Raw genomic sequence first — 57,671 nt, forward strand, 5'->3', positions numbered from 1 at the left:
TGGGACTCCGACAAGGGCGGCTCGGATCGGGACTTGGACAATGACGGCCGTTGGGATTACGACCAGGGTGGTTCAGACCGCGATCTGGACAACGATGACCGCTGGGATGACTAGTCGATAAGTGGATGGATTCAGCGCACAGAACGCCCGTGCAAATGGGGAAACCCACAAGGATAATGCGGCATTCTTTGCTGCCTGGAGCCCTGGTCCAGGGGCGGCCCAGTGCAGGGGTTTGATTGCCCCGGCCTGCCGATGATTGACGAACGTTTCGTCCGATAGACGTATTTCGAATGTTTAAGGCGCAGCCGTTGCTGCGTACTGGTGATGGAGCAGTACATGACGGACCTCAACAACCTGCGTGCAGTCCTGCTCGCATCAGTGCCGGTAGATGGCAACACCATTGGCAACCAATCCCTTCTGGAGCGTGTGCGCGGGCAAATTCCGCAACTGACCGAGGAAGCTTTCTGGGCAGTGCGTGACGGCCTGATCGAGGAGGGGGTCCTGGCCAAGGGGCGGGGCCGGGGTGGTGCGGTCAAGCGGGTGAGCGGCGAGCCGACGTCGGGTAGCCTGGCTGAGCAGGTGTTGAGCAAAGTGCGTGAGCGGATGGAACCGGCAGCGGTGGCGGAAGCATCCGCCGCTTATGTTGTTGAGACAGTGGCTCAGAACCCGACAAAGGTGAAGGCCGCCACCAGTCTGCAGGAACTGGAGAAAACCCTCTGGGCCACCGCCGATAAGCTGCGCGCCAATATGGATGCCGCCGAGTACAAGCACATCGTGCTCGGGCTGATCTTCCTCAAGTACATCTCCGACAGCTTCGCCGGCCGCCGCGGGGAGCTTGCGCGCAAGCTCACCGACGAAAACGACGACTACTAGCCCTAACCTTGGCTGCTGGTGTATTGGAGCAAGACGCAGCGAGGCGAATGGTGGATTTGGTGAATGCCGGCAAGCTTTCGACTTCGCTGGCTTTGGAACGGGTGCGGGCAATTGCTTTGGCGACGGAGTTGATCGAGCTGAAGGGATAATCGACCGCACAATATGAATTCTTGGAGCTCCAATCGCATGGAGCAAATCTGTTGGATGAGCCGCTTCTCCGCTGCTTCTGAACGGCGTTACTGCATCTCTTTCTCAATGGCGCCTGCGATGATGCGCCAGCTCGTCGAAGAGTCGTTCCATGCGATGAATTTTCTGCAAGCTCCTTCTTGCTGGGGAGATTTGAGGGGCTCGACACTTTTTCGACACCCAAAGAAAAACCCCTGAAAAACTCTAAGCTTTTCAGGGGCTTGTTTTTGGTGGAGCCGGGGGGATTTGAACCCCCGTCCGCCAGCTCTCCGCTTTCGGGACTACATGCTTAGCCAAGTCTACTGAGTTAGCTCTTTGCGGCCCGACTGGCAGGGTGCTCAGAGCGAGCTGTATAAGTTTTAGCCGTTACGTCTACAGCGAACTTGGCGGCGATCCTGTTCTATCTGACAGTCATTTCGGGTTTACAGGCATCCCCTCATGACTGCTGGCAGCCGAAGCCGCCAGAAGGGTTAGGCCGCGAGGGCCGCCCCGTAGTTGTCGTCGTTGGCAACTAATAGTTTGCAGCAGCTAATTTACGAGGTCTGCTACCAGCTCGGCATGCCCCTAGAGTTTTGTTACCGGCGTCGAATCCTAATCGGCCCCAAGAACTGCAGGGTGTACAACGGGTCGGATTCTACGGCAAAAAGGGGAGCAGCGTCGACCGCGCTTTTAACCTAATGTCATGGGTGCTTGCGATATGATTGCAGGCTATTGTCAGGAAGACCTTTGAGCCGAGACGTCGCCATGCCGCGTTCTGCCCGAACCCCCCTCCGCCAGTGGATCTGGCGTGCCTTCGTACAGAGTGCCCTGATCCCGCTGATTCTGGTTGAATCGGTGTTGATCACGGCTTATCTGTTGACCAACAGCGCGATTCGCGATGCCCAGGTGGATTACCTGCAGCAGAGCGCGCTGGAGGATCTGAGCAGCGCCGTGCTGCGCGAGGGCAAGGTAATCGACATGCGCCTGCAGGGCATCGAGGTGCCCACGCGGCTATTTCGCGATGCGATTGGCCGTGCCTTGCAGGACCGCAGCTTCAGGCCGGATGACCTGGAGCGGCAGCGTCATGTGCTGAGTTCCGACGGCGTCTACTACACGCGTACTGACGATGGCCGCGCCGCTTCCTTCTATGCCAGCAGCACGCCGGTGGAGAAGCAGGACCACGACAAGGCCTTGCGCTTGTCCCAGGTGGACCCGCTGATGCGTTCCATCCGCGAAGCGAACCCGCTCGTGGCGGCGGTCTACTTCAACAGCTGGGACAGCTACAACCGCATCTTCCCGTTCTTCATGACGCCCGAGCAGTATCCCCATGACATGGTGATACCCAACTACAACTTCTATTACCTCGCCGACGCCAAGCACAATCCGCAGCGCAAGACGATGTGGACGGACGTTTACCTCGACCCGGCCGGTCTCGGCTGGATGATGTCGGCGATCACCCCGGTCTACCGTGGCGACTTCCTCGAAGGGGTAGTGGGCCTGGATATCACCGTCGGGCAGATGCTGGGCGAAATCGGCAGCCTGAAGGTGCCGTGGCAGGGCTACGCGATGCTGGTGAGCCGTGACCACAGCATCATGGCGTTGCCGGAGGCGGGCGAGCGCGACTTCGGCCTGCGCGAGCTGACGCGCTTCTCCTACGACGAAGCCGTGCGCCGTGAGGTGCTCAAGCCCGAGGACTTCAACCTGGCTCGCCACCGCGAGATGCAGCCGCTGCTGGAGGCCATGGCCGCCGGCAAGGGCAATGTGCAGGAGGTGGAACTGGGTGGGCGCAAGCAGCTGGTGGCCTGGGCTGAGATTCCACAAACCGGATGGCGGCTGATGATGGTGGTGGACGAGGCCAACATCTTCAAGGAAACCAACCGGCTCGCCGAGCGCTACCAGCAGATCGGCTACCTGCTGATCGCCGGGCTCGGCTTCTTCTATGCGCTGTTCTTCGCCTGGATGTGGTCTCGCTCGCGGCGGCTCAGCGGTGAGCTGGCCACGCCCATGGCCGGCATCATGGGGATGATGAAACGCATCGGTCAGGGTGACTTCCGCCCACCCGCACCCAGTAGTCGCATCGCCGAGTTGCAGGCCTTGGCCGAAGCGGTGCAGCTCAGCGGCGCGCAATTGCAGGCGAGCGAGGAGGAGCGGCTGGAAGCCCGACGCAACCTCGACCTGGTCCTGGAAAGCACCACGGAAAGCCTCTGGGAAGTGGATGCCATCACCCTGTCGATCAAGATGAGCGGGCGCTTCGTCAAACGCTTTGGCCTGCGCAGCGACAGCATCACCTTCGCCGAATTCAACGAGCGCGTGCACCCGGACGATGTGGAGCGGGTGCGTCGCTTGCGCATGCTGTTCTCGGTCAGCGACCAGGACAACTTCGACGCTGAATACCGCTTTGCCGACGTGGAAGGCCGCTATTCCTGGTTGCTCAGCCGCGGCAAGGTGCTGGAACGCGACTCCGACGGCCGCGCTCTGCGAGTGGCCGGTACCCATGTGGACATCACCCGGCTCAAACAGGTGGAAGAAGAGCTGCGCGTCGCCAGCCGCGAGGCCCAGGCGGCGAGCCAGGCCAAGAGCCGCTTCCTGTCCAGCATGAGCCACGAACTGCGCACCCCGCTCAATGCCATCAACGGCTTCGCCCAGCTCATCGCGCTGGAGGCGGAAGGCCAGGACGATCGCAAGGTGGAGGGGGATTACGCGCAGGAGATCGTCAACGCAAGCCGACACCTTACTTCGCTGGTGGATGACATCCTCGATCTGTCGAGCATCGAGAACCGGCGCCAGAAGCTGCAGCTGAAGCCGGTGGAGATCGGCCCGCTGCTGGCCAGCTGCTCCGAGCTGATCCAGCCCGAGTTGCAGGCTCGCAATCTGCAATTGCAGCTGATGCCGCCACCGGTACTGCCACTGCACGTGATGGCCGATGCCCGCCGCCTGCGCCAGGTGATGCTGAACCTGCTGTCCAACGCGGTGAAGTACAACAGCCCGCAGGGGATGGTGAGCATGGGCTACGAGATTCGCCCCGCCGCCGTGCGTCTCTGGGTGGCCGACAGCGGCCCGGGTCTGAGCCAGGAGCAGCAGACGATGCTGTTCCAGCCCTTCCAGCGCCTGGGCCGGGAGAACTCCACCATTCCGGGCACCGGCATCGGCCTGGTGCTGTGCCGCGAACTGGCGGAGTTGATGGGCGGTGAAATGGGCTTCAGCAGCGCACCGGATATTGGCAGTCGCTTCTGGATCGACTTGCCCAGTGTCGCGGCATCGGGCGACTTCGAGCCGCCGGCGCCGATCAAGCAAGAGATGGAAGAGCCGCAGGTGTTGCCGAAGGTACTTTGCGTGGAGGACCACCCGGCTTGCCTGAAGGTGTTGCAGGAAGGCTTGCGCGACATGGCGGAAGTGCGCGGGGCTGGTTCCGTGGGCAAGGCACTGGGGCTGCTGGCGGATATCACGCCTTCGCTATTGCTGCTCGACCTGGACCTGCCTGACGGCGACGGCCTCGATGTGCTCGACTTCGTGCGCTCCAGCCCGCGCCTGGCAATGACGCCAGTGCTGGTGGTGAGTGCGGCGGTGGATGAAAAGCTCCTGGCTGAAGCGCGCCGTCGTGGTGCCGACGCTTGCCTGAGCAAGCCCGTGGACCTGAAGCAGGTACGCCGCATGGCGCTCTCCCTGCTGGGTCAGGAGGCCTGAAGCCTGCCCGGGATCCGGCTCGCGCCGAATCCCGGGTGGTTTCCTATTCGCTGGACTGCAGCAGGTTCAGCGCTTCAGCCAACACTTTCTCGGACTCGGCATGATCGCCGGAGTTATGCAGCTCCTCGCCCTCGGCGCGGAGCTTTTTCACTTGCTCGAGCACGGCGGGGTCGGCGGGTGGATCGCTTTTCAGGATTTGATCGATCTTCGCCATGTCCGCTGGACAGTGTGAGGCGAGGAGCGGGGCACTGAGCAGGGCGGCAGCAAGGAAAACGGCAAGACGGCGCATGTCGAACCTCCTTTTCGGGTTAACCGCTGAGCAGTATAGGTAAGCCCCCAGCTTGTGTTTCGAAGTTAGCCAGCGGACCCGATTTGCCGAGTCCGCATTCGCTTGGCCTTCCTTCTGCGACAACCTGTGGGGCGGCTCGGCCGCCCTCCGCAGGCTGGACGTCTATCAGCTGGATTCGCCAGCACCACCATCGGTGGCCGGTTGCTGCAGGCGCTGCAGGGCCATGCTGCTGTGGTTGATGCAGGCCTTGGTGTCACCACTCTGTTGGGCCTGCTCGGCCTTCATGCGCAGATCTTCGACTTCCTGGCGCAGTGGCTCGCCGAGGCTGGTGTTGGTCGCCATGGCGTCGTTGATTTTCTGCAGGTTGACCGCGCACAGGTCGTCGGCGGCGAATACGGGTGAGGCAAGCAGGGCGGCGGTGATGAAGAGGGCGGTGCGTTTCATGGGAGTCACCTCTCAATTGTTCGGCACTCGGGGCCTTTGCGTCCGAGACGAATAAGCCCATGGCCATTTGCCGGGCTTATGGGGGTGGACTGCCCTGTTTCCGCAGGGGTTCAGGTTTTTTGCGCCAGTGGCGGGGAGCTGAACCCGCCACTGCGGTTTATTTGTAGGAGCGAGCTTGCTCGCGAAGTCCGAGCTCGATCTTTCGCGAGCAAGCTCGCTCCTACAGGGGCGGACGTATTCGCTACAGCCCGGCGCGCGGACGGGTCACGCGGTCCACCAGATAGACCAGCCCGTGGTAGTCGATGCCGCCATGCTGGGAGAGGCCGATTTCGCAGGTACGACTGGTTGAAATCCCTTCGTCGCAGATTTGCACGGCGTCCTTGAGCGAACGCAGGGAATGGGCGTTCAGCTCCGGGGTGGTGAAGCCTTTGTCACCGGCGAAGCCGCAGCAGTGAATTCCTTCCGGTATCACGACTTCCCGTGTGCAGCGCTTGACGATGTCGATGAGGCCCTGCGCTTCGCCGAGGTGCTGTGTGCTGCAGGTGACGTGGATGGCCACCGGCTTGTCCTGGGGTATGAAGTCCAGCTTTTCCAGCAGGTGGCTGCGGATGAAACGCACCGGGTCGAACAGTTGCAGGCGCGAATCCAGGCCGTCCTGCACCAGGCGCAGGGTGCAGGGGCTGGTGTCGCAGTAGATAGGGTCCAGGCCGCCGCGGCTGGCACTGAGCAGGGCGTCCACGAGTTCGCGTCGCTTGGTTTCGGCTTGCTCGGCGTACCCCTTGGAGGCGAAGGGCTGGCCGCAGCAGAGGCTGTCGAGGTTTTCCGGGAATACCACCTGGTAGCCGGCCTTCTCCAGCAACATGCGGGTCTTGTCTATCAGCGGCACTTGCTCGCGGTCGCCTGCCGATGGGCCCATGGCGCGGGAGACGCAGGCAGCCAGGTAGACCACCCGTGGCCGCGCATCGGCGGTGGCCGGGGTGATGTGGATGGGGGAAACCGCTTGGGGTAGGGCAGGTGTCCACTGTGGCAGGCGGTTGCCGGAAAGCTGGCGCAGGGCGCCGGACGTTTTTTCCAGCAAGGGGGCGCCGAGCACGCGTCGGGCGCCGTTGGCGACACGCAAGGTCAGACGCGCACCGCTGAGGGCGATTGCAAAGTGGCCGGCCAACCAGTCGGCACTGCCGGCGTGGTGGGCGTTCTTTGCGCGCAGCTTGCGCACCAGGTCACCGGTGTTGATGCCGACCGGGCAGCGCTGGGCGCAGAGGCCGGTGGCGGCGCAGGTGTCGATTCCCTGGTACTGGTAGGCCCGCTCCAGTTCAGTGGTGTCGATGCCCGCGCGTTGCTTGGACTGGATGTCACGCCAGATCACGATGCGCTGGCGCGGGCTCAGGGTCAGTCCCTTGGAGGGGCATACCGGTTCGCAGAACCCGCACTCGATGCACTTGTCGACGATCTCGTCGGCCGCGGGCAGCGGCTTGAGGTTCTTCAGGTGGATATCGCTGTCTTCGCTGAGGATCACATCCGGGTTGAGTACGCCGCGCGGGTCCAGCAGGCGCTTGATCTGCCACATGAGCTGGTAGGCATCGCTGCCCCATTCCAGCTCGACGAAGGGCGCCATGTTGCGCCCGGTGCCGTGTTCGGCCTTGAGCGAGCCGCCAAACTCCACTGCCACCAGGTGCGCCACGTCCTGCATGAAGGCCTCGTAGCGGGCGACCTGGTCCGGGCTGTCGAAGCCCTGGGTGAAGACGAAGTGCAGGTTGCCCTCCAGGGCGTGGCCGAAAATGATCGCTTCGTCGTAGCGGTGCTTGTCGAACAGCGCCAGCAGACGATTGACGCCTTCAGCCAGTTGTTCGATCGGGAAGGTGACATCTTCGATGATCACCGTGGTGCCGGTCTGGCGCACGGCGCCGACGGCGGGGAAGGTGTCCTTGCGGATTTTCCACAGCAGGTTGTAGACGGTCGGGTCTTCGCTGAAGTCGACCTTCTGCTCCAGCGGGAAGTGAGCGATGGACGCTGTGATCTGCGCCAGTTGCTCATGCAGCAGGCTCTGGCTCGCTGCGCGGGACTCGATCAGCAGGGCGCAGGCGTTGCTCGATAGCCCTTTCACCCATTCGGGCATGCCGGGCTTGCTCTGGACCGAACGCAGGCTGCGGCGGTCCAGCAGCTCCACTGCCGACACCGGCTGGCTCTTCAGCAGGGTCACTGCCTTGCAGCAGCTTTCCACGTCGGGGAAGACGATCAGCGCGCTGGCCTTGTGCGGGTGGTCGGGCACGGTGTCGTAGGTGACCGCGCTGATGAAGCCGAGGGTGCCTTCGGAGCCGACCAGCAGGTGGCTGAGGATGTCCAGTGGCTCGTCGAAGTCCACCAGGGCGTTAAGCGACAGGCCGTTGGTGTTCTTCAGGCGGTACTTGTGACGAATCTTTGCGGCCAGTTCGGTGTTGGCGCGGGTCTGTCGGCCGAGCTCCGTCAGCTCGGCCAATAGCGGGCCGTGGCTTTGGCGGAAGGCGGCAATGCTCGCCGCATCTTCGGTATCCAGCAGGGTGCCGTCGGCCAGCACCAGGCGCAGCCCGGCAAGGGTGTGGTAGCTGTTCTGCGCGGTGCCGCAGCACATGCCGCTGGCGTTGTTGGCGACGATGCCGCCGATCTTGCAGGCGTTGATGGACGCCGGGTCAGGGCCGATCTTGCGGCCGAACGGGGCGAGCCAGGCGTTGGCCTGGGCGCCGATGACGCCGGGTTGCAGGCGAATCTGTGCACCGCCCTGGCGGATATCGCGACCGTTCCAGTTGTCACCCAGGACCAGCAGCACCGAGTCGGTGATGGCCTGGCCGGAAAGGCTGGTGCCGGCTGCGCGGAAGGTCACCGGGACCAGTTCGGCGTGGGCGGCTTTCAGCAGGGCAATGACTTCGGCTTCGCTCTCGACGCGGATCACCAGCTTGGGAATCAGTCGGTAGAAGCTGGCGTCGGTGCCGAAGGCCAGGGTGGCCAACGGATCGTCAAAACGACGCTCGCGGGGAATCAGGCGTTCGACGGTATTGAGGAAAGGAATCGGCAGGCTCATGCGGTGTCCCGTCTATTTGTCGCGGGCCGCGGGCGGCCCGCCGGAGTGAGGTGGCCGCTCAGCGGCCGAGTTCGCGTACCAGCGAATCGGCGCTGATCTCGCCGATGGATTTGGCGCCGGTCAGCACCATGGCCACGCGCATTTCCTTTTCAATCAGGTCCAGCAGGTTGCTCACACCCGCACCGCCTGCTGCGGCCAGAGCGTAGACGAAGGCGCGGCCGAGCATCACGGTGTCGGCACCGAGGGCGAGCATGCGCACCACGTCGAGGCCGGTGCGGATGCCGGAGTCGGCGAGGATTTTCAGTTCGCCCTTCACGGCATCGGCGATGGCTGGCAGGGCACGGGCGCTGGACAACACGCCATCGAGTTGGCGGCCGCCGTGGTTGGAGACGACGATGCCGTCGGCACCGAACTTCACGGCGTCCTTCGCGTCTTCAGGGTCGAGGATGCCCTTGATGACCATCGGTCCTTCCCAGAAGTCGCGGATCCATTCGAGGTCCTTCCAGGAGATCGACGGATCGAAGTTGGCGCCGAGCCAGCCGATGTAGTCGGCCAGGCCCGTGGGATTGCCGCGATAGGTGGAGATGTTGCCCAGGTCATGGGGTTTGCCCAGCAGGCCCACATCCCAGGCCCAGGACGGATGGGTCATGGACTGGAGCACGCGGCGCATGGCTGCGTTGGGGCCGCTCATGCCGGAGTGGGCGTCACGGTAGCGGGCGCCGGGTACCGGCATGTCGACGGTGAAGACCAGCGTCGTCACACCCGCGGCCTTGGCGCGCTCCAGGGCGTTCTTCATGAAGCCGCGATCTTTCAGCACGTAAAGCTGGAACCACATGGGCCGGTTGATGGCCGGCGCCACTTCTTCGATCGGGCAGACAGAAACGGTGGAGAGGGTGAAGGGAATGCCTTTGTTCGCGGCCGCCTTGGCCGCCTGCACCTCGCCACGGCGCGCGTACATTCCGGTCAGGCCTACCGGGGCCAGCGCCACCGGCATGGACAGGGTCTCGCCGAACAGTTTGGTCTCCAGGCTCAGCTCGGACATGTTCCGCAGCACGCGTTGACGCAGGGCGATGCTGGCCAGGTCTTCGACGTTGCGGCGCAAGGTGTACTCGGCATAGGCGCCGCCGTCGATGTAGTGGAACAGGAAGGGCGGGAGCTTGCGCTGGGCGGCGGCACGGTAGTCGGTGGAGGCGGAGATGATCATGTAGTCGGTCCGGGGCAGGCTTCAGGGCAGTAAGGAAAAACCGGGCTGCCGCGCGGGGCAGCCCGGGCGCTCGATCAATGGACGAGCATGCCGGTGAACACGTAGGCCTGAGCCAGCGTGATCAGGCCGACCATGGCGGCGAACATCAGGCTGTGCTTCAGGGTGAAGCGGAACAGGTCGGATTCCTTGCCAACCATGCCGGTGGCGGCGCAGGCCACGGCGATGGATTGCGGCGAGATCATCTTGCCGGTCACGCCACCGCTGGTGTTGGCCGCAACCAGCAGGGTGTCGTTGACGCCGATCTGATGCGCCGTGGTGGCCTGCAGGGAGCCGAACAGGGCGTTGGACGAGGTATCCGAGCCGGTGAGGAACACGCCCAGCCAGCCGAGGAACGGCGAGAAGAACGGGAATGCCGCGCCGGTACCGGCCAGGACCAGTGCCAGGGTGGTGGACATGCCGGAGAAGTTGGTGACGAAGGCGAAGGCCAGCACCATGCCGATGGAGAGAATCGGCCACTTCAGCTCGACGAAGGTCTCTTTCAAAGTGGTCAGACCACTTTTGATGTGGATGTTCAGGACGATCATGGAGATCAGCGCGGAGAAGAAGATCGCGGTGCCAGTGGCGGACACCGGGTCGAGCTTGTAGACGGCCGGAATGGCGGTTGCGGTGGCCACGATGGGGGCGCCTTTCATCACCAGCTGGTCCAGGTGCGGAATGGCGAACAGGAAGACGAACTGCTCCAGCGCGCCGCCCGGGGCGAACATGGCCTTGAAGGGCTTCAGGGTCCAGATGGTCACCAGTACGGTCAGAATCAGGAAGGGCGACCAGGCCTTGAGGATTTCGCTGAAGCTGTAGGGCGAAGGCGTCGTACTGCGCGGGCCGCCGAAGCCACCCATCACCGCTGCGCCACCAGAGACGCCGACCACTTCGCGGTCTTCAGCGCGCTTGGGATGCCACACCTTGAGGAACAGGGTCAGGGATACCAGGCTCACCAGGGCGGAGGTGATGTCGGGCAGTTCCGGGCCGATGAAGTTGGAAGTGAAGTACTGGGTGACGGCGAAGCTGGCGCCAGCCACCAGGGCTGCCGGCCAGGTTTCCTTGATGCCGCGCCAGCCGTCCATCATGGCGACCAGCCAGAAGGGCACGATGATCGACAGCAGCGGCAGCTGGCGGCCGGTCATGGCGCCGATCTTGAATGCGTCGATGCCGGTGACTTGTCCCGCAACGATGATCGGGATGCCCAGTGCGCCGAAGGCTACCGGTGCGGTGTTGGCGATTAGGCACAGGCCGGCTGCGTACAGCGGGTTGAAGCCGAGGCCCACCAGCAAGGCGGCGGTGATGGCCACCGGGGCGCCGAATCCGGCTGCACCTTCGAGGAAGGCGCCGAACGAGAAGCCGATCAGCAGGACCTGCAGGCGCTGGTCGTCAGTAATGGACAGCACCGAGCTGCGGATCACTTCGAACTGGCCACTCTTGACCGTGAGTTTGTAGAGGAACACCGCCGCGACGATGATCCAGGCGATGGGCCAGAGTCCGTACGCGAAGCCGTATCCGGCCGCGGCGAACGCCATGTCCACCGGCATCTGGAAGGCGAAGATCGCCACCGCCAGGGACAGCGCCAGGGTGATGGTGCCGGCGATGTAGCCCTTCATGCGGAACACCGCGAGGGCCAGGAAGAAGAAGATGATCGGAATCAGTGCGACGAGCGCCGACAGCCCGAGGCTGCCAAGGGGGGTATAGATCTGCTGCCAGGTTTGCATCGTGGGGTGGCTCCCTAATTGTTTTTGGAGTGCCTGTTTGCCGGATCGGGCGAAAACCGTTGCGCTCGTGGCGCGGCGGCAGGCGAAGACCGAGTCGGCGCTGCGAATCGTCTGAATTGGTAATACCAATTTACAAAGGCGACGGCTCAGAGTAAAAGCCGGACTATCCTTGTGTCAATTTGCCGCGTTGCGACTTTGGTCGAGCGGCAGATGGAAGGTGCGCTTCTTGTGCGTGGCTGGCGGGCTGGTTAGGCTGCCGCGTCGCGCCCCGCAGGCGCTGTGTTTGAAGGCCGCCCGAGGTGGCGTGAAAGGTTGGGTAGAGCAATGGGATTCGGTCAGATACGTCAGCGCCGCTTGTCGGACGATATCGTCAGTCAGCTCGAGGCGATGATCCTCGAGGGCACCTTGAAGGCCGGTGAGCGGCTTCCTGCTGAGCGTGCGTTGGCCGAGCAGTTCGGCGTGTCGCGCCCCTCATTGCGTGAGGCGATCCAGAAGCTGGTGGCGCGGGGGTTGCTGGTCAGTCGGCAGGGCGGGGGCAACTATGTCGCGGCCGAATTGGGATCGACCTTCAGTGATCCTCTGCTGCAGTTGCTGGAGAGCAATCCCGAGGCCCAGCGCGATCTGCTGGAGTTCCGCCACACCCTGGAAGGTTCATGCGCCTACTACGCGGCGCAGCGGGCGACCGAGGTGGATCACGAGCGCCTGGCCGAGGCCTACGAGAACTTGCAGGCCTGCTACGCCTCGGACAGCAAGGCCAGTCGAGCGGAGGAGGGCGCGGCGGACGCGCGCTTCCATCTGGCGATCGCCGAGGCGAGCCATAACGCGGTGCTGCTGCACACCATTCGTGGCCTGTTCGATCTGCTCAAGCACAACGTGGTGACCAATATCGGTGGGATGTACCTGCAGCGTGGCGAGACCCGCGAGATGCTGACCAGGCAGCACCGTGCCCTCTACGAGGCGATCATCGAGCGGCGTGCGGAGGAGGCGCGGGAGATTTCCCATCAGCACATCCAGTACGTGCAGGAGGTGCTGGAAGAAGGTCAGCTGGAGGCGCGGCGGTTGGCAAGATCGCATCGGCGCCAGGGAATCTGAGGCAAACAAGAACGCCGGGCATCGCCCGGCGTTTTTTCTAGTAAGGCTTATTCCTTGCCCTTGGTGCGCATGGCTCGTGCAATCTCGCGGTCGGAGTCGCGCTCCTTCTCCGTGGCGCGCTTGTCGAACTCCTTCTTGCCCTTGGCCAAGGCGATCTCGCACTTGATCAGGTGCTTTTTCCAGTAGATCGATAGCGCCACGCAGGCGTAGCCCTTCTGCTGGACTGCGCCGAACAGCTTGCCCAGCTCGCGCTTGTGCAGGAGCAGTTTGCGGGTGCGCACCGGGTCGGCAATCACGTGGGTGCTTGCCGTCTTCAGTGGGGTGATGTGGCTGCCGAGCAGCCAGGCTTCGCCGTCCTTCAGCAGCACATAGCTGTCCACCAGCTGTGCCTTTCCGGCGCGCAGACTTTTCACTTCCCAGCCGGCGAGAGCCAGCCCGGCTTCGAATTTCTGTTCGATGGAATAGTCGTGCAGCGCCTTCTTGTTGAGGGCGATGGTGCCTTCCGGATGTTTCTTTTGCTTGGCCATAGGCGGCGCATTATAGGGAGTCGCAGACGGCGCGGCTACGGCGGCGTAGGCTTGAGCGATGCTGGTGAATCCCCGACAATGCGGCACTTTTTTTGACCAGTCCGGCCCGGCGCATTCATATGCGGCGCGGCCTGGAACCCCCGTTCGAGGCCAAGATGACCACCCATATCCAGCGCTCCGCCCTGTTGCCGTTCCCTGCGCAGGCGCTCTACGACCTGGTCAACGATGTGGCGCGTTACCCGGAATTCCTGCCCTGGTGCTCGGCCGCCACGGTGATGGAGGAAAGCGAGAGCCACATGCTCGCGAGCCTCGAGGTGGCCAAGGGCAGCCTCAGCCAGCGCTTCGTGACCCGCAACACACTGGATGGTGGCAGCACGATCGAGATGAACCTGGAGGAAGGCCCCTTCAGTCAATTGCACGGCGTGTGGCATTTCAAGGCGCTCGGAGACAAGGCCTGCAAGATCAGCCTGGATCTGCGATTCGATTACGCGGGCCCTATCATCAAGGCCACGCTGGGGCCATTGTTCACCCAGGCCGCGAACACCATGGTGGATGCCTTCTGCCAGCGCGCGAAGCAAATCTATGGCTAAGGGTGTGATCCGGATCGAGGTGGTCTACGCCCTGGCGGGCCGCCAGCAGTTGCTGCGGCTTGAGGTCCCTGCGGGCATCAGTGCCCGGGAGGCGGTGCTGCGTTCGGGGATGGCGGAGCACTTCTCCGACCTGGACCTGGCAAACTGCCCGCTTGGCATCTTCGGCAAGGCGCTGTCGGACCCGGAGTCGCGACTGCTGGAAGAGGGTGATCGGGTGGAGATCTATCGACCCCTGATTGCCGATCCCAAGGAAGTGCGCAAGCAGCGTGCGGCCAAGGCTGCCCAGGTGCGGGCGGGCGAACGGGACGCCTGAATTCCAGCCATGAAAAAGCCCGGGACCAGCCCGGGCTTTTTTGTTGCCGCGTGTTATTGCGGCGAAGTTTCCAGCGGTTCCGGAATCGGTACCGGAACGGGTTCGGCGCTGTCCACTTCCTTCTGGATTTTCTCCAGCAGGGAGCCCGGTGCTGCCGGCTCTTCGGGCTTTTGCTGCTCTTGCGGCTGTTCCGGCTTGGCTTCGGTGGTCGTGGTGGTGCTTTCGCCGCCGAGAATCGCTTCGTCACGGCTCACGCCGGGCATGAAGTCACCCGCCAGACCAATCAGTTGATCGTTGTTGTCGAACATCAAGCTGACACGTTCCTGGAGGCGCTGGCCGCCGCCGGGCTGGATGCTGTAGAGGTAATCCCAGCGCTTGGCGTGGAAAGTGTCGGTGATCAGCGGGTTGCCCATGATAAACCGCACTTGACGCCGGGTCATTCCGGGCTTCAACTGGTCTATCATGTCCTGCGTTACGACGTTGCCCTGCTGGATGTCGATCTTGTAGACCCCGGGAAACGAGCAACCGGCGAGTGCGAGCAAGCCTGCGAATGAAAGGCTGGTCAGCAGGAGCTTGGTGTTTTGCATCGGTGGGAGACTTCCACTATCTTGGCTGGGCACGAAAAGTCCCGATCATACCTGCATTAAGGGAAGCTGCGAAAGCCGCATTCCTCGAGAAAACCGACCATGGTTGAAAACAACGAACTGCGTAAAGCTGGCCTGAAGGTGACCTTGCCTCGGGTCAAGATCCTCCAGATGCTCGACTCCACCGAGCAACGCCATATGAGCGCTGAGGACGTTTACAAGGCCCTGATGGATGCCGGCGAAGATGTCGGTCTGGCCACTGTCTATCGCGTTCTGACCCAGTTCGAAGCGGCGGGCCTGGTGGTTCGTCACAACTTCGACGGCGGTCATGCAGTGTTCGAGTTGGCCGATAGCGGTCACCACGACCACATGGTGTGCGTCGATTCCGGCGAAGTGATCGAGTTCTTCGATCCGGAAATCGAGAAGCGCCAGAAGGAAATCGTCAAAGAGCGTGGTTACGAGCTGGTTGACCACAATCTGGTGCTGTATATCCGCAAGAAGAAGTAAGCGCTTCGCGCAATAAGAAAAGGCGACCACAAGGTCGCCTTTTTCGTTTTTGGGGAGGGATCAGCGCTGGGCGCTGACCACCATCTTCCGCGCATGGGCGAGGGATTCCTCGGTGAGGTCCAGGCCGCCCAGCATGCGGGCAATCTCTTCGATGCGCGGCGCTTCCTGCAGCTTCGCCACCGCCGTCCGAGTTTCCTGGGTGCCGCGCACCTTGTGCACGAACAGGTGGTGATGGCCTTGCGCGGCTACCTGGGGCAGGTGAGTGACGGTGAGGACCTGGCCGCGCTCGCCGAGGCGGCGCAGCAACTGCCCAACCACTTCGGCGGTGGGGCCGCCAATGCCAACGTCCACTTCGTCGAAGACCAGTGTGGGTACGCGGGATGTCTGCGCGGTGATCACCTGGATCGCCAGGCTGATGCGGGACAGCTCGCCGCCTGAGGCCACCTTCGCCAGTGCCTTTAGCGGCTGTCCGGGGTTGGCACTCACGAGAAACTCCACCTGCTCCAGTCCGTAGTGCTGCGGCTCGTCCAGTTGGCTGGCATGTAGCTGGATATTGAAGCGCCCCCCAGGCATGCCCAGGCGCTGCATCTCGATTTCCACGGCGCCAGCCAGGTTTCCGGCTGCCTCGCCGCGCAGCCGGCTCAGTTCCGCGGCTTTCTCCTGATAGTGACGTTCATAGGCTGCCAGTTCCTCGGCCAGCCGCTCGGCTGCTTCGTCGTCGGCGTTGAGGGCTTCCAGTTCATCCAGCAAGCGCTGCTGGAGTTCGGCCAGGTCGCTTGGTTGGACGCGGTGCTTGCGCGCAAGGGTGTAAATGGAGTCGAGGCGTTCTTCCAGGGCTTGCTGGCGTTCGGGGTCAGCGTCGAAGTGATCGAGGAAGCGGTTCAGCTCGCCCACGGCTTCTTCGACCTGGATCTGCGCGCTGGACAGCAGGTTGACTGACTCCGCCAGGGCGCCCGGTTGGGCATGAAACGCCGTGAGGCGGTTGAGACTGGCGGTCAAGGCGCTGAGCACATTGCCGGCATCGCTGTCGCTGCACATTTCGATGACCTGGCGGCAGGCGGCCAACAGGCTCTCGGCATTGGCGAGGTTCTTGTGCTCCTGCTCCAGTTGTTCCAGTTCGTTCTCACCAAGTGCGAGATTTTCCAGCTCGTCCAATTGATAGCTGAGCAGTTGGTGGCGCGCCCGCTGCTCGTCGCCTGCGCGGGATAGACGCTCGAGTTCCTGGCGGGTCTGCCGCCAGCGCTGGGCTGCCAGTTGCACCTGGCGGGCCAGGTCGCTGGCGCCTGCGAATTCATCCAGCAGACGGCGATGGGTGTCCGCCTTGAGCAGGGATTGGTGTTCGTGCTGGCTGTGGATGTCGATCAGCAGTTCGCCGAGGGTCTTGAGGTCGCCCTGCGGGCAGGGGCTGCCATTGATGTAGGCGCGGGAGCGGCCTTCGGCGGTGATGACGCGCCGCAGAATGCAGGGACCATCGTTCTCAAGGTCGCGCTCGGCCAGCCAGGCGCGGGCTTCGGGAATGTCGTTGATGTCGAAGCTGGCAAGAATGTCGGCCTTGTCGGCGCCGGGGCGCACCACACCGCTGTCAGCGCGGTCACCCAGCGTCAGGCCGAGGGCGTCGAGCATGATTGACTTGCCGGCACCGGTTTCGCCGGTGATCACGGACATTCCACCCTCGAGCTCCAGATCCAGGTGCTCGACGATGGCGTAGTTGTGGATCGACAGGTGTACCAGCATGGTGCGACTCCCGCGCTGAGATGGCTGTGTATTTATACAGTGTTTGTTTTCTGCCTGACAATCGCCCCTCCCCCTTGAAGCGACAAATTGCGGCCCCATATAGGCGGACATATCAGCGGGTCTTTACCCGCAGCTGTCTTTTATGAGGAGGAAGGCATGGCCGACGAACAGACCCTGGATAACCAGACCCCCGAAGCGAATCCTGCTGCCGAAACCGCATCCGGCGAAGACCTCGCTGCCCGCGTACAGGTGCTGGAAGAGCAGCTGGCCGCGGCCCAGGATCAGTCGCTGCGTGTTGCCGCCGAGCTGCAGAACATCCGCCGCCGCGCCGAGCAGGATGTGGAGAAAGCACACAAGTTTGCCTTGGAGAAATTCGCCAACGACCTGCTGCCGGTCGTCGACAGCCTGGAGCGCGGCCTGGAACTGTCCAGTGCCACCGACGAGACGATCAAGCCGGTGCGCGAAGGCATGGAACTGACGCTCAAGCTGTTCCACGACACGCTCAAGCGTCACCAGCTGGAAGCCGTGGACCCGCATGGCGCGCCCTTCAACCCTGAGCACCACCAGGCCATGGCCATGGAAGAGAGCACCCATGTCGAGCCGGGTAGCGTTCTGAAGGTGTTCCAGAAGGGTTACCTGCTCAATGGTCGTCTGCTGCGCCCCGCCATGGTGGTGGTCAGCAAGGCGCCGAGTGCGACGCCGCCGTCGATTGACGAGCAGGCTTGAAATCCGGGCTCGGGCCCCCATCTGTTAGTTCAAGCGTTTATGTGCTGCCGCGGCCCATGAAGTGAGGCCGCGGAGAATCCAAGTTCGGGAGAGAGAATATGGGCAAAATCATCGGTATCGACCTGGGGACCACCAACTCCTGCGTGGCCATCCTGGAAAACGGCAACGTCAAGGTGATCGAGAACGCCGAAGGCGCTCGCACCACGCCGTCCATCATCGCGTACACCAACGACGGTGAGACTCTCGTCGGCCAGTCCGCCAAGCGTCAGGCGGTCACCAACCCGCAGAACACCCTGTACGCCGTGAAGCGCCTGATCGGTCGCCGCTTCGAAGAAGACGTCGTGCAGAAAGACATCAAGATGGTTCCCTACAAGATCGCCAAGGCCGACAACGGTGACGCCTGGGTCGAAGTGAAGGGCCAGAAGATGGCTCCGCCGCAAATCTCTGCGGAAGTGCTGAAGAAGATGAAGAAAACCGCCGAAGACTACCTCGGCGAGCCAGTGACCGAAGCGGTGATCACCGTTCCGGCCTACTTCAACGACAGCCAGCGCCAGGCCACCAAGGACGCCGGCCGCATCGCCGGTCTGGACGTCAAGCGCATCATCAACGAGCCGACCGCGGCTGCGCTGGCCTATGGCATGGACAAGGCCAAGGGCGACCACACTGTCATCGTTTATGACCTGGGCGGCGGTACCTTCGACGTGTCGGTGATCGAGATCGCCGAAGTCGACGGCGAGCACCAGTTCGAAGTGCTGGCCACCAACGGTGACACCTTCCTCGGTGGTGAAGACTTCGACCTGCGCCTGATCGACTACCTCGTCGACGAATTCAAGAAAGAATCCGGTATGGACCTGAAAGGCGATCCGCTGGCCATGCAGCGCCTGAAGGAAGCCGCCGAGAAGGCCAAGATCGAGCTGTCCTCCGCTCAGCAGACCGACGTCAACCTGCCGTACATCACTGCAGACCAGACCGGTCCGAAGCACCTGAACGTGAAGATTTCCCGCGCCAAGCTGGAAGCCCTGGTCGAAGACCTGGTCGCTCGCACCATCGAGCCTTGCCGCATTGCTCTGAAGGATGCCGGCCTCGACGTATCCGACATCCAGGAAGTGATCCTGGTCGGTGGTCAGACCCGCATGCCGCTGGTGCAGAAGCAGGTTGCCGACTTCTTCGGCAAAGAGCCGCGCAAGGACGTGAACCCGGACGAAGCTGTCGCCATCGGTGCCGCTATCCAGGGCGCTGTGCTGGCCGGTGATGTGAAGGACGTACTGCTGCTCGACGTTTCCCCGCTGACCCTGGGTATCGAAACCCTGGGTGGCGTGATGACCGCGCTGATCGAGAAGAACACCACCATCCCGACCAAGAAGTCGCAGGTGTTCTCCACTGCCGACGACAACCAGGCTGCCGTGACCATTCACGTGCTGCAGGGTGAGCGCAAGCAGGCTGGCCAGAACAAGTCCCTGGGCAAGTTCGACCTGGCCGAGATTCCGCCGGCCCCGCGTGGCGTGCCGCAAATCGAAGTGACCTTCGACATCGACGCCAACGGCATCCTGCACGTTGGCGCGAAGGACAAGGCCACCGGCAAGCAGCAGTCCATCGTGATCAAGGCCAACTCCGGCCTGTCCGAGGAAGAAATCCAGCAGATGGTGCGTGATGCCGAGGCCAACGCCGAGGAAGACCGTAAGTTCGAAGAGCTGGCCGCTGCCCGCAACCAGGGTGATGCGCTGGTTCACGCCACTCGCAAGATGATTACCGAGGCGGGCGACAAGGCCACTGCCGAGGAGAAAGCTGCGATCGAGAAAGCGCTGGGCGAGCTGGAAGTTGCCGTGAAGGGCGACGACAAGGCCGACATCGAAGCCAAGATGAATGCCCTGTCCCAGGCTTCCACTCCGCTGGCTCAGAAGATGTACGCCGATCAGGCTCAGGCTGGTGAGCAGCCGCAAGCTTCCGGCGCGGACAAGGCGGGTGATGATGCCGTCGACGCCGAGTTCGAAGAGGTCAAGGAAAACAAGTAAGTGTCACGCTTGCTTTCGCCCCGGCGTGCGGTACCAGACGGTCCGTACGCCTGATCTGCCGCGCGGGAGCTTGCTCCCGCGTTGGCGTGTCTGGGGCTGGTGAATTCGAGAGTGCAGGAAACCTATGGCTAAACGTGACTTTTACGAAACCCTTGGTGTCGAGCGTGGCGCCAGCGAGGCGGAGCTGAAGAAGGCTTATCGCCGCCTTGCCATGAAATACCACCCGGACCGTAATCCGGGCGACAAGGCTGCGGAGGAGCAATTCAAGGAGGCCAACGAGGCCTACGAAATTCTCTCCGATGCCAGCAAGCGCGCGGCATACGACCAGTACGGCCACGCCGGTGTCGACCCGCAGATGGGTGGCGGCGCCGGTGCTGGATTCGGTGGGGCGAGCTTCTCCGACATCTTCGGTGATGTGTTCAGCGACTTCTTCGGTGGCCAGCGTGGCGGCCAGCGTGGCGGTCCGCAGCGCGGCAGCGATCTGCGCTACACCCTGGAGCTGGATCTGGAAGAGGCGGTGCGCGGCACCACCGTGACCATCCGCGTGCCGACGCTGGTCAACTGCAAGACGTGCGAGGGCTCTGGCGCCAAGAAGGGCACCAGTCCGGTTACCTGTACCACCTGCGGTGGTATCGGTCAGGTGCGTATGCAGCAGGGCTTCTTCTCGGTGCAGCAGACCTGCCCGCGCTGCCATGGCAGCGGCAAGATGATCAGCGACCCCTGTGGCAGTTGCCATGGTCAGGGGCGCGTGGAAGAGCACAAGACCCTGTCCGTGAAAGTGCCCGCGGGCGTCGATACCGGTGATCGCATCCGTCTTTCCGGCGAGGGCGAGGCTGGTGCGCTGGGTGGGCCGGCCGGCGACCTCTATGTAGTGGTCAACGTGCGTGAGCACCCGATCTTCCAGCGTGATGGAAAGCACCTCTACTGCGAAGTGCCGATCAGCTTCGCGGACGCAGCCCTGGGCGGCGAGCTGGAAGTGCCGACCCTGGATGGCCGGGTCAAACTGAAGATTCCGGAAGCGACCCAGACCGGCAAGCTGTTCCGCCTGCGCGGCAAGGGCGTTGCGCCGGTGCGCGGTGGCGGTGCTGGCGACCTGATGTGCCGGGTAGTGGTGGAAACGCCGGTCAACCTGGACAAGCGCCAGCGCGAGCTGCTCGACGAGTTCCGCAAGACGCTGCAGAGCGATGGCTCCCATTCGCCCAAGGCCAGTAGCTGGTTCGAGGGTATGAAGCGCTTCTTCGGCGATCTCTAACGACGAGCTGGTAATCGGTGGCCGGAGCTGAATCGCTCCGCTACCGGTTTCCAGCTCCAGGCTTCCAGCTTGGAGCTTTTTTATGCGACGTATTGCAGTCATGGGCGCCGCCGGGCGCATGGGCAAGAACCTGATCGAAGCGGTGCAGCAGGCGCAAGGCGCTGGCCTGACTGCCGCCATCGACCGTCCGGATAGCACTCTGGTCGGCGCCGACGCTGGCGAGCTGGCGGCACTGGGGCGCATCGGCGTGCCGCTGTCGGGCGACCTGGCCAAGGTGGCCGACGAGTTCGATGTGCTGATCGACTTCACCCACCCTTCGGTGACCCTGAAGAACCTGGAAGTCTGCCGTCAGGCGGGCAAGGCCATGGTGATCGGCACCACTGGATTCTCCGCTGAAGAGAAGGCTCTGCTGGCCGCCGCTGCCAAGGAAATCCCGATCGTCTTCGCCGCCAACTTCAGTGTCGGCGTGAACCTTTGCCTCAAGCTGCTCGATACCGCTGCCCGTGTCTTGGGCGACGAGGTCGACATCGAGATCATCGAGGCCCACCACCGCCATAAGGTGGATGCGCCATCCGGTACCGCACTCCGCATGGGTGAAGTAGTCGCCGACGCGCTCGGTCGCGATTTGTCCAAGGTCGCTGTCTATGGCCGCGAGGGTCAGACGGGTGCCCGCGCCCGCGAAACCATCGGTTTCGCCACTGTGCGTGCCGGCGATGTCGTGGGCGATCACACTGTGCTGTTCGCTGCCGAAGGCGAGCGAGTCGAGATCACCCACAAAGCCTCCAGCCGCATGACGTTCGCGCGTGGTGCCGTACGTGCCGCGCTCTGGCTGGACGGCCAGGAAGCGGGCCTCTACGACATGCAGGACGTGCTGGGCCTGCGCTGATGTGTGATCGCGCAATCGCGCGTCTGCCAAGTGGGATGTCTTTCGGGTGGACCGAAATGACGCATTCCTGTAAACTGCAGCTTTAGTGTGTCCACTAAAAGTTACGCAGAAATGGCTCAGATAAAAAAGCGGGGTGACGGTAACAACGTCATCCCGCTTTTTTACAACCTGCGTTTGCTTCAGCCTTGATCTACGGGAGGTCTTCTTGATTAAGCCAGCCATACTCGCGCTTGCCGACGGCAGCATTTTTCGCGGCGAAGCCATTGGGGCCGATGGCCATACCATCGGCGAGGTAGTGTTCAACACTGCCATGACCGGCTATCAGGAAATCCTTACCGATCCTTCCTATGCCCAACAAATCGTCACCCTGACCTATCCGCACATCGGCAACACCGGCACCACGCCGGAAGACGCCGAATCCAGTCGCGTATGGGCCGCCGGTCTCATCATTCGTGACCTGCCACTGCTGGCCAGCAACTGGCGTGACAAGCAGTCGCTGCCCGATTACCTGAAAGAGAACGGTACCGTCGCCATCGCCGGCATCGATACCCGCCGCCTGACCCGCATCCTGCGTGAGAAGGGTTCGCAGAACGGCTGCATCCTCGCTGGCGCCGACGCCACCGAAGAGAAGGCGCTTGAACTGGCTCGCAGCTTCCCCGGCCTGAAAGGCATGGACCTGGCCAAGGTCGTCTCCTGCGAGGAGCGCTATGAGTGGCGCTCCAGCGTATGGAGCCTGGAAACCGACAGCCATCCGGAAATCGCTGCCAGCGAACTGCCGTATCACGTCGTGGCCTACGACTTCGGCGTCAAGCTGAACATCCTGCGCATGCTGGTTGCCCGTGGCTGCCGCCTGACCGTGGTGCCCGCGCAAACTCCGGCCAGTGAAGTTCTGGCGCTGAATCCGGACGGCATCTTCCTCTCCAACGGCCCTGGCGACCCCGAACCGTGCGATTACGCCATCCAGGCGATTCGCGAATTCCTCGACACCGAGATTCCGGTCTTCGGCATCTGCCTCGGCCACCAGCTGCTGGCCCTGGCCTCCGGCGCCAAGACCGTGAAAATGGGCCATGGCCACCATGGCGCCAACCACCCGGTGCAGGACCTGGATTCCAGCGTGGTGATGATCACCAGCCAGAACCATGGTTTCGCTGTCGACGAGTCGACCCTGCCGGCCAATCTGCGCGCTACCCACAAGTCGCTGTTCGACGGCACCCTGCAAGGCATCGAGCGCACCGACAAGGTCGCCTTCAGCTTCCAGGGTCACCCGGAAGCCAGCCCCGGTCCGCACGACGTGGCTCCGCTGTTCGACCGCTTCATCGCGGCGATGGCCGAGCGTCGCTGAGACCGTTGAGGGGCTTGCGAAGATGATGCCGACCCTGGGAATCACCGACCTCTGGACCTACGTCCTGGGGACGCTGTTCATCGTCCTGCTGCCCGGGCCGAACTCGCTGTTCGTGCTCGCCACTGCCGCCCAGCGCGGCGTGGCTGCCGGCTACCGGGCGGCCAGCGCGGTGTTCCTCGGGGATGCGATCCTGATGCTGCTGTCGGCACTGGGAATCGCCTCGCTGCTCAAGGCCGAACCTATGCTGTTCCTCGGTCTGAAGTACCTCGGCGCCGCCTACCTGTTCTATCTCGGTGTCGGCATGCTCAGGGGTGGCTGGCAGAAGTTGCGCCAGCCGGTCGAGCAGGCTGCTCCGGTGAAGGACATGGACGTTAACCAGCCGTTCCGCAAGGCACTGCTGCTGAGCCTGTCCAATCCCAAGGCGATCCTCTTCTTTGTGTCCTTCTTCATCCAGTTCGTCGATCCGGGATACGCCTACCCCGGAGTGTCGTTCCTGGTGCTGGGCACAATCCTCGAAGTCATCAGCGCCCTGTATCTGAGTTTCCTGATTTTCTCCGGTGTACGCCTGGCGGCCTGGTTCCGCCGGCGGAAACGGCTGGCTGCCGGCGCCTCGAGCGGCGTCGGCGCCCTGTTCGTCGGCTTTGGCGTGAAGCTGGCGACCGCAACCCTGTCCTGAATATTGCAACGAGAGTCCCATGCCCAAGCGTACAGACATCAAGAGCATCCTGATCCTCGGTGCCGGCCCCATTGTGATCGGCCAGGCCTGCGAGTTCGACTATTCCGGCGCTCAGGCCTGCAAGGCCCTGAAGGAAGAAGGCTTCCGCGTCATCCTGGTGAACTCCAACCCGGCCACCATCATGACCGACCCGGCCATGGCCGACGCCACCTACATCGAGCCGATCAAGTGGGCGACCGTCGCCAAGATCATCGAGAAAGAGCGTCCTGACGCGCTGCTGCCCACCATGGGCGGCCAGACTGCGCTGAACTGCGCCCTCGACCTGGAACGCCACGGCGTGCTGGAGAAGTTCGGCGTCGAGATGATCGGTGCCAACGCCGACACTATCGACAAGGCCGAGGATCGCTCGCGCTTCGACCGGGCGATGAAAGACATCGGCCTGGCCTGCCCGCGCTCGGGTATCGCCCACACCATGGAAGAAGCCTACGGCGTGCTGGAGCAGGTCGGTTTCCCCTGCATCATCCGTCCGTCCTTCACCATGGGCGGCACCGGTGGCGGCATTGCCTACAACCGCGAAGAGTTCGAGGAAATCTGCGCCCGTGGTCTGGACCTGTCGCCGACCAACGAGCTGCTGATCGACGAATCCCTGATCGGCTGGAAGGAATACGAGATGGAGGTTGTCCGCGACAAGAAGGACAACTGCATCATCGTCTGCTCCATCGAGAACTTCGACCCGATGGGCGTGCACACTGGTGACTCCATCACCGTGGCTCCGGCACAGACCCTGACCGACAAGGAATACCAGATCATGCGTAACGCCTCCCTGGCGGTGCTGCGTGAGATCGGCGTCGAGACCGGCGGTTCCAACGTGCAGTTCGGCATCTGCCCGAACACCGGCCGCATGGTCGTGATCGAGATGAACCCGCGTGTGTCGCGTTCCTCGGCCCTGGCTTCCAAGGCTACCGGCTTCCCGATCGCCAAGATCGCCGCGAAGCTGGCTGTCGGATACACCCTCGATGAACTGTCCAACGACATCACCGGCGGCCGCACCCCGGCGTCCTTCGAGCCGGCCATCGACTACGTCGTGACCAAGGTGCCGCGCTTCGCCTTCGAGAAATTCCCGAAAGCCGATGCCCGCCTGACCACCCAGATGAAGTCCGTGGGCGAAGTCATGGCCATCGGTCGTACCTTCCAGGAGTCGATGCAGAAAGCCCTGCGCGGCCTGGAAGTCGGCGTTGCCGGTTTCGATCCGAAGCTTGATCTGAACGATCCGGAAGCTGAAAGCACGCTGCGTCGTGAGCTGACTGTCCCCAGCGCCGACCGCATCTGGTACGTGGCTGATGCCTTCCGCGCCGGCAAGACCATCGCCGAAGTGTTCGAGCTGACCCGTATCGACGAGTGGTTCCTGGTGCAGATCGAGGACCTGGTCAAGGATGAGGCGAATGTGCAGACCCTCGGTCTGTCCGCCATCGACCGGGATCTGATGTTCAAGCTCAAGCGCAAGGGCTTCTCCGATGCGCGCCTGGCCAAGCTGCTCGGTGTTTCCGAGAAGAGCCTGCGTGCCCATCGCCACAAACTCAAGGTGCTGCCGGTGTACAAGCGCGTGGACACTTGCGCCGCCGAGTTCGCCACCGATACCGCCTACATGTACTCGACCTACGAGGAAGAGTGCGAGGCCAACCCGTCGACCCGCGACAAGATCATGATCCTCGGCGGTGGCCCCAACCGCATCGGCCAGGGCATCGAGTTCGACTACTGCTGCGTGCACGCGGCACTGGCCATGCGTGAAGACGGTTACGAGACCATCATGGTCAACTGCAACCCGGAAACCGTCTCCACCGACTACGACACCTCCGACCGCCTGTACTTCGAGCCGGTGACCCTGGAAGACGTGCTGGAAATCGTCCGTGTGGAGCAGCCGAAAGGCGTGATCGTCCAGTACGGTGGCCAGACTCCGCTGAAGATCTGCCGCGCTCTGGAAGAGGCCGGCGTGCCGATCATCGGTACCAGCCCCGAGGCCATCGACCGTGCCGAAGACCGCGAGCGCTTCCAGCAGATGGTGCAGCGTCTCGGCCTGCGTCAGCCGGCCAACGCTACCGCGCGCAGTGAAGACGAAGCCCTGGCTCTGTCGAAGAACATCGGTTACCCGATGGTGGTGCGCCCGTCGTATGTACTGGGTGGCCGGGCGATGGAAATCGTCTACCAGGAAGAAGAGCTCAAGCGCTACATGCGTGAAGCGGTGAAGGTGTCCAACGACAGCCCGGTGTTGCTGGATCGCTTCCTCAACTGCGCCATCGAAGTAGACGTGGATGCGGTGAGCGATGGTGAGAGCGTGGTGATTGGCGCGATCATGCAGCACATCGAACAGGCAGGCGTGCACTCCGGTGACTCCGCCTGCTCGCTGCCGCCGTACTCGCTGCCGAAGCACATCCAGGACGAGATCCGCGACCAGGTCAAGAAAATGGCCCTGGAGTTGGGTGTGGTCGGACTGATGAACGTGCAGATGGCCGTGCAGGGCGAGGACATCTTCGTGATCGAAGTGAACCCGCGTGCCTCGCGTACCGTGCCGTTCGTTTCCAAGTGCGTGGGCGAGTCCCTGGCCAAGGTTGCCGCGCGCGTCATGGCTGGCAAGAGCCTGGCCGAGGCCGGCTACCAGGAAGAAATCATCCCGCCGTTCTTCAGTGTCAAGGAAGCGGTCTTCCCGTTCGCCAAGTTCCCGGGCGTCGATCCGATCCTCGGCCCGGAAATGAAGTCCACCGGTGAAGTGATGGGCGTGGGCGACAGCTTCGGTGAAGCCTTCGCCAAGGCCCAGCTGGGTGCCAGCGAGATCCTGCCGAACTCCGGTTGCGCGTTCATCAGCGTGCGCGAAGATGACAAGCCGGAAGCCGTTCAGGTCGCACGTGATCTGGTCGCGCTGGGCTTCGAAGTCGTTGCCACCGCCGGTACCGCCAAAGTAATCGAGGCCGCTGGTCTGCCGGTACGCCGCGTGAACAAGGTGACTGAAGGTCGTCCGCATGTCGTTGACATGATCAAGAACGATGAGGTCACCCTGATCATCAACACCACCGAGGGGCGTCAGTCGATTGCTGACTCCTACTCGATTCGTCGTAACGCCCTGCAGCACAAGATCTACTGCACCACCACCATCGCGGCTGGTCAGGCGGTCTGTGAAGCGCTCAAGTTCGGTTCCGAGAAGACCGTTCGCCGGCTGCAGGATCTGCATGCAGGGATCAAGGCATGAATAAGTACCCCATGACTGTCCAGGGCGCTCGCGCCCTGGAAGAGGAGCTGGCTCATCTGACCAAGGTGATGCGCCCGCAACTGAGTCAGGCCATTGGCGAAGCGCGTGAGCTGGGTGATCTCAAGGAAAACGCTGAGTACCATGCGGCGCGCGAGCAGCAGGGCATGGTCGAGGCGCGTATCCGTGATATCGAAGGCCGTCTGCAGAATTCAGTGGTCATCGATGTCACCAGCATCGCCCATACCGGCAAGGTGATTTTCGGCACCACGGTGGATATCGCCAACGTCGAAACCGACGAAGCCGTTACCTACCAGATCGTTGGTGACGACGAAGCCGACATCAAGAAAGGCAAGCTGTCGGTCAGCTCTCCCATCGCCCGTGCCCTGGTGGGCAAGGAAGAAGGGGACGTGGTGACCGTCAAGACTCCGAGCGGTATCGTCGAGTACGAGATTGTCGAAGTCCGCCACGTCTAAGCGTTACCGGGCCAGCGCCATTGCCTGGCAGCTGGCCCAGACCTTCTGGGTGGGTGGTCTCTGGCTGCTGCATTTCGTCATGCTGCCGGCGCTGGGCCAGATTGGCCTGGCACCCATGCTGGTCGATGAAGTGTCTGCGGGTCTGCGACCCCTGCTGGTAGCCTTTGCCGGATTCTGCGCACTGCTCCAGGCCCTGCTGCTGATTCAGCATGTAGGGCTTGCGCGTCTCTGGCGCGATGCGCGCGCGCAATTGCTCGCCGCGGTACTGGCTCTGGTGGCGGTGTTTCTGCTGGTGCGCTTCTGGATGCCGGAGGCGGCGTACTGGCTGAATTTCAGCTATTTGTCGCTGGCCTTTTGCGGCCTGCTGCTGGTGATCCAGCCTTTGCCAGTGAAATTGGCGGAGGGCAGGGCGCGCTGAGTGCGCGCCCTGGCAGGGGAATCAGAGCCCGCTGAAACGGCTGATGTTGGACAGGTTGCGGTTCGGCTTGGGATTGCGGCGATAGACCAGCGCCATCTTTCCGATGACCTGGACCAACTCGCAGTTGCCGACGGAGCAGAGCTCGTCGATCAGGGCACGGCGGTCATCACGTTCAGTGATGCGGAACTGGACCTTGATCAGTTCGTGATCGTTCAGCGCGCGCTCCAGTTCGGCCAGAACACCCTCGGTCAGGCCGTTTTCGGCGACCGTCAATACCGGTTTCAGGTGATGACCGATAGATTTGTATTGCTTCTTGTGCTCCTGTGAGAGCGCCATAATCAAACCCCTGCGAAAAAAGGCTGCTAGTTTACCCGAGTGATTCCGGGGCGCACAGCCGAACACGAGGTATACCGTGGCCCGTTCCAAGAGTAGCCAGCAATGGCTGCGAAGACATATCGACGACCCATACGTCAAGCAGGCGCAGAAGGACGGTTATCGTTCCCGCGCCAGCTACAAATTGCTCGAAATCCAGGAAAAGGACCGCATCCTGCGGCCTGGCATGACCGTCGTCGACCTCGGTGCGGCGCCCGGCGGCTGGTCCCAGGTGACTAGCCGGGTGATCGGTGATCGCGGCCGGTTGATCGCATCCGACATCCTGGAAATGGATAGCATCCCTGATGTGACGTTCATTCAGGGCGACTTCACCGATGATGCAGTCTTCGCACGCATCCTCGAGGCGATCGGTGACAACCCGGTAGACCTTGTGATTTCCGATATGGCCCCCAATATGAGTGGCGTAAGGGCCTCCGACCAGCCGCGCTCCATGTTTCTCTGTGAGTTGGCGCTGGACCTGGCGGGCCGTGCCTTGCGCCCGGGTGGCGATTTTCTGATCAAGATCTTCCAGGGCGAAGGTTTCGACGTCTACCACAAGCAGGTGCGCGAGATGTTCGACAAGGTGCAGATGCGCAAGCCGCTTTCGTCGCGTGACAGCTCCCGGGAGCAATACCTGCTCGCGCGCGGCTTCCGTGGGGAATAGACTGCAACGGGAACCTGACCAATCGGTTCCCTGCTGCAGGAGCTGGATAGAGCAGGGAGGCCGCGAGGTCTCATAAAGGGTTACAGACGGCGCCTGCCAGGGGCAGGGGTTGTGTAGTAAGTTAGGCCGATTAATCACCAGCCGTCATGCGGGCTGCGCTCCAGGAAGGAGCCCGTTCCAGAGGGTAGCTAATTGAACGATATGGCAAAAAATCTCATCCTGTGGCTGATCATCGCCGCCGTCCTTGTCACGGTGATGAACAATTTCTCCAGTCCAAGCGAACCGCAGACACTCAACTACTCGGAATTCATCGAGCAGGTTAAGGAAGGCAAGGTCGAGCGCGTGACCGTCGATGGCTTCGTCATCACCGGCAAGCGCAACGATGGCGAGCCCTTCAAGACGATTCGTCCGGCGATTCAGGATGGCGGTCTGATTGGCGACCTGATCGACAACAACGTGATCATCGAAGGCAAGCAGCCTGAACAGCAGAGCATCTGGACCCAGCTCCTGGTGGCCAGCTTCCCGATTCTGGTGATCATCGCTGTCTTCATGTTCTTCATGCGCCAGATGCAGGGCGGCGGCGGCGGTCGCGGCGGCCCGATGAGCTTTGGCAAGAGCAAGGCGCGCCTGCTGTCGGAAGACCAGGTCAAGACCACTTTCGCCGACGTCGCCGGTTGCGACGAAGCGAAGGAAGAAGTCAGCGAGCTGGTGGAATTCCTGCGCGATCCGGGCAAGTTCCAGCGTCTGGGTGGTCGTATCCCGCGCGGCGTCCTGATGGTCGGTCCGCCCGGTACCGGTAAGACCCTGCTGGCCAAGGCCATCGCAGGCGAGGCCAAGGTGCCGTTCTTCACTATTTCCGGTTCTGACTTCGTCGAGATGTTCGTCGGTGTGGGTGCATCCCGTGTCCGCGACATGTTCGATCAGGCCAAGAAACACGCGCCATGCATCATCTTCATTGATGAAATCGACGCTGTGGGTCGCCATCGTGGTGCCGGCCTGGGTGGCGGTCACGACGAGCGTGAACAGACTCTCAACCAGTTGCTGGTGGAGATGGACGGCTTCGAAATGAACGACGGCATCATCGTGATCGCCGCCACCAACCGTCCTGATGTGCTGGACCCGGCCCTGCTGCGTCCTGGTCGCTTCGACCGTCAGGTGGTCGTGGGCCTTCCGGACATCCGTGGTCGTGAACAGATCCTCAAGGTGCACATGCGCAAGGTCCCCATGGGCGACGACGTCGATCCTGCCGTCATCGCGCGTGGTACCCCGGGCTTCTCCGGTGCCGACCTCGCCAACTTGGTCAACGAAGCCTCCCTGTTCGCTGCTCGCGTGAACAAGCGCGTCGTCGAAATGAAAGAGTTCGAGCTGGCCAAGGACAAGATCATGATGGGCGCCGAGCGCAAGTCCATGGTCATGTCCGAGAAAGAGAAGCTGAATACCGCGTTCCATGAGGCGGGTCACGCCATCGTCGGTCGCCTGGTGCCGGAACATGATCCGGTCTACAAGGTATCGATCATTCCGCGTGGTCGCGCCCTGGGCGTGACCATGTTCCTCCCCGAGGAAGACCGCTACAGCCTGTCCAAGCGCGCGCTGACCAGCCAGATCTGTTCGCTGTTTGGCGGCCGTATCGCCGAGGAGATGACCCTGGGCTTCGATGGGGTCACCACGGGCGCTTCCAACGACATCATGCGTGCGACCCAGATCGCTCGGAACATGGTCACCAAGTGGGGCCTGTCCGAGAAGCTCGGTCCGCTGATGTACGCGGAAGAGGAGGGCGAGGTGTTCCTTGGCCGCAGCGCTGGCGCGCAGCACGCGAATTTGTCGGGTGAAACCGCCAAGCTGATCGACCAGGAAGTTCGTCGCATCATCGACGAGAGCTATACCACCGCGAAGAACCTGCTGACGGAGAATCGCGACAAGCTCGATGCCATGGCTGAAGCCCTGATGAAGTACGAAACCATCGACTCCGAGCAGATCGACGACATCATGGCCGGTCGCACGGTGCGTGAGCCCAAGGATTGGCAAGGTGGTTCGGGTACTTCCGGCACTCCTGCTCCGCGTGAAGATGCCAAGCGCCCTGAAACCCCCATCGGCGGGCCGGCTGGCGAACACTAAGGCCTGTAGATGAAGTCAGTGCAGTACCAGACCCGGTTGCCTTGCGGCAGCCGGGTTCTTGATTTGGCCCAGCCGCAAGTCATGGGCATTCTCAACGTCACTCCCGATTCCTTCTCCGACGGCGGCCGTTTCAATGTGCGTGACGCAGCACTGCGTCATGCCGAGGAAATGGTGGCTGCTGGCGCGACCCTGATCGATGTCGGCGGTGAATCGACTCGCCCGGGCGCGCGCCCCGTGTCCCCGACCGAGGAGCTCGAACGCGTAGCGCCTGTGGTCGAAGCCATTGTCCGCGAGCTGGATGTGGTCATCTCTCTGGATACGTCGACGCCCGCAGTGATTCGCGAAGGCGCCCGGCTGGGTGCTGGAATGATCAACGATGTGCGTGCATTGCGTCGTGATGGCGCCCTGGACGCCGCAGCCGATACAGGTCTGGCGGTTTGTCTCATGCACATGCTCGGCGAGCCGGGCAACATGCAGCAGGACCCGCACTATGGCGACGTTGTGCGCGAAGTCGGCGAATTCCTTTCCGCGCGCATGCAAGCTTGCCTGGCTGTGGGTATTCCAGAAGATCGGATAGTCCTGGATCCGGGCTTTGGCTTTGCCAAGACCCTGGCGCACAATCTCAGCCTGTTCAAGCATATGGAGGCCCTGCATGAGCTTGGGCGTCCATTGCTGGTTGGGGTTTCGCGCAAAAGCATGATTGGCCAGACGCTGGGACGGGAAGTTCAGCAGCGTCTCCCTGGCAGTCTCGCGCTGGCCGCCCTGGCCGTGGCCAAGGGCGCACGCATCGTGCGTGTGCACGATGTCGCAGAGACCGTTGACGCAGTACGCATGATCGCCGCGGTACAAGCGGCGGAATAAGACAATACGGAGCACCCAATGAGTAGAAAGTATTTTGGCACCGACGGTATTCGTGGCCACGTCGGGCAGTTCCCGATTACTCCAGAATTCATGCTCAAGCTTGGTTGGGCCGCCGGGATGGCGTTTCGTAAACAGGGCAAGTGCCGCATCCTGATCGGCAAGGACACGCGGATTTCCGGCTACATGTTCGAGTCCGCGCTCGAGGCCGGTCTGCTCGCCGCCGGTGCCGACGTGATGCTCCTCGGCCCAATGCCCACGCCGGCTATCGCCTATCTGACCCGCACCTTCCTGGCCGATGCGGGCATCGTCATCAGTGCTTCGCACAACCCGCACCACGACAACGGCATCAAGTTCTTCTCCGGCAAGGGCACCAAGCTCTCGGATGAGGTGGAACTGATGATCGAAGAGTTGCTCGATCAGCCGATGACCGTGGTGGATTCTGCTCAGTTGGGCAAGGTGTCCCGCATCAACGACGCCGCCGGCCGCTATATCGAGTTCTGCAAGAGCACTACCCCGATCAGTACCGACTTCGGTGGCCTCAAGGTGGTGGTGGACTGCGCTCACGGTGCCACTTACAAGGTCGCGCCAAGCGTCTTTCGCGAGCTGGGTGCCCAGGTCAGCGTGCTGGCAGCACAGCCCAATGGGCTGAATATCAACGACGATTGCGGCTCCACTCACATGAGCAGCCTGCAGGCAGCTGTGGTCGAGCAGAACGCGGACATCGGTATTGCCTTCGATGGTGACGGCGACCGTGTGCTGATGGTCGATCACACCGGTGCAGTGGTGGATGGCGACGAACTGATCTATCTGATCGCCCGTGACCTGCATGGTCGTGACAGGCTGAACGGCGGTGTCGTCGGCACCCTGATGAGCAACCTGGGTCTCGAACTGGCGTTCAAGGAACTCGACATACCCTTCGTACGTGCCAAAGTCGGTGATCGCTACGTGATGAGCGAACTGCAGAAGAATGGCTGGACATTGGGCGGCGAGAATTCCGGCCATATCGTCTGCAGCCATTTCACCACGACCGGTGATGCCATCGTTTCCGCTTTGCAGGTCCTGCTGGCCTTGCAGCGCAGCGGTCAATCCCTCGCCGAAGCCCGTCAGGGCATGCGCAAGTGCCCTCAGGTGCTGATCAATGTCCGCTACGCAGGTGGTGATGTGGACCCGATCAACCATCCGGCTGTGAAAGATGCGTCTGCCCGCGTCACTACCCAGATGGCAGGTCGTGGGCGTGTGCTTCTGCGCAAGTCCGGTACCGAGCCACTGGTACGTGTGATGGTCGAAGGCGACGACGAAAAGCTGGTGCGCGGCTACGCCGAAGAACTGGCAAAAGTCGTAACCGAGGTATGTGCTTGATTTCTCTTGCTTGTTGAAAATCTCTTGGGTAACATCTGCGCCCACTTTGATCGACGAGATAAAGCATGCGCCGACCTCTGGTAGCCGGTAACTGGAAAATGCACGGTACCCGCGCCAGCGTCGCAGAGCTGATCAAAGGCTTGCGCCAATTGGCCTTGCCTACTGGCGTCGAAGTCGCGGTCATGCCGCCCTGTCTGTACATCAATCAGGTCCTTCAAGGCCTGGACGGCAAGTCGATTGTCGTGGGTGCGCAGAATTGTGCGGTGGAGCCGGTGCAGGGAGCCCTCACCGGAGAGATTGCGGCAAGCCAGTTGGTAGACGTGGGTTGCAGTCTGGTTCTGGTTGGTCATTCGGAGCGACGCCTGATTCTGGGCGAAAGCGACGAAGTCGTGAGTCGCAAGTTCGCTGCTGCTCAATCCTGTGGTCTGGTTCCGGTGCTATGTGTCGGTGAGACCCGGGAGCAGCGCGAAGCCGGCAGGACGCTCGAGGTTGTAGGGCGTCAGCTGGGTAGCGTGATCGAAGAGCTTGGTGTGGGCGCATTTGCGCAAGCGGTAATTGCCTATGAGCCGGTTTGGGCCATTGGTACGGGGCTGACGGCCTCGCCGCAGCAGGCGCAAGAGGTTCATGCAGCGATTCGCTCGCAACTGTCGGCGGAGAATGCTGAAGTTGCTCGCGGCGTACGAATTCTGTACGGCGGCAGTGTGAAGGCGGCCAGTGCGGCCGACTTGTTCGGCATGCCGGATATCGATGGGGGGCTGGTTGGTGGTGCCTCCCTGAATGCGGATGAGTTCGGTGCGATCTGTCGCGCCGCAGGAAGCTGACGAGATGCTGGAAACTGTCGTAATTGTGGTGCACTTGCTGGTTGCTCTGGGCGTTGTAGGCCTGGTGCTGGTTCAGCAGGGCAAGGGCGCGGATGCTGGTGCCTCCTTTGGCTCCGGTGCTTCGGCAACCGTATTCGGAAGCCAAGGTTCCGCTACCTTTTTGAGTCGAGTTACTGCTATACTCGCCGCGGTTTTTTTCATTACCAGCCTGGGCTTAGCGTTCTTCGCTAAAGAAAAGGCTGAGGCGCTGAGCAACGTAGGTCTGCCGGATCCGGCGGCTCTCGAAGTTCAACCCGCCAAGCCGGCAGCTGATGATGTGCCGGTGCTCGAAGAGCAGAAGCCAGCTACCCAATCGGGTGATGTGCCGCAAGCTCCAGAGCAGAAGTAAGGCAAGTTTTGCCGAGGTGGTGGAATTGGTAGACACGCTACCTTGAGGTGGTAGTGGCCATAGGCTGTAGGGGTTCGAGTCCCCTCCTCGGTACCATACAAAGTGAAGGCCCGCAGTGATGCGGGCCTTCTCTTTGCGGGATGTTCGGTTGACCACGCAAGGTGCTGGCCGTATACTCTCGCACCAGCTTTGACGCGGGGTGGAGCAGTCTGGTAGCTCGTCGGGCTCATAACCCGAAGGTCGTTGGTTCAAATCCAGCCCCCGCAACCAGTAGTCGCGAAGCCCCTTTTTAGGGGCTTTTTGCTAGCTGGACAGTTGACCTCCGATCACAGATCAGGCGGTTTTTGAAGGGATGGGCGTTTCGCCCATTTTTTATTTGCACAGCATGCGAGAGGCGATCAGGTGTCGAGCAAGCTAGAACAGTTGCAGGCCTTGTTGGCCCCGGTAGTCGAAGCGCTCGGTTATCAGTGCTGGGGCATCGAGTTCCTGTCTCAAGGGCGGCATTCCCTGCTGCGTATCTATATCGATCACGAAAACGGCATCCTGGTCGATGATTGCGAGAAGGTCAGTCGGCAGATCAGTGGTGTGCTCGACGTCGAGGACCCGATCAGCAACGAATACACCCTCGAAGTATCTTCGCCGGGCATGGATCGTCCGCTGTTCACCCTTGAACAGTTTGCGGCCCACGCCGGTGAGCTGGTCAAGATCAAGCTGCGTTCACCCTTTGAAGGGCGGCGCAATTTTCAGGGGCTCCTCCGCGGGGTGGAGGAGCAGGACGTGGTTGTTCTTATCGAAGACCGCGAGTTCCTCCTGCCGATCGAGTTGATCGACAAGGCCAACATCATTCCCCGTTTTGACTGAGACGCGGATCCCGCGGATCCAATGGATTGCGAAAGGCGAGGCGTACGATGAGCAAAGAAGTACTGCTGGTTGTTGAGTCGGTATCCAATGAAAAGGGTGTACCGGCTGGCGTTATTTTCGAGGCGCTGGAGCTGGCCCTGGCCACTGCTACCAAGAAGCGTTTTGAAGACGAGGTCGACCTGCGAGTGTCGATTAATCGTCAGAGCGGTATCTACGACACTTTCCGTCGCTGGACTGTGGTCGAGGAAGACGATTTCGAGGATCCGGCGATCCAGCTGACCCTCGACCAGGCTCAGGCTCGCGATGAGCAAGCCAAGATTGGCGACATCATCGAAGAGAAGATCGACTCCATCGAGTTCGGCCGCATCGCTGCCCAGACCGCCAAGCAGGTCATCGTGCAGAAGGTGCGTGAAGCCGAGCGTGCTCAGGTAGTTGAAGCCTACCGCGAGAAGCTGGGTGACATCATTTTCGGTACCGTGAAGAAGGTCACTCGCGACAACGTGATCGTCGACCTGGGCAACAATGCCGAAGCGCTCCTGGCTCGCGAGGACATCATCGCTCGCGAAACTTTCCGCGTCGGTGCCCGTGTCCGTGCCCTGCTGAAGGAAATCCGCACCGAGAACCGCGGTCCGCAACTGATCCTGTCGCGTACTGCGCCGCAGATGCTGATCGAACTGTTCCGCATCGAAGTGCCGGAAATCGCCGAAGAGCTGATTGAAGTGATGGCTGCGTCCCGTGACCCGGGTTCGCGCGCCAAGATCGCTGTGCGCTCCAAGGACAAACGTATCGACCCGCAGGGCGCCTGCATCGGCATGCGCGGTTCCCGCGTCCAGGCCGTTTCCGGCGAACTGGGTGGCGAGCGCGTCGATATCGTCCTGTGGGACGACAACCCTGCGCAGTTCGTGATCAATGCCATGGCTCCGGCCGAAGTGGTAGCGATCATCGTCGACGAAGATGCCCACGCGATGGACATCGCCGTTGCCGAAGACAACCTGGCCCAGGCCATTGGTCGTGGTGGTCAGAACGTGCGGTTGGCCAGCCAACTGACCGGTTGGACCCTCAACGTGATGACCGAAGCGGACATCCAGGCCAAGCAGCAAGCCGAAACCGGCGACATCCTGCGCGCCTTCGTTGAAGAGCTGGAAGTGGACGAAGAGCTGGCCCAGGTCCTGGTTGAAGAAGGTTTCACCAGCCTGGAAGAAATCGCCTACGTGCCCATGGAAGAAATGCTCAGCATCGACGGCTTCGACGAGGACATCGTCAACGAGCTGCGTGCTCGTGCGAAGGACCGCCTGCTGACCAAGGCCATCGCGACCGAAGAGAAGCTGGCGGATGCCCAGCCTGCCGAAGACCTGCTTTCCCTGGAAGGCATGGACAAGGATCTGGCTGTTGAACTCGCCGTACGTGGCGTTATTAACCGCGAAGACCTAGCCGAGCAGTCGATTGATGACCTGCTCGACATCGACGGCATGGACGAAGAGCGTGCCGGCAAGCTGATCATGGCCGCCCGAGCCCACTGGTTCGAGTAAGTTTCGCGGCCTAGGAGAGAAGTGCATGACGCAAGTCACGGTGAAAGAACTGGCCCAAGTGGTCGATACACCGGTGGAGCGCCTGCTGCTGCAGATGCGCGAGGCGGGATTGCCGCACACCAGCGCCGAACAGGTTGTAACCGACAATGAGAAGCAGGCCCTGCTGGCCCATCTCAAGAGCAGCCACGGTGAGCGCCTGGAAGAGCCGCGCAAGATTACCCTGCAGCGCAAGACCACTACTACGTTGAGGGTCGCCGGTAGCAAGACCATCAACGTCGAAGTACGCAAGAAGAAAACCTACGTCAAGCGCAGCCCTGACGAGATCGAGGCTGAGCGTCAGCGCGAACTCGAAGAGCAACGCGCGGCGGAGGAAGCTGCTCGACTGAAGGCCGAGGAAGAAGCTCGTCAGCGTGCCGAAGAGGCTGCCCGTCGCGAAGCGGAAGCTCGTGCCAAGGTGGTTGTCGATAGCGCTCCCGCGGAAGTCGCTGTTGCGGCTGGCGCGCCGGCTGCTGTTGCCGCTGCACCTGTGGTCGCTGTCGCTGCCGCTGCCACTGCAGCAGCTGCTCCTGCTGCGGCTGGCGCAGCTGCGGTGAACGGCGAGCGCAAGAAGGAAGAGGTTCGTCGTCCCGAGCGTGCTCGTGATGAAGACGATCGCCGCGACCGCAAGCATGCGCAGCACCGTCCTTCCCTCAAAGAGAAGGAAAAGGCTCCGGCTCCCCGAGTCGCGCCGCGTAGCACCGAGGAAGAGAGTGATTCCTTCCGTCGCGGTGGCCGAGGCGGCAAGTCCAAGCTGAAAAAGCGTAACCAGCACGGGTTCCAGAGCCCGACAGGACCTATCGTGCGTGAAGTCAGCATCGGCGAGACCATCACCGTGGCCGAACTGGCCGCACAGATGACGGTTAAAGGCGCCGAAGTCGTCAAGTTCATGTTCAAGATGGGCACTCCGGTGACCATCAACCAGGTGCTCGATCGCGAGACTGCTCAACTGATCGCCGAAGAGTTCGGCCACAAGGTCAAGCTGGTCAACGAGAACGCCCTGGAAGACCAACTGGCTGAGTACCTGAAGTTCGAAGGCGAAGCCCTGACCCGCGCGCCGGTAGTGACCGTAATGGGCCACGTCGACCACGGTAAGACCTCCCTGCTCGACTACATTCGTCGTACCAAAGTGGCCAGCGGTGAAGCGGGTGGTATCACCCAGCACATCGGTGCCTACCACGTCGAAACCGATCGCGGCATGGTGACCTTCCTCGACACCCCTGGCCACGCGGCGTTCACCGCCATGCGTGCCCGTGGTGCCAAGGCCACCGACATCGTCATCCTGGTGGTGGCGGCCGACGACGGCGTGATGCCGCAGACCATTGAAGCCGTACAGCACGCGAAAGCGGCTGGCGTGCCTATCGTGGTCGCGGTCAACAAGATGGACAAGCCGGAAGCCAACCCGGACAACATCAAGAACGGCCTGGCCGCGCTGGATGTGATCCCGGAAGAGTGGGGCGGCGATACCCAGTTCGTACCTGTTTCGGCCAAGGCTGGTACCGGTGTCGACGAGTTGCTCGAAGCCGTGCTGCTGCAAGCCGAAGTCCTGGAACTCACCGCCACTCCGTCGGCCCCTGGCCGTGGCGTCGTGGTCGAGTCCCGCCTGGACAAGGGCCGCGGTCCGGTCGCTACCGTTCTGGTTCAGGACGGTACCCTGCGCCAGGGCGACATGGTTCTCTGCGGCGTCAACTACGGCCGCGTCCGCGCCATGCTCGACGAGAACGGCAAGCCGGTTAAAGAAGCCGGTCCGTCCATCCCTGTCGAGATCCTCGGCCTGGATGGCACTCCGGACGCCGGTGATGACCTGACCGTGGTCGCCGACGAGAAGAAAGCACGTGAAGTTGCCCTGTTCCGTCAAGGCAAGTTCCGCGAGGTCAAGCTGGCTCGCCAGCAGTCCTCCAAGCTGGAAAACATCTTCGAAAGCATGGGGCAGGACGAGAAGAAGACCCTCAACATCGTGCTCAAGTCCGATGTGCGCGGTTCTCTCGAAGCCCTGCAGGGCGCCCTGGCCGATATCGGCAACGAAGAAGTTCAGGTGCGTGTTGTGGGTGGCGGCGTAGGTGGTATCACCGAGAGCGACGCCAACCTGGCGCTGGCGTCCAACGCCGTGCTGTTCGGCTTCAACGTGCGTGCCGATGCCGGTGCGCGCAAGATCGTCGAGCAGGAAGGTCTGGACCTGCGCTACTACAACATCATCTACGACATCATCGAAGACGTTAAGAAAGCACTGTCCGGCATGCTGGGCAGCGAAGTCCGGGAGAACATCCTGGGTATCGCCGAAGTGCGTGACGTGTTCCGCTCGCCGAAGTTCGGCGCGGTCGCTGGCTGCATGGTTACCGAGGGTCTGGTACACCGCAACCGTCCGATCCGCGTACTGCGCGACGATGTGGTGATCTTCGAAGGCGAACTGGAATCCCTGCGCCGCTTCAAGGACGACGTGTCCGAGGTGCGTGCTGGCATGGAGTGCGGTATCGGCGTGAAGAGCTACAACGACGTCAAAGTCGGCGACAAGATCGAAGTCTTCGAGAAGGTCCAGGTGGCGCGCACCCTGTAAGTGTCGCGCTTGCCACAAGCCGGGAGCCAGGAGCTGGAAGCCATCGCTTTCCACTCCTGGCTTTCGGCTTTTAAGCGTTCAAGAGTGAAACGAAATGGCTAAAGACTACAGCCGTACCCAGCGCATCGGCGACCAGATGCAGCGCGAATTGGCGCTGCTGATCCAGCGTGAGATCAAAGACCCGCGCCTGGGTCTTGTAACCATCACCGCTGTCGATGTGAGCCGCGACCTATCCCACGCCAAGGTGTTCATCACCGTAATGGGCCAGGACGACAATGCCGAGAAGGTCAAACTCAACCTCGACATCCTGCAGGACGCCGCCGGTTTCCTGCGCATGCAACTGGGCAAGGCCATGAAACTGCGCAGCGTGCCGCAATTGCACTTCCACTACGACGCGAGCATCCGTCGCGGTGCGGAGCTGTCGGCGCTGATCGAGCGCGCCGTGGCGGAAGACCGCAAGCACCCGGGCAACGACGAGGAGTAATGGCGTGGCCCAGGTAAAACGTATTCGCCGCAATGTCAGCGGTGTGCTGATCCTCGACAAGCCGCACGGCATGAGTTCCAACGCCGCGCTGCAGAAGGTGCGCTGGTTGCTCAACGCCGAGAAGGCTGGTCATACCGGCAGCCTCGATCCGCTGGCGACAGGCGTGTTGCCGCTGTGCTTCGGCGAGGCGACCAAGTTCTCCCAGTACCTGCTGGATGCCGACAAGGGTTACGAAACCCTGGCGCAGCTTGGCGTAACCACCTCCACTGGTGATGCCGAAGGTGAAGTGACCGAGCGTCGCGAGGTGACCGTTGGTCGCGAGGACATCGAGGCTCTGCTGCCGCGTTTTCGTGGCGAAATCAAACAGATACCGCCGATGTACTCTGCCCTCAAGAAGGACGGGCAACCCCTCTACAAGCTGGCACGTGCTGGTGAAGTAGTGGAGCGCGAGGCGCGTTCTGTTACTATTGCGCGCCTGGAATTGCTGGCCTGTGAGAACAGCCAGGCAAGATTGGCCGTAGCTTGCAGCAAGGGTACCTACATCCGCACTCTGGTCGAGGATCTTGGCCAGGCACTCGGATGCGGCGCCCACGTGGCGGAGCTGCGCCGGACCCAGGCGGGCCCCTTCGTGCTGGCCCAGGCGATCAGCCTGGAGACTCTCGAGAAGGTCCACGCCGAAGGCGGTAACGAGGCAATCGATCAGTTCCTCCTGCCGGTCGACAGCGGACTGGAACATTGGCCGCTGATCCAGCTTACCGAACACAGCGCCTACTACTGGCTTCATGGCCAGCCGGTGCGAGCTCCGGAAGCGCCGAAGTTCGGCATGATGCGAGTTCAGGATCATACCGGTCGCTTCATCGGTATCGGTGAAGTGAGCGATGACGGGCGCGTTGCGCCGCGTCGACTGATTCGGTCGGAATGACCGATCCGAGGATGGCTGTTAATAGGCACGGTCAATCCTCCTTTTTAAACACGGGACGCACGTCCCGGCCTATTACTCTCAGAGGAAGCCCATCATGGCACTGAGCGTTGCTGAAAAAGCCCAGATCGTTAACGAGTACAAGCAAGCTGAAGGCGATACCGGTTCTCCGGAAGTGCAGGTTGCCCTGCTGACCGCCAACATCAACAAGCTGCAGGATCACTTCAAGGCCAACGGCAAAGACCACCACTCCCGTCGTGGTCTGATCCGCATGGTTAACCAGCGCCGCAAGCTGCTGGACTACCTGAAGGGTAAGGACACCTCTCGTTACAGCGCCCTGATCGGTCGTCTGGGTCTGCGTCGCTAAGCGACACAGACGAGCTGGAAGCTGGAAACCGGAAGCTGGACATCGTTCCAGCTTTCGGCTTTCCGGCTTCTGGTTTTTTAAGGGATTGAAACGGGTCCGACTCCCGCCCTCCCCCCGATTTCCCCCAAGGCAACACAGAGAAGGAAAACACCGTGAACCCGGTAATCAAGAAGTTCCAGTTCGGTCAATCGACCGTAACCCTCGAGACTGGCCGTATCGCCCGTCAAGCCTCCGGTGCCGTACTGGTCACCATGGACGAAGACGTCACCGTACTGGTGACCGTGGTCGGCGCCAAGCAAGCTGACCCGGGCAAGGGCTTCTTCCCCCTGTCCGTGCACTACCAGGAAAAAACCTACGCTGCCGGCCGTATCCCCGGTGGCTTCTTCAAGCGTGAAGGTCGTCCGTCCGAGAAAGAGACCCTGACCTCGCGCCTGATCGACCGTCCGATCCGTCCGCTCTTCCCGGAAGGCTTCCTGAACGAAGTGCAGGTCATCTGCACCGTGGTCTCCACCAACAAGAAGACCGATCCGGACATCGCCGCCATGATCGGTACCTCCGCAGCCCTGGCCATCTCCGGCATTCCGTTCGCCGGCCCGATCGGCGCCGCTCGCGTGGCCTACCACGAAGAGACCGGCTACCTGCTGAACCCCAACTACGAGCAGCTCAAGGCCTCCAGCCTGGACATGGTGGTTGCCGGTACCCAAGACGCCGTACTGATGGTTGAGTCGGAAGCCCAAGAGCTGACCGAAGACCAGATGCTGGGCGGCGTACTCTTCGCCCACCAGGAATTCCAGGCCGTGATCCAGGCCGTGAAGGAATTCGCTGCCGAAGCTGGCAAACCGACCTGGAACTGGACCGCCCCGGCCGAAAACACCGCCCTGCTCAGCGCCATCAAGGCCGAGTTCGGCGAGGCCATCTCCCAGGCCTACACCATCACCATCAAGCAGGACCGCTACAGCCGCCTGGACGAGCTGCGTGACCAGGTCATCGCCCGCTTCGTTGGCGAAGAAGCTGGCCAGTTCCCGGCGGGTGAAGTGAAAGACGCCTTCGGCCTGCTGGAATACCGCACCGTTCGCGAGAACATCGTCAACGGCAAGCCGCGTATCGACGGCCGTGACACCCGCACCGTACGTCCGCTGAAGATCGAAGTCGGCGTGCTGGACAAGACTCACGGTTCCGCCCTGTTCACCCGTGGCGAAACCCAGGCCCTGGTCGTTGCCACCCTCGGCACCGCCCGTGACGCCCAGCTGCTGGACACCCTGGAAGGCGAGCGCAAGGACGCCTTCATGCTGCACTACAACTTCCCGCCGTTCTCGGTAGGTGAGTGCGGCCGTATGGGCAGCGCCGGTCGCCGCGAAATCGGCCACGGCCGCCTGGCCCGTCGTGGCGTTTCCGCCATGCTGCCGAAAGGCGACGAGTTCCCCTACACCATCCGTGTCGTGTCCGAGATCACCGAGTCCAACGGTTCCAGCTCCATGGCTTCCGTTTGCGGTGCTTCCCTGGCGCTGATGGATGCTGGCGTGCCGATGAAGGCGCCGGTTGCCGGTATCGCCATGGGCCTGGTCAAGGAAGGTGACAAGTTCGCCGTTCTGACCGACATCCTGGGTGACGAAGACCACCTGGGCGACATGGACTTCAAGGTAGCCGGTACCGCCAAGGGCGTGACCGCGCTGCAGATGGACATCAAGATCAACGGCATCACCGAAGAGATCATGGAGATCGCTCTGGAGCAGGCTCTGGAAGCGCGTCTGAACATCCTCGGCCAGATGAACCAGATCATCGCCCAGTCCCGCAGCGAGCTGTCGGCCAACGCACCGACCATGATCGCGATGAAGATCGACACCGATAAAATTCGCGACGTCATCGGCAAGGGCGGCGCTACCATCCGTTCGATCTGCGAAGAGACCAAGGCTTCCATCGACATCGAAGACGATGGCAGCGTGAAGATCTTCGGCGAGACCAAGGAAGCTGCCGAGGCCGCGCGTCAGCGCGTTCTGGGTATCACCGCTGAAGCCGAAGTGGGCAAGGTGTACGTGGGCAAGGTCGAGCGCATCGTCGACTTCGGCGCCTTCGTCAACATCCTGCCGGGCAAAGACGGCCTGGTGCACATCTCGCAGATCAGCGACAAGCGCATCGACAAGGTCACCGACGTTCTGCAGGAAGGCCAGGAAGTCAAAGTCCTGGTTCTGGACGTCGACAACCGTGGTCGCATCAAGCTGTCGATGAAGGACGTAGAAGCCGCCGAGGCTTCGGGCGTTTGATAATCGCCGCACGATGAAAGAGAGGGCCCCTTGCGGGCCCTCTTTTTTTGCCCGGACAATGGCGAACCGCCATCGTGCCTGGAACAGTCATGGACAAGACGCTCTGCCAGTACCATCCCGCCCAACCCGCAACCTGGCACTGCGTGCCCTGCCAGCGCCATTTCGGCGATTGCTGCATTCCCCTGAATGCAGACACGCCTGACGACAGCCCCGTCTGCCCACTGTGCCGCAGCCAGCTGACCTTCCTCGGCGCTGCCAACACCGCCCAGCCCTTCTGGGAACGCCTGCCTCACTTCTTCGCGTATGGCCTGCAGACCGGCCCGCTGGCCTTCAGTGCACTGTTGGCCCTCGCAGGCTTGTTCATGCCGCGCTCGCTGATCCTCTGGATCATCCTGTTGAGCATCGCCACGAAGTATTTCCACAGCGTGATCGAGTCCAGCAGTGAAGGCGTTCGCGAAGCGCCTTCACTGGTCAGCGCTTTCGCAGGGGAAGGCTTTTCATTGTTCTTCAAGCAGATGGCGGTCTTCGCCATTGCGCTGGGGGCCTTGTGGCTGGCGGCGGATTTCAACAGCGAGACGATCTTCTGGGTGGTGAACATCGCCATCGTCCTCCTGCTGCCGGCCAGCAGCATCCGCCTGGCGCTGAGCAAGGAACTCGGTGCGGCGCTGAGCCCCGATCAGGTGGGTGAGGTGATCAAGGCCATGGGCTGGCGTTACCTGATCCTCTGCGCCTTTCTCTTCATCCTCTGGCAATCGCCCAGCTACGTGGCCTGGATGCTTTCCGGCGGTCTTCCGAAGGTGGTGCTGATGCCCATCGCCACCTTCCTCTTCGGATACTTCGGCGTGGTGATGTGCAGCATGATGGGCTATGCCGTGTTCCAGTATCAGGGGGCGCTGGGTTTTGCCATTGCCGAGGAAGGTACCCAGCAGGGCTTGCCGGAAAGCGAATGGCGCCGCCGCAAGGCACTCGTGGAAGCCGAGATTCGCCTCAAGGAAGGTCAGAGTGACGGCGCACTGGAAATACTCACCATTGCCCTGCAGCGCGACCCTGAGGATCTGCGCCTGAACGAGCGTTACCACCAGTTGCTATTCGGATTGGGAGCGCGGGAGCGCTGTCTGCGGCACCTGGAGCATTACTTGCCTTTGGTCGCCCGCCAGAATCCTGCACTGGCTGCTACGGCGCTGCTCAATGCCCGTCAGTTGCAGGCCGATTTTCTTCCAGGCGACGCAATGGTGTGCGAGCAGATCGCAGGCGCCTTGCTCGATCGCCACAAGGTTCGCGAAGCCCTGAGTCTGCTGCGCAACCTGCACCAGCGTTTTCCTGACTATCCGCACATTCCCCGTGCCTACCTCCTGGCGGCGCGCGGTTTCGCCGAAGGACTCGGGCAGGTGGAGCCGGCGCAGAAGCTGCTGGCCTACATCCGCGCACGCTATCCGGCTTCGCCTCTGCTGGACCAGGTCACCGCCCTGGAAGGCACCATTTCCCGATTGGGCGACATGGGACGCTGAGAAGGTTTCTATCGTGCAGTCTGCAAGGCCGCTCGGGAGAGAACTTGCAGACTGCATGTGGTGGCCCTTTTGCTAATGCTCCCATCTCGCTGATTTGATTGGGTTTTTGCTTTTCTCGGAAGCTGGCACAGGCCTTGCGACATTCCTGGCGACCCTGCAGCCAGGAAGCTGCTGCAGATGTTCCGAAGAAAAGAGGAGAACCCCTCATGAAACAGTCTTTCCCCAAGTGGACCTTTGCCGCTGTTACTGCTGCCGCCATCAGCCTGCCGTTCGCTACCGGCGCTTACGCAGAAACCAGCGGTCAAACCATGCTGGCAGCTAGCGACACCGTTCAGAAGGCCGAAGAGGCTGTCTCGGACACCTGGATCACCAGCAAGGTCAAATCGACATTCCTGGCTGACAAAAACCTCAGCGGCATGGACATCAAGGTCGAAACCAAAAAGGGAGTGGTCGCACTGTCCGGCATGGTCAAGACCGATGCTGAGCGTGACCTGGCCATCGAAACCGCCAAGAACATCAAAGGTGTCACTGCGGTTTCTGCCGACGGTCTGAAGTCCGCCGACTAACCCTGGCCGGGCCGCCTCTTTCCGAGCGGCCCGGCAACAGCAATAGGAGCATCTCTATGAACGCCGACATCATTAAAGGCAAATGGAAGCAGCTCAACGGCCGCATGAAGGAAAAGTGGGGCGACCTTACCGATGACGACCTGGACGTGGCTGAAGGCCATAGCGAGTACCTGGTCGGCAAGTTGCAAGAGCGCTACGGCTGGAGCAAGGAGCGTGCGGAGCAGGAAGTCCGCGATTTCAGCACTCGCGTCTGACGGCTGCTGGCAAAAGAAAAGCCCCGCAATTGCGGGGCTTTTTCTATCAGCGCGCCAGGTGCTGTTGGTACAGCGCCAGTTGGCGCGTCTGTTCGGCTTCGGGGAAGGCCCTGCGCAGGTATTGGCCGAGTTCACCCACTCCGCGCAGGTCCTGGCGCTGGCCCAGTTGCTTGGCCAGTTGCAGGGTCAGCCCGGGAAGCTGCGGTGGTACCGGATTCGCCTGGCAGAGTCGGCGCCAGGGTGCCTGGGCGTGCGTGCTGTCCCCAGACTTGATCAGGCGTTGCAGCAAGTGCAGCAGCACGGCCGGATGCTGCAGCAGGCGTTGCTGCGGATCGGCGACATCGTTGGCCAGCTTCTGCAGCAGGGGCAGGGCGGCCGCTTGTTCGGGCAGGCTGAACAGTTGCTTCAGTACCGCGGTCAGCAACGGTTTGTCCTGGCGACTCTTGGCCACGGGATAGAGCCGTTCCAGGAGCGCCAGTCGGCCGGGGTAGCGCTGCAGCAGGTCGAGGCCGCGCGGGGCGGCCTGATCGAGGGCGAAACGGCCGATGAGCTGGTCGAGGGCTGCCAGCTCGCGCTTGAACGGCGCGTCCGGATCTTCCTTGTTCAGATAGGCCTCATCCACCTTTAGGAATCCCACCTTGTGCAGCGTCCAGGTCGAGAGGAAGCCGAAGGCCAGGCCGCCGAGATGCGCGTAGTAGTTCACGTGGTCATCGGCCAGCAGCACGCCGTATAGCTCCTTGCCGAGCCATGCGGGAAATATCCACAAGGCCGGCGCCTTGAAGTAGCCGATCAGGGGGCCCAGCCAGTAGAAGAAGCGGATCCTGCGCAGGCCGTAGACGCCAATGGTCATGCCCATCAGTCCCGATACCGCCCCCGAGGCACCGATGCCGGCGACCCAGACCGGGTCCATGGCCCACCAGAGCAGGTGCGAAGCGAGTCCGCTTGCCAGGTAGAGGCCGAGGTAGACCCAGCGTCCGAGTGCCGCTTCCAGGGCGAAGCCGCAGATGAACAGGAAAATCATGTTGCCCAGCAGGTGATCGAAACTGCCATGCAGGAACATGGCGCCGAACAGCCCCTGGACACTGAACTTGTTGGGAATGAAGCCGAACCGCTGGGCGCTGATAAGGTCCCGCGCTGCTTCGGCCTTCAGCCGTGCCTGCTGCCACGCAGGGTCGGCCTGGTAGGCCGGGAGGCGGTGCAACCAGTCCTCGAATTCCAGGTCGCGGAGGATGATGGCCGCCAGGTCCTGGCGGCGCATGGCGTCGATGCTGTGGCGCTGGTCGGCGTCGAACTTCTCGCGCTCCACCAGGTGGTCGATGAACAGCGCGCGCTCGCGGTTGAGCAGGCCGCCGTTCAGGTAGATTTGCTGCGCTTCTTCGGCGCGTGCCTGATCGCCGCCCTGGTAGACGAGGTAGATCAGGGTGTTGAGCAGGATCAGCAGCAGGGTGATGACGGGCGGGCGTCGCCAGTCGAGGGGTTGATCAGCGGGAAGGATGATCATCGCGCGCCGCTCAGTTGCGCTTGCTGTCGATTTCGTTGACGAGTCTGCTCTCGCAGCGGAAGGCGCTGGCGGTGGCCTCGAAGGTCAGCGGGAGGGTGGCTGCAAGGGCGCAGGCAAAGGCTTTCATGGGGGCGGCATCCTGTCCGGTGGTAAGCGTGCGCAGAGCCTAGCATTCCGTCCGAGCGGCTGTCAGTTGCCCCGTTTGCTGTCGATATTGCGCAGTCGATTGCCCTCGAATCGGAGGAATTGGTACATGCCGTTGCGGGGTCCGTAGACCCATTCCTCGACCCGAACCTCGTTGCGCCGGTAGTACTCGTCGACCACCTCCTTGAAACCCAGGTCGGCACGGCTGATGGGTTCGCCGCACTTCTCCAGGACTTCGCCGGTGGTGTCATCAAGGCTGATGAGGTTGCTGTTGCAACGCAAGGTGGAGGAGGCATGGGCGTTGCCCAGAGCCAGCAACAGCGAGGCGAAGAGAAGGACGCGACACTTCACGGGAATGTCCGAATAGCGGGAGGTCGCTACAGCCTACACCCGGCGCCGATGGGCGTCAGCGACTGCGCCGGGTTTCAATGCGCACCAGGCGATTGCCCTCGAACGTGAGGATGCTGAGCATGCCGTTATTAGGGCCATAGACCCATTCCTCCACGTTGAACTCGCGCCGGTCATAGGAGCCGAGGGTGTAGCCGACAAGATCGCGGTGCACCGGCTCTCCGCATTTCTGCAGGACCTCGAAGGTGCGGTCGCCGAGGCTGATCAGCTTGCTGCCGCAGCGCATGGTCTCAGCCCAGGCCGGAGCGGCCAGGACGAGGGTCAGCAGGGCGAGCGGCAGCGTACGCATGGAGGGCTCCTACTCGCTGTCCAGGTGCAGCGGAGTGATCACTTCTCCGGCCTGGTTGGGGTCCACCAGGCTGACGTCGAGCAGGAAGATGCGCTCATCGCCAAGACCGCCACGGTCCACCAGGTAATCCTTGATGGTGGCAGCGCGGGCCTGGCCCAACTGGCGCAGCAGCAGATCGCTCTGTGCCCAGGACGCCAGCACCGCATCGCGCAGCTTGGTCGTGCGCTGCTCGTTGTCCAGTTCCTTCCACTCGGCCGGAGGCTGTTGTTTCAGGCGTGTGCGGTAAATGCCTTCCAGCATAGGCCCTTTCTCGTCGTCCGGAACCTCGATCTGGGCTGCCTCGGCAGGCACCTTGTCGCCCCGGCGCTGGGCGATCTTGTAGTACGTGCTCTGGTATTCCCGTTCCAGTCGCTGCTGGGCCAGCAGCGGGCCGTCGGCGGTCTTGGCGCTGGCGCCTTCCACCTCCAGGCGCAGGGCCGGTCGCTTCTTCAGTGCGTCGGCCAGGGTGTCCAGCGCCTTCTGTGCATCGGTGTCGAGCTCGCTGCTGCCCGGCGGGAAGGGAACCTGGCCAAGATCTTCGCTGCTACCCCCCACCAGGCCGGCAACGAAGTTGAAGGGCGCCTGCACGGCGCGCAGCACCAGGTTGCGCAGGGTCTGCCAGACAATGGGCGCGACGCTGAATTGCGGATCGTTGAGGTTCCCGGCCACGGGGAGCTTGATGTCGATCTTGCCTTCGGTGTCCTTCAACAGGGCAACGGCCAGGCGCACCGGCAGGTCCACGGCGTCGGGACTGGATACCTGCTCGCCGAGTTGCAACTGTTCCAGCACGAGATGGTTTTCAGCTTTCAACTGGCCCTTCTCGATCTGGTAATGCAGGTCCAGGTTCAGCCGTCCCTTGCGGATACGGTAGCCGGCGAACTTGCCGGAATAGGGCGTCAGGGTCGTCAGTTCGACACGCTTGAAGCTGGTGGCGATATCCAGGCTGTCCAGCGGATCGAAGGGATTCAGGCTGCCTTTGATGGTGACCGGCGCGTAACGATCCACCTTGCCATTGATTGCGACCTTGGCCGGCTTGGGGTTGCGGTTGTCGAGGGTGCCGATCTCGCCGTTGAGCTGCTGGATGGCGGTGGCGAAGTTCGGTGTCAGGCTGAAGTCGGCGAAGTTGGCCGAGCCGTCCTTGATCTCGATACCGCCGATGCGGATGCCCAGGGGCTTGGCGGCAGGCTCCGGTTTGGCGGAAGCGGTGGCTGGAGTGGCAGCCTCGGCAGGTTGCTTGATCACCAGGTCACTGGCGTTGGTGGTGAGGTCTTCGTTGATGATGAAGCGCGCGTAGGGCTGGCTCAGGCTCACCTTGTCGATGTTCAGGGTGTCGCCGTGCTGGTAGTTGAGGCCTTCCACCAGCAGTTGCTGCCATTTGACGAAGTCACGCTCCTTGATGGTGTCCAGGGTGTGCATCTGGTTCACCAGGGCGTGGCCGGTAACGGCCAGGGCCAGCGGTTCGGTGCTCTTGAGGTCGACGTTGAGGTCGCTGTCGAGCATGCCGCTGCGCAGTTCCAGGTGCACGAACGGGCTGAGGTAGGCCTGGGCCACCCGCAGGTCGATGTCGCGGGTCTGCACCTGCAGCTTGGCGGTCGTGGGCTTGAGCTGAATCTGGCCCACCGCCTGCAGCTTGCCCTGCTTGCCGAGGCCGGTGTCGAGGCTCAGGTTGAAGGGAGACTCGCCGCGGCTGTCGAAGTCCTTGAGGTCCAGGTTCAGTGGGCCCAGCTCCAGTTGAACCGGTTCCTTGGGTACCCGATCGGCGAGGTGCACCTTGTAGCCGCGCAGTTGGGCTTCGCGCAGCAACACCAGCCAGGGTTTGCCCGGCTCGGCCTTGTCATCGACGGGCTCCTGGGTGGTTTTTTCGTCGCTCTTGGCTGCTGGCTTGGCTTCGCTGGCGAACAGTTTCTGCCAGTCGAGCTGGCCGTCGGCTTCACGGGCTGCCCAGGTTTCCAGGTTCTGGCTGTGGATCTTGCCGATCACCACTTCCTGCTTGATCAGGTCGAGGGAGCTGTCGCTGACCTCCAGCGTCTCCAGTTTGACCAGGGCGCGATTGTCCGGCGCCTTCATGGCGAAAGGCGACACCTTGATCCAGATCTTGTCTAGGTTGAGCTGGGTGCCCTTGGACAGGTTCAGCTTGTACTCGGTGGACAGGCTGATCACGCCTTGCTCCAGCACCAGGGGCACGGCATCGCGCACATAGGGCCAGAAGGCGTTCATCTTGCCTTCCGTGAGCTTCAGCTGGCCGCTGGAACTGAACGGCACCAGGCTGATCTGGCCTTCCCAGTCGATTCGTCCGCCATAGGGGCCGGTGGCGACCAGGGACATCTCGGAGCTGTCATCGGGCAGCGTACTGAGATTGCGCAGTTCCAGGTTCAGCGAGTCGTAGACGAACTCGATGGGCTCGCTCGGGCGCAGATCCTGGAAGTGCAAACCACCCTCGTTCAACTTGATGCGGTCGATGCGCAGGGGAAAGGGATCGCCAGCCGGTTCTTCCGACTTGGACTCGCTGGGCGGCAGCTTGAACAGCTGGGCCAGGTTGAGCTTGCCGTCCTTGGCGAACAGCACCTCGGTGGTGGACTTCTCCAGCTCCACATCCGCGAGGTGCAGGGCGCCGGACCAGAGGCTGTCCATTTCCAGATTGGCATAGAGTCGTTCGAAGCCGACCTGCTCGGCCTTGTCTTCGCCGATATGCAGCCCCCAGAGGGTCAGTTCCAGGCTGAAGGGGTTGAGCTGGATGCGCTCCAGCCGTGCGGGAACCGTGGCGTGCTGGGCCAATTGCTGGTTGGCCACCCGCAGGGCGATCCCCGGGATGATCAGAAAGCCAAGCAGGCTGTAGAGGGCTACGACGATCAGCAGGGCGCAAACGGCCCGTTTCAATCCTTTGTACATGAGGCGTCAACTATCCCGGCGAAGAATGCGTTGGATTATGGCACGGCCTCAGGGTTCCGCCTGACGGCTGGCTCTCGTTACCGAACGGCTTTCAGAGCTGCAGGATCAGGGTCTTGAGCGGTGGACGCGCATCCTGGGACGGGAAGTCGGGGGCCGGTGCCAACGATTGGCAGTCACGGGCTGGACGGCCCAGTTTGCTGGCGCAACGCAGCACCAGTTCGCGCCAATCGTCCATGGCCACCTTGGCCAGGTTGTTGTTGCAGATCAGCACGCCGCCTTCCGCGGTCGCCAGCAGGGCCGGCTTGAGCAGGCTCTGGTAATCGCGCAGCAGGTCCACGGTGCCGAAGGCGCTCTTGGCCCAGGCCGGCGGGTCGAGGAACACCAGGTCGAACTGCCGTTGCTCCAGGCGCGGGTAGCTGGGCAGTTTCTGCCCGTGGCGGCGGGCGATGGGCTGGCCGGCCAGTTGGCGGATCGCCGGGAAGTAATCGGATTGCACGAAGTGCATGGGGGCCAGGTCCGGGTTGAGGGCGCCGTTCTCACGGCCGACCGCGAGATTGCCCTCGGCGAAGTCCAGGTTCCACACCTCGCGCGCACCACCGCCGGCAGCGCAGACGCCCACGCCGCAGGTGTAGGCGAACAGGTTGAGTACGGACTTGCCGGCGCTGTGGTCCTTGACCCAGCCACGGGCATTGCGCAGATCGAGGAATAGCAGCGGGTCCTGCCCCGCGTGTCGGCCACGTACCCGGTAGTTCAGGCCCCACTCGCGACCCACGAGGTCTTCCAGGGCGGCCGGTTCTGCCTGATAGATGGGATCGCGACGATCGATCCGCGAATTGCCCTGGGAACGGTCGTTGTAGACCAGCAGCAGTTTCTCGCCGAGGAATTCGTCCACCGCAGCGGCCAGGTCCAGGAGTGGGCCGCGTTCCAGTGTCTGGTGGAAGCTTTGCACCATCAGTTGGGGACCGTAGCGGTCGACGGTCAGGCCTGGCGCCCCTTCCTGGCTGCCGTGGAACAGCCGATAGCAGTCGGTGCCTTGGGCATGGAGTTCAGCCAGCAGCGGCTGACGGGCATCGAGTGCGGCGCGCAGCGCCTGGATGAGAGCGGAGGACATGCGCGGCGTCTCGCAAAAAGGGGCGCGCAGTTTATCAAAGCGGCTTTGCCGTAGGTTGGCGCAGAGCGAAGCGAAGCCCAACAAGGGGCCTGAATCGGCGGCATCGCGTTGGGCTTCGTTGGGCTCAGCCCAACCTACAGAACCGCTTAGCGCTCGATGGCCAGGGCCACGCCTTGACCGCCGCCGATGCAGAGGGTCGCCAAACCCTTCTTGGCGTCGCGCTTGATCATTTCATGCAACAGGGTCACCAGCACGCGGCAGCCGGAGGCACCGATGGGGTGGCCGAGGGCGATAGCGCCGCCATTGACGTTGACCTTGGCGGCGTCCCAGCCCAGTTCCTTGCCGACCGACAGGGACTGCGCGGCGAAGGCCTCGTTGGCTTCGATCAGGTCCAGATCGCCCAGGCTCCAGCCGGCTTTTTCCAGGCAACGGCGAGTAGCGGACACCGGGCCGATGCCCATGATCGCAGGATCGACGCCGGCGTTGGCATAACCGGCGATGCGGGCCAGCACCGGCAGGCCCAGTGCCTTGGCCTTCTCCGCGCTCATCAGCAGCACGGCGGCAGCGCCGTCGTTGAGCGTGGATGCGTTGCCGGCGGTGACGCTGCCGTCCTTCTTGAAGGCCGGCTTGAGTTTGGCCAGGGCTTCGGCGGTCGTGCCGGCGCGCGGCTGCTCGTCGGTGGCGAAGGCGACCGGATCGCCTTTCTTCTGCGGAATCAGGATGGGGGTGATCTCATCCGTGAAACGCCCGGACTCGATAGCGGCCACGGCCTTCTGCTGAGAGGCGGCGGCAAAGGCGTCCTGCTGCTCGCGGTTCAGGCCGTACTTCTCCACCAGGTTCTCGGCAGTAATGCCCATGTGGTAGTCGTTGAAGGCATCCCACAGGCCATCCTGGATCATGCTGTCCACCAGCTTGGCGTGGCCCATGCGCAGGCCGGTGCGAGCACCCGGCATGACGTAGGGCGCCAGGCTCATGTTCTCCTGGCCACCGGCGATGATCACCTCGGCGTCGCCGCAGCGGATGGCCTGGGCTGCCAGGTGCAGGGCCTTGAGACCGGAGCCGCAGACCTTGTTCAGGGTCATGGCGGGAACCGCATGGGGCAGACCGGCCAGGATGGCAGCCTGGCGCGCCGGGTTCTGGCCGCTGCCGGCGGTGAGCACCTGGCCCAGGATCACTTCGTCGACCTGCTCCCCCTTGAGGCCGGTTTGCGCCAGCAGCTGGCGGATGACGGCGGCGCCCAGCTCCGGGGCGGGGATGTTCGCCAGGGAACCCTGGAAGCTGCCGATGGCGGTGCGGGTGGCGGCAACTATTACGACGTCTTGCATGGATCTGTCCTCGCGGCGGTGAATGGGGTCAGGCAATGACCGGGCAAGCAGCGATCGTGGCACACGCAATTTGACCGGACCACACTCTCAACGGGGGGGCAGCCCCATGCGTCGGCGCGCACGATGGACTGCGCCATTGCGCATGGCCCAGCGCAGCAGCGGCGCCACCCGCCAGACCAGGTCCCGTACCACACGGCGCTGCCAGGGGCGCTGGTGCAGGTCGAGCATGGCGCTGGCCCAGTCCGGCATCAGGTCGATGCCAGCCTGCATCATCAGTACGCCGAAGGGCTTGGCCACTGCGCTGGGTGCCGGGGCACCGAGGAGCACACGCACCACTTCCCGGCTGCGTTCGTCGCAGACAAGGTGCGGGCGCATCGCCTCCAGGTAGTCCGCCACTTGCTGGCGGGACTTCGGTACGTCCCGCGCACCGAGCCGTTCGGCGACGAGGGCGATCTCGGCGTAGTAACGGTCCTGTTCTTCCCCGGAAAGGTGCGGGTTGAGGTAGCGAAGATGGGCCTTGAGGAAGCAACTCACTTCGGCCACATGGACCCAGGTCAGCAGATCCGGGTCGCTGGCGGCATAGGGGCGTCCGTCCGGCGCGATGCCCACCACCTGTGAATGGATGGTGCGGACCTTGTCGATCAGCCAGTCGGCATCCTTGCGGGTGCCATAGCTGGTGCCGGAGATGAACTGGCCGGTGCGGCGCAGGCGGCCGAGCATATCCGCGCGGAAATTGGAGTGGTCCCAGACGCCGGAAAGCGCCAGGGGATGCAGCATCTGCAAGAGCAAGGCGCTGATGCCGCCGATCATCATCGAGGTGAAATCGCCGTGAACCTTCCAGGTCACCGAGTCTGGGCCGAACAGGCCGGGGTCGCCCTTGGGGTTTTCGAAATCGAGATGGCCAAGGGCGAGACCGGTAAGGCCGATGATTTGGCTTTCAATACGGCGACGAATGAATTCCATGCAGCGAGTGCTTCCGGGCGAAGGCGCCAGTCTCCAGGGAGACTGGCGCCTTGAGGGGGCTTACTGGTTGAGGCGCTTGTCGATCAGGTTCTGCACCACTGACGGGTCGGCCAGGGTGGAAGTATCGCCGAGGTTATCCAACTCGTTGCAGGCGATCTTGCGCAGGATGCGCCGCATGATCTTGCCCGAACGGGTCTTGGGCAGGCCCGGCGCCCACTGGATCAGCTCGGGCTTGGCGAAGCTGCCGATCTCCTTGCTGACCAGCGCCAGCAGCTCCTTCTTGAGTTCCTCGGTCGGTTCCAGGCCCTTCATCGGGGTGACGAAGGCGTAGATGCCCTGGCCCTTGAGGTCGTGCGGGTAACCCACCACGGCGGCCTCGGCCACGGCGTCATGTAGAACCAGGGCACTTTCCACTTCGGCGGTGCCGATGCGGTGGCCGGAAACGTTGATCACGTCATCGACGCGGCCGGTGATCCAGTAGTAGCCGTCTTCATCGCGACGGGCGCCGTCGCCCGTGAAGTAGTAGCCGGGATAGGCGGCGAAGTAGGTGTCGATCATCCGCTTGTGGTCGCCATAGACGCTGCGGATCTGACTGGGCCAACTGGCCTTGATCGCCAGGACGCCCGCGCCGGCACCGTCGATTTCCTTGCCCTTCTCATCCAGCAGCACCGGCTGCACGCCGAAGAAGGGGCGGGTGGCCGAGCCGGGTTTCAGCGCGGTAGCGCCGGGCAGCGGGGTGATGAGGATGCTGCCGGTTTCGGTCTGCCACCAGGTGTCGACGATGGGGCAGCGGCAATCGCCTACCACGTGGTAGTACCACTCCCAGGCTTCCGGGTTGATCGGTTCGCCGACGCTGCCGAGCAGGCGCAGGCTGGCGCGGGAGGTCTTCTTCACCGGTTCCTCGCCTTCGCGCATGAGGGCGCGGAGGGCGGTGGGGGCGGTATAGAAGATGTTCACCTGGTGCTTGTCGATCACCTGCCAGAAGCGCGAAGCGTCCGGGTAATTGGGGACGCCTTCGAACATCAGGGTGGTGGCGGCGTTCGCCAACGGGCCATAGACGATGTAGCTGTGGCCGGTGACCCAGCCCACGTCCGCGGTGCACCAGTAGATGTCGCCGTCGTGATAGTCGAACACGTACTTGTGGGTCATCGCTGCGCCCAGCAGGTAACCGCCGGTGGTATGCAGCACGCCTTTGGGTTTGCCGGTGGAGCCGGAGGTGTAGAGGATGAACAGCGGGTCCTCGGCATCCATCCATTCGGGTGGGCAGTCCTCGCTGACGACGTGCAGGGCCTCGTGGTACCAGAGGTCGCGCCCGTCCTGCCAGTCGATCTTGCCTTCGGTACGCTGCACCACCAGCACCGAGGATACGTTCGGGCAGTCTTTCAGGGCCTTGTCGACGTTCTGCTTCAGCGGGACGTACTTGCCGCCGCGCACGCCTTCGTCTGCAGTGATCACGGTGCGGCAATCGGCGTCGAGGATGCGGTCGCGCAGGGCATCCGGGGAGAAGCCGCCGAATACCACCGAATGCACGGCGCCAATGCGCGCGCATGCCAGCATGGCGTAGGCCGCCTCCGGGATCATCGGCATGTAGATGCAGACCCGGTCGCCTTTCTTCACGCCACGGCTCTTCAGCACGTTGGCCAGGCGGGCCACGTGGCTGTGCAGCTTGCGATAGGTGATCTGCGCGGATTCGCTGGGGTTGTCGCCTTCCCAGATGATGGCGATCTGCTCGCCGCGCTGTTCCAGGTGGCGGTCGATGCAGTTGTAGGCGACGTTCAGCTTGCCGCCCTTGAACCACTCGGCCTCGCCTTTCGCGAGGTCACTGTGGTGCAGCTGGTCCCAGGGTTTGAACCAGGTGAGGAAGCTGGTCGCCTGCTCGCTCCAGAACAGCTCGGGCTGTTCCACGGACTGCTGGTAAAGGCGCAGGTAGGCATCGTTGTCGATAAGGGCGTGCTTGCGCACGGCGTCCGGCACGGGGTGAAGGCTGATCTCGTACATGGCGGGTCCTTGTTGTTGTAAAGCCGAGATGGCGACAAGGGTGCATCCAAGCCGTCGCCGGGTTCAAGAGTTGTCCATGGAGTTTTGAACCCGGGGCCCGCCGGATCGTTCAGCGGCGTGGATACTCCAGCTGGGCGGCGACGAAGGCGGCGGTGGTGCTGCCATAGCGTGCGGCGATCTCGTCCAGCGTTTCGTCCAGCACCTGGCCGGGAGCCGCATCGCTGTCGGGGAGGGTAGATTCCCCACCTGCGGGGGCATCGGGCAGCAGCGCCAGGCCGTAACGGGTACTCACCGGACCACCGCCCACGGCCAGCACAGTGCTGCGGAAACTGCGGGCCCACGCATCGGCGCGCAATGCGAGGGTGGCTTCATCGATCCCGGGTCGTAGCGGCAGGATCAGGGTCTCGAAGCGCCAGAAGGCCAGGTAATTGGCCGCGGCCGTCAGGTAACCGCCGGGGCCGAAGGCGAATGTCTGGCTCTGGTGCTCGACGGACCAGTCCGCCAGACCGATCTCGCGTGCGAAGGCGAGCGCTTTCTCGGGACCGGCGATGGCTTCCACCAGCGCCACGGACACAGGTAAGGCGGCGCTGACGCCTGAACTGGTCAGCAGCTTGCCGTCCACCACATAGCGCCGGTCGACCTGCCAGCGGGTGTCGGGAAAGTCTGCCTCGCGCTGCGCCTTCGAATACCAGTGGCCGGTGGCCCTGCGGCCGTGGAGCAGGCCGGCGTGGCCCAGTACCAACACGCCGTCGCAGATACCGACGACGGTGGCGCCTTTGGCGGCCTGTCCGGCGACGAAGGCGGTAAGGGCGGGATCATCGCTGTGGTGCACGGCAGGCACGATCAGGTAGTCCGCCCCCTGTGGATAACGTTGTTCGAATTCGGCGGTGGTCGCCTGTGCTTCGAGCCGCAGCGCCGGCATCATCTGCAACGGCCCTTCGCGGGTGGACAGGGCGATCACTGCGGCGACCCCGGCGCGGCTGAGCAGGCCGAAGGGCACCAGGTAATCCACCAGTTCGGTCATGCGGTTCTCGCCGACCACCGCCACCAGCGGCTGTTCGCGACCGAAGCGCGGCTGGTAGGGCTGGAGTGCTTCTGCGTGGACCAGCAGGGGGAGGTAAAGGGTCAGGGCCAGCAGGAGGGCGCGCATGGGGCTTCTCCGAAAATGGGGATGAGCAGTGTGGTGTGCAGGCGAATGTCAGGAATGACAGCTATCAGTGAATATCTGCCAGCCCATC

General features: G+C 62.6%; 49 protein-coding genes, 2 tRNA genes, 1 other RNA gene and 1 pseudogene (1 of these 53 only partly in view). 34 read left to right on the plus strand and 19 right to left on the minus strand.

Annotated features, from left to right (window positions below):
• Both E8E95_RS11050 and E8E95_RS11055 read left to right on the plus strand, forming a co-directional pair.
• Positions 1–114, plus strand: partial view of a hypothetical protein gene (locus E8E95_RS11050; RefSeq protein ID WP_280349972.1) — the end only. 237 nt of this gene lie to the left of the window's left edge; 114 of the gene's 351 nt are visible here — the last part of the coding sequence; its start codon lies off the left edge, out of view; it ends in the stop codon at positions 112–114.
• A 222-nt stretch (positions 115–336) separates the two neighbouring features.
• A pseudogene (locus tag E8E95_RS11055) lies at positions 337–870 on the plus strand (type I restriction-modification system subunit M N-terminal domain-containing protein); the annotation flags it as partial.
• 417 nt (positions 871–1,287) lie between these two features.
• Here E8E95_RS11055 and ssrA read toward each other — a convergent pair.
• Positions 1,288–1,662, minus strand: a transfer-messenger RNA (tmRNA) gene (gene ssrA, locus E8E95_RS11060).
• A 141-nt stretch (positions 1,663–1,803) separates the two neighbouring features.
• On the opposite strand from ssrA, the gene E8E95_RS11065 reads away from it, so the two are divergent.
• Positions 1,804–4,722 carry an ATP-binding protein gene (locus E8E95_RS11065; RefSeq protein ID WP_280349974.1) on the plus strand — a complete coding sequence of 973 codons (2,919 nt, stop codon included), beginning with the start codon at positions 1,804–1,806 and terminating at the stop codon, positions 4,720–4,722.
• 43 nt (positions 4,723–4,765) lie between these two features.
• On the opposite strand, the gene E8E95_RS11070 is transcribed toward E8E95_RS11065, so the two are convergent.
• The 5 genes from E8E95_RS11070 to E8E95_RS11090 all read right to left on the minus strand — a co-directional run bounded on the left by E8E95_RS11070 (position 4,766) and on the right by E8E95_RS11090 (position 11,474).
• Complete coding sequence (locus tag E8E95_RS11070) at positions 4,766–5,011, minus strand: hypothetical protein (RefSeq protein WP_179057740.1); 246 nt, start codon at positions 5,009–5,011, stop codon at positions 4,766–4,768.
• Between the two features lie 165 nt (positions 5,012–5,176).
• The gene (locus E8E95_RS11075; RefSeq protein ID WP_280349976.1) at positions 5,177–5,455 is read right to left on the minus strand and encodes a hypothetical protein; all 279 of its coding nucleotides are present in this window, start codon (positions 5,453–5,455) and stop codon (positions 5,177–5,179) included.
• 241 nt (positions 5,456–5,696) lie between these two features.
• Entirely contained in the window at positions 5,697–8,510 is a 2,814-nt protein-coding gene (locus tag E8E95_RS11080) for an FAD-binding and (Fe-S)-binding domain-containing protein (RefSeq protein WP_280349978.1), read from the minus strand.
• 58 nt (positions 8,511–8,568) lie between these two features.
• The gene (gene lldD, locus E8E95_RS11085; protein WP_280349980.1) at positions 8,569–9,714 is read right to left on the minus strand and encodes an FMN-dependent L-lactate dehydrogenase LldD; all 1,146 of its coding nucleotides are present in this window, start codon (positions 9,712–9,714) and stop codon (positions 8,569–8,571) included.
• A gap of 74 nt (positions 9,715–9,788) precedes the next feature.
• Positions 9,789–11,474, minus strand: a complete 1,686-nt coding sequence (locus E8E95_RS11090) for a lactate permease LctP family transporter (protein WP_280349982.1) — start codon at positions 11,472–11,474, stop codon at positions 9,789–9,791.
• A 324-nt stretch (positions 11,475–11,798) separates the two neighbouring features.
• Between E8E95_RS11090 and E8E95_RS11095 the strand changes: the two genes are divergently transcribed.
• On the plus strand, positions 11,799–12,566 hold the full coding sequence (locus tag E8E95_RS11095) for an FCD domain-containing protein (RefSeq protein WP_280349984.1): 768 nt from the start codon (positions 11,799–11,801) through the stop codon (positions 12,564–12,566).
• Positions 12,567–12,613: 47 nt separating this feature from the next.
• On the opposite strand, the gene smpB is transcribed toward E8E95_RS11095, so the two are convergent.
• The gene (gene smpB, locus E8E95_RS11100) at positions 12,614–13,093 is read right to left on the minus strand and encodes an SsrA-binding protein SmpB (RefSeq protein WP_028629989.1); all 480 of its coding nucleotides are present in this window, start codon (positions 13,091–13,093) and stop codon (positions 12,614–12,616) included.
• Positions 13,094–13,248: 155 nt separating this feature from the next.
• Here smpB and E8E95_RS11105 point away from each other — a divergent pair, with 155 nt between their 5' ends.
• Positions 13,249–13,683, plus strand: coding sequence for a type II toxin-antitoxin system RatA family toxin (locus E8E95_RS11105; RefSeq protein ID WP_179057734.1), 435 nt, complete (start codon positions 13,249–13,251; stop codon positions 13,681–13,683).
• The gene (locus E8E95_RS11110; RefSeq protein WP_280349986.1) at positions 13,676–13,996 is read left to right on the plus strand and encodes an RnfH family protein; all 321 of its coding nucleotides are present in this window, start codon (positions 13,676–13,678) and stop codon (positions 13,994–13,996) included. Before E8E95_RS11105 ends, E8E95_RS11110 begins: the two co-directional genes overlap by 8 nt.
• A 53-nt stretch (positions 13,997–14,049) precedes the next feature.
• Here the strand turns inward: E8E95_RS11110 and E8E95_RS11115 are convergent, their stop codons facing one another.
• Positions 14,050–14,583 (minus strand): outer membrane protein assembly factor BamE, encoded by a 534-nt coding sequence (locus E8E95_RS11115; protein WP_077522829.1) that lies wholly within the window; start codon positions 14,581–14,583, stop codon positions 14,050–14,052.
• Positions 14,584–14,682: 99 nt separating this feature from the next.
• Between E8E95_RS11115 and fur the strand changes: the two genes are divergently transcribed.
• Positions 14,683–15,087, plus strand: a complete 405-nt coding sequence (gene fur / locus E8E95_RS11120; protein ID WP_077522831.1) for a ferric iron uptake transcriptional regulator — start codon at positions 14,683–14,685, stop codon at positions 15,085–15,087.
• Positions 15,088–15,147: 60 nt separating this feature from the next.
• Here fur and recN read toward each other — a convergent pair whose 3' ends face one another.
• Positions 15,148–16,821, minus strand: coding sequence for a DNA repair protein RecN (gene recN, locus E8E95_RS11125; RefSeq protein WP_280349989.1), 1,674 nt, complete (start codon positions 16,819–16,821; stop codon positions 15,148–15,150).
• A 156-nt stretch (positions 16,822–16,977) separates the two neighbouring features.
• Here recN and grpE point away from each other — a divergent pair, with 156 nt between their 5' ends.
• The 9 genes from grpE (at position 16,978) to E8E95_RS11170 (ending at position 27,847) form a co-directional block, all read left to right on the plus strand.
• Complete coding sequence (grpE, locus tag E8E95_RS11130) at positions 16,978–17,547, plus strand: nucleotide exchange factor GrpE (RefSeq protein ID WP_077522835.1); 570 nt, start codon at positions 16,978–16,980, stop codon at positions 17,545–17,547.
• A gap of 98 nt (positions 17,548–17,645) precedes the next feature.
• Positions 17,646–19,559 carry a molecular chaperone DnaK gene (gene dnaK / locus E8E95_RS11135; protein WP_280349992.1) on the plus strand — a complete coding sequence of 638 codons (1,914 nt, stop codon included), beginning with the start codon at positions 17,646–17,648 and terminating at the stop codon, positions 19,557–19,559.
• 124 nt (positions 19,560–19,683) lie between these two features.
• On the plus strand, positions 19,684–20,811 hold the full coding sequence (dnaJ, locus tag E8E95_RS11140; protein ID WP_280349995.1) for a molecular chaperone DnaJ: 1,128 nt from the start codon (positions 19,684–19,686) through the stop codon (positions 20,809–20,811).
• Positions 20,812–20,893: 82 nt separating this feature from the next.
• Complete coding sequence (gene dapB / locus E8E95_RS11145) at positions 20,894–21,697, plus strand: 4-hydroxy-tetrahydrodipicolinate reductase (protein ID WP_280349996.1); 804 nt, start codon at positions 20,894–20,896, stop codon at positions 21,695–21,697.
• Between the two features lie 205 nt (positions 21,698–21,902).
• Positions 21,903–23,039, plus strand: a complete 1,137-nt coding sequence (gene carA / locus E8E95_RS11150) for a glutamine-hydrolyzing carbamoyl-phosphate synthase small subunit (protein ID WP_280349997.1) — start codon at positions 21,903–21,905, stop codon at positions 23,037–23,039.
• Between the two features lie 25 nt (positions 23,040–23,064).
• Positions 23,065–23,715 (plus strand): leucine efflux protein LeuE, encoded by a 651-nt coding sequence (leuE, locus tag E8E95_RS11155; RefSeq protein ID WP_280350118.1) that lies wholly within the window; start codon positions 23,065–23,067, stop codon positions 23,713–23,715.
• 19 nt (positions 23,716–23,734) lie between these two features.
• Positions 23,735–26,956, plus strand: coding sequence for a carbamoyl-phosphate synthase large subunit (gene carB, locus E8E95_RS11160; protein ID WP_280349999.1), 3,222 nt, complete (start codon positions 23,735–23,737; stop codon positions 26,954–26,956).
• Positions 26,953–27,429 carry a transcription elongation factor GreA gene (gene greA, locus E8E95_RS11165; protein ID WP_016494781.1) on the plus strand — a complete coding sequence of 159 codons (477 nt, stop codon included), beginning with the start codon at positions 26,953–26,955 and terminating at the stop codon, positions 27,427–27,429. Before carB ends, greA begins: the two co-directional genes overlap by 4 nt.
• Entirely contained in the window at positions 27,407–27,847 is a 441-nt protein-coding gene (locus tag E8E95_RS11170; RefSeq protein ID WP_280350001.1) for a DUF4149 domain-containing protein, read from the plus strand. Before greA ends, E8E95_RS11170 begins: the two co-directional genes overlap by 23 nt.
• 21 nt (positions 27,848–27,868) lie before the next feature.
• On the opposite strand, the gene E8E95_RS11175 is transcribed toward E8E95_RS11170, so the two are convergent.
• On the minus strand, positions 27,869–28,183 hold the full coding sequence (locus E8E95_RS11175; protein ID WP_280350003.1) for a YhbY family RNA-binding protein: 315 nt from the start codon (positions 28,181–28,183) through the stop codon (positions 27,869–27,871).
• 76 nt (positions 28,184–28,259) lie between these two features.
• On the opposite strand from E8E95_RS11175, the gene rlmE reads away from it, so the two are divergent.
• The 18 genes from rlmE (at position 28,260) to E8E95_RS11265 (ending at position 45,766) form a co-directional block, all read left to right on the plus strand.
• The gene (gene rlmE, locus E8E95_RS11180) at positions 28,260–28,883 is read left to right on the plus strand and encodes a 23S rRNA (uridine(2552)-2'-O)-methyltransferase RlmE (RefSeq protein WP_280350005.1); all 624 of its coding nucleotides are present in this window, start codon (positions 28,260–28,262) and stop codon (positions 28,881–28,883) included.
• Between the two features lie 201 nt (positions 28,884–29,084).
• Positions 29,085–30,998, plus strand: coding sequence for an ATP-dependent zinc metalloprotease FtsH (ftsH, locus tag E8E95_RS11185; protein WP_280350007.1), 1,914 nt, complete (start codon positions 29,085–29,087; stop codon positions 30,996–30,998).
• 9 nt (positions 30,999–31,007) lie between these two features.
• Positions 31,008–31,859 carry a dihydropteroate synthase gene (folP, locus tag E8E95_RS11190; RefSeq protein ID WP_280350009.1) on the plus strand — a complete coding sequence of 284 codons (852 nt, stop codon included), beginning with the start codon at positions 31,008–31,010 and terminating at the stop codon, positions 31,857–31,859.
• Positions 31,860–31,877: 18 nt separating this feature from the next.
• Positions 31,878–33,218: a phosphoglucosamine mutase gene (gene glmM, locus E8E95_RS11195; protein ID WP_280350011.1), complete on the plus strand. Its 1,341-nt coding sequence runs from the start codon at positions 31,878–31,880 to the stop codon at positions 33,216–33,218.
• Positions 33,219–33,283: 65 nt separating this feature from the next.
• Positions 33,284–34,039: a triose-phosphate isomerase gene (gene tpiA / locus E8E95_RS11200; RefSeq protein WP_280350014.1), complete on the plus strand. Its 756-nt coding sequence runs from the start codon at positions 33,284–33,286 to the stop codon at positions 34,037–34,039.
• A gap of 4 nt (positions 34,040–34,043) precedes the next feature.
• Entirely contained in the window at positions 34,044–34,427 is a 384-nt protein-coding gene (gene secG / locus E8E95_RS11205) for a preprotein translocase subunit SecG (protein WP_077522865.1), read from the plus strand.
• Positions 34,428–34,437: 10 nt separating this feature from the next.
• Positions 34,438–34,523: transfer RNA gene (locus tag E8E95_RS11210), tRNA-Leu, on the plus strand.
• A 97-nt stretch (positions 34,524–34,620) separates the two neighbouring features.
• Positions 34,621–34,697 (plus strand) — tRNA-Met (locus E8E95_RS11215).
• Positions 34,698–34,829: 132 nt separating this feature from the next.
• Entirely contained in the window at positions 34,830–35,288 is a 459-nt protein-coding gene (rimP, locus tag E8E95_RS11220; protein ID WP_077522867.1) for a ribosome maturation factor RimP, read from the plus strand.
• A 47-nt stretch (positions 35,289–35,335) separates the two neighbouring features.
• The gene (gene nusA, locus E8E95_RS11225) at positions 35,336–36,817 is read left to right on the plus strand and encodes a transcription termination factor NusA (protein WP_280350016.1); all 1,482 of its coding nucleotides are present in this window, start codon (positions 35,336–35,338) and stop codon (positions 36,815–36,817) included.
• Between the two features lie 25 nt (positions 36,818–36,842).
• Positions 36,843–39,407: a translation initiation factor IF-2 gene (infB, locus tag E8E95_RS11230; RefSeq protein WP_280350018.1), complete on the plus strand. Its 2,565-nt coding sequence runs from the start codon at positions 36,843–36,845 to the stop codon at positions 39,405–39,407.
• A gap of 94 nt (positions 39,408–39,501) precedes the next feature.
• The gene (gene rbfA / locus E8E95_RS11235) at positions 39,502–39,891 is read left to right on the plus strand and encodes a 30S ribosome-binding factor RbfA (protein ID WP_280350020.1); all 390 of its coding nucleotides are present in this window, start codon (positions 39,502–39,504) and stop codon (positions 39,889–39,891) included.
• A gap of 4 nt (positions 39,892–39,895) precedes the next feature.
• The gene (truB, locus tag E8E95_RS11240; protein WP_280350022.1) at positions 39,896–40,813 is read left to right on the plus strand and encodes a tRNA pseudouridine(55) synthase TruB; all 918 of its coding nucleotides are present in this window, start codon (positions 39,896–39,898) and stop codon (positions 40,811–40,813) included.
• 94 nt (positions 40,814–40,907) lie between these two features.
• Entirely contained in the window at positions 40,908–41,177 is a 270-nt protein-coding gene (gene rpsO / locus E8E95_RS11245; protein ID WP_044874075.1) for a 30S ribosomal protein S15, read from the plus strand.
• Positions 41,178–41,329: 152 nt separating this feature from the next.
• Positions 41,330–43,438 carry a polyribonucleotide nucleotidyltransferase gene (pnp, locus tag E8E95_RS11250; RefSeq protein WP_179057716.1) on the plus strand — a complete coding sequence of 703 codons (2,109 nt, stop codon included), beginning with the start codon at positions 41,330–41,332 and terminating at the stop codon, positions 43,436–43,438.
• Positions 43,439–43,527: 89 nt separating this feature from the next.
• Positions 43,528–44,946: a hypothetical protein gene (locus E8E95_RS11255; protein WP_280350025.1), complete on the plus strand. Its 1,419-nt coding sequence runs from the start codon at positions 43,528–43,530 to the stop codon at positions 44,944–44,946.
• A 206-nt stretch (positions 44,947–45,152) separates the two neighbouring features.
• Positions 45,153–45,512, plus strand: a complete 360-nt coding sequence (locus E8E95_RS11260) for a BON domain-containing protein (RefSeq protein WP_280350027.1) — start codon at positions 45,153–45,155, stop codon at positions 45,510–45,512.
• A gap of 56 nt (positions 45,513–45,568) precedes the next feature.
• Entirely contained in the window at positions 45,569–45,766 is a 198-nt protein-coding gene (locus tag E8E95_RS11265; RefSeq protein WP_280350029.1) for a CsbD family protein, read from the plus strand.
• Between the two features lie 46 nt (positions 45,767–45,812).
• Here E8E95_RS11265 and E8E95_RS11270 read toward each other — a convergent pair whose 3' ends face one another.
• The 9 genes from E8E95_RS11270 to E8E95_RS11310 all read right to left on the minus strand — a co-directional run bounded on the left by E8E95_RS11270 (position 45,813) and on the right by E8E95_RS11310 (position 57,583).
• A complete protein-coding gene (locus E8E95_RS11270; protein WP_280350031.1) occupies positions 45,813–47,267 on the minus strand; it encodes a rhomboid family intramembrane serine protease in 1,455 nt (484 codons plus the stop codon).
• Between the two features lie 189 nt (positions 47,268–47,456).
• Positions 47,457–47,762 (minus strand): DUF2845 domain-containing protein, encoded by a 306-nt coding sequence (locus E8E95_RS11275; protein ID WP_179057712.1) that lies wholly within the window; start codon positions 47,760–47,762, stop codon positions 47,457–47,459.
• A gap of 55 nt (positions 47,763–47,817) precedes the next feature.
• Complete coding sequence (locus E8E95_RS11280; protein ID WP_280350034.1) at positions 47,818–48,108, minus strand: DUF2845 domain-containing protein; 291 nt, start codon at positions 48,106–48,108, stop codon at positions 47,818–47,820.
• Positions 48,109–48,117: 9 nt separating this feature from the next.
• Positions 48,118–51,036, minus strand: coding sequence for a DUF748 domain-containing protein (locus tag E8E95_RS11285; protein WP_280350036.1), 2,919 nt, complete (start codon positions 51,034–51,036; stop codon positions 48,118–48,120).
• Positions 51,037–51,127: 91 nt separating this feature from the next.
• Positions 51,128–52,147, minus strand: a complete 1,020-nt coding sequence (locus tag E8E95_RS11290; protein WP_280350038.1) for a class I SAM-dependent methyltransferase — start codon at positions 52,145–52,147, stop codon at positions 51,128–51,130.
• 146 nt (positions 52,148–52,293) lie between these two features.
• Positions 52,294–53,472, minus strand: coding sequence for an acetyl-CoA C-acetyltransferase (locus tag E8E95_RS11295; RefSeq protein WP_280350040.1), 1,179 nt, complete (start codon positions 53,470–53,472; stop codon positions 52,294–52,296).
• Between the two features lie 87 nt (positions 53,473–53,559).
• The gene (locus tag E8E95_RS11300) at positions 53,560–54,435 is read right to left on the minus strand and encodes an oxygenase MpaB family protein (protein WP_280350043.1); all 876 of its coding nucleotides are present in this window, start codon (positions 54,433–54,435) and stop codon (positions 53,560–53,562) included.
• A gap of 60 nt (positions 54,436–54,495) precedes the next feature.
• Positions 54,496–56,433: an acetate--CoA ligase gene (gene acs, locus E8E95_RS11305; protein WP_280350045.1), complete on the minus strand. Its 1,938-nt coding sequence runs from the start codon at positions 56,431–56,433 to the stop codon at positions 54,496–54,498.
• A 109-nt stretch (positions 56,434–56,542) separates the two neighbouring features.
• A complete protein-coding gene (locus E8E95_RS11310; protein ID WP_280350047.1) occupies positions 56,543–57,583 on the minus strand; it encodes a DJ-1/PfpI family protein in 1,041 nt (346 codons plus the stop codon).
• Positions 57,584–57,671 lie beyond the last annotated feature (88 nt).

The sequence above is a fragment of the Pseudomonas sp. BN414 genome (genome assembly GCF_029871275.1).
Taxonomy (GTDB): Bacteria; Pseudomonadota; Gammaproteobacteria; order Pseudomonadales; family Pseudomonadaceae; genus Metapseudomonas; species Metapseudomonas resinovorans_C.

Coding starts and splice junctions, on each gene's coding strand:
- carB (WP_280349999.1), top strand. CDS start 23,735: ATGCCCAAGCGTACAGACATCAAGAGCATCCTGATCCTCGGTGCCGGC.
- dapB (WP_280349996.1), top strand. CDS start 20,894: ATGCGACGTATTGCAGTCATGGGCGCCGCCGGGCGCATGGGCAAGAAC.
- tpiA (WP_280350014.1), top strand. CDS start 33,284: ATGCGCCGACCTCTGGTAGCCGGTAACTGGAAAATGCACGGTACCCGC.
- grpE (WP_077522835.1), top strand. CDS start 16,978: ATGGCCGACGAACAGACCCTGGATAACCAGACCCCCGAAGCGAATCCT.
- rbfA (WP_280350020.1), top strand. CDS start 39,502: ATGGCTAAAGACTACAGCCGTACCCAGCGCATCGGCGACCAGATGCAG.
- recN (WP_280349989.1), bottom strand. CDS start 16,821: ATGCTGGTACACCTGTCGATCCACAACTACGCCATCGTCGAGCACCTG.
- infB (WP_280350018.1), top strand. CDS start 36,843: ATGACGCAAGTCACGGTGAAAGAACTGGCCCAAGTGGTCGATACACCG.
- folP (WP_280350009.1), top strand. CDS start 31,008: ATGAAGTCAGTGCAGTACCAGACCCGGTTGCCTTGCGGCAGCCGGGTT.
- greA (WP_016494781.1), top strand. CDS start 26,953: ATGAATAAGTACCCCATGACTGTCCAGGGCGCTCGCGCCCTGGAAGAG.
- E8E95_RS11095 (WP_280349984.1), top strand. CDS start 11,799: ATGGGATTCGGTCAGATACGTCAGCGCCGCTTGTCGGACGATATCGTC.
- E8E95_RS11115 (WP_077522829.1), bottom strand. CDS start 14,583: ATGCAAAACACCAAGCTCCTGCTGACCAGCCTTTCATTCGCAGGCTTG.
- E8E95_RS11280 (WP_280350034.1), bottom strand. CDS start 48,108: ATGCGTACGCTGCCGCTCGCCCTGCTGACCCTCGTCCTGGCCGCTCCG.
- E8E95_RS11065 (WP_280349974.1), top strand. CDS start 1,804: ATGCCGCGTTCTGCCCGAACCCCCCTCCGCCAGTGGATCTGGCGTGCC.
- E8E95_RS11110 (WP_280349986.1), top strand. CDS start 13,676: ATGGCTAAGGGTGTGATCCGGATCGAGGTGGTCTACGCCCTGGCGGGC.
- fur (WP_077522831.1), top strand. CDS start 14,683: ATGGTTGAAAACAACGAACTGCGTAAAGCTGGCCTGAAGGTGACCTTG.
- glmM (WP_280350011.1), top strand. CDS start 31,878: ATGAGTAGAAAGTATTTTGGCACCGACGGTATTCGTGGCCACGTCGGG.
- acs (WP_280350045.1), bottom strand. CDS start 56,433: ATGTACGAGATCAGCCTTCACCCCGTGCCGGACGCCGTGCGCAAGCAC.
- lldD (WP_280349980.1), bottom strand. CDS start 9,714: ATGATCATCTCCGCCTCCACCGACTACCGTGCCGCCGCCCAGCGCAAG.
- dnaJ (WP_280349995.1), top strand. CDS start 19,684: ATGGCTAAACGTGACTTTTACGAAACCCTTGGTGTCGAGCGTGGCGCC.
- leuE (WP_280350118.1), top strand. CDS start 23,065: ATGCCGACCCTGGGAATCACCGACCTCTGGACCTACGTCCTGGGGACG.
- nusA (WP_280350016.1), top strand. CDS start 35,336: ATGAGCAAAGAAGTACTGCTGGTTGTTGAGTCGGTATCCAATGAAAAG.
- ftsH (WP_280350007.1), top strand. CDS start 29,085: ATGGCAAAAAATCTCATCCTGTGGCTGATCATCGCCGCCGTCCTTGTC.
- E8E95_RS11075 (WP_280349976.1), bottom strand. CDS start 5,455: ATGAAACGCACCGCCCTCTTCATCACCGCCGCCCTGCTTGCCTCACCC.
- E8E95_RS11080 (WP_280349978.1), bottom strand. CDS start 8,510: ATGAGCCTGCCGATTCCTTTCCTCAATACCGTCGAACGCCTGATTCCC.
- E8E95_RS11310 (WP_280350047.1), bottom strand. CDS start 57,583: ATGCGCGCCCTCCTGCTGGCCCTGACCCTTTACCTCCCCCTGCTGGTC.
- E8E95_RS11290 (WP_280350038.1), bottom strand. CDS start 52,147: ATGTCCTCCGCTCTCATCCAGGCGCTGCGCGCCGCACTCGATGCCCGT.
- E8E95_RS11070 (WP_179057740.1), bottom strand. CDS start 5,011: ATGCGCCGTCTTGCCGTTTTCCTTGCTGCCGCCCTGCTCAGTGCCCCG.
- E8E95_RS11175 (WP_280350003.1), bottom strand. CDS start 28,183: ATGGCGCTCTCACAGGAGCACAAGAAGCAATACAAATCTATCGGTCAT.
- E8E95_RS11260 (WP_280350027.1), top strand. CDS start 45,153: ATGAAACAGTCTTTCCCCAAGTGGACCTTTGCCGCTGTTACTGCTGCC.
- E8E95_RS11090 (WP_280349982.1), bottom strand. CDS start 11,474: ATGCAAACCTGGCAGCAGATCTATACCCCCCTTGGCAGCCTCGGGCTG.
- E8E95_RS11105 (WP_179057734.1), top strand. CDS start 13,249: ATGACCACCCATATCCAGCGCTCCGCCCTGTTGCCGTTCCCTGCGCAG.
- E8E95_RS11300 (WP_280350043.1), bottom strand. CDS start 54,435: ATGGAATTCATTCGTCGCCGTATTGAAAGCCAAATCATCGGCCTTACC.
- smpB (WP_028629989.1), bottom strand. CDS start 13,093: ATGGCCAAGCAAAAGAAACATCCGGAAGGCACCATCGCCCTCAACAAG.
- rpsO (WP_044874075.1), top strand. CDS start 40,908: ATGGCACTGAGCGTTGCTGAAAAAGCCCAGATCGTTAACGAGTACAAG.
- secG (WP_077522865.1), top strand. CDS start 34,044: ATGCTGGAAACTGTCGTAATTGTGGTGCACTTGCTGGTTGCTCTGGGC.
- E8E95_RS11255 (WP_280350025.1), top strand. CDS start 43,528: ATGGACAAGACGCTCTGCCAGTACCATCCCGCCCAACCCGCAACCTGG.
- E8E95_RS11285 (WP_280350036.1), bottom strand. CDS start 51,036: ATGTACAAAGGATTGAAACGGGCCGTTTGCGCCCTGCTGATCGTCGTA.
- E8E95_RS11270 (WP_280350031.1), bottom strand. CDS start 47,267: ATGATCATCCTTCCCGCTGATCAACCCCTCGACTGGCGACGCCCGCCC.
- dnaK (WP_280349992.1), top strand. CDS start 17,646: ATGGGCAAAATCATCGGTATCGACCTGGGGACCACCAACTCCTGCGTG.
- E8E95_RS11265 (WP_280350029.1), top strand. CDS start 45,569: ATGAACGCCGACATCATTAAAGGCAAATGGAAGCAGCTCAACGGCCGC.
- E8E95_RS11295 (WP_280350040.1), bottom strand. CDS start 53,472: ATGCAAGACGTCGTAATAGTTGCCGCCACCCGCACCGCCATCGGCAGC.